General features: G+C 42.8%; 49 protein-coding genes and 1 tRNA gene (1 of these 50 running past the window's edge). 28 read left to right on the plus strand and 22 right to left on the minus strand.

Going from position 1 to position 57671, the window contains the following annotated elements; genetic code table 11:
• The first annotated feature begins 976 nt into the window (after window positions 1–976).
• From thrS to rnr, 4 genes are all read left to right on the plus strand, one after another.
• Window positions 977–2911, plus strand: coding sequence for a threonine--tRNA ligase (gene thrS, locus C8D84_RS11175; RefSeq protein WP_109592177.1), 1935 nt, complete (start codon window positions 977–979; stop codon window positions 2909–2911).
• A gap of 23 nt (window positions 2912–2934) precedes the next feature.
• Window positions 2935–3438 carry a translation initiation factor IF-3 gene (gene infC, locus C8D84_RS11180; protein ID WP_045447656.1) on the plus strand — a complete coding sequence of 168 codons (504 nt, stop codon included), beginning with the start codon at window positions 2935–2937 and terminating at the stop codon, window positions 3436–3438.
• Between the two features lie 321 nt (window positions 3439–3759).
• Window positions 3760–5004 carry a toxic anion resistance protein gene (locus tag C8D84_RS11185; protein WP_109592179.1) on the plus strand — a complete coding sequence of 415 codons (1245 nt, stop codon included), beginning with the start codon at window positions 3760–3762 and terminating at the stop codon, window positions 5002–5004.
• Window positions 5005–5145: 141 nt separating this feature from the next.
• The gene (gene rnr, locus C8D84_RS11190; protein WP_109592181.1) at window positions 5146–7440 is read left to right on the plus strand and encodes a ribonuclease R; all 2295 of its coding nucleotides are present in this window, start codon (window positions 5146–5148) and stop codon (window positions 7438–7440) included.
• An 87-nt stretch (window positions 7441–7527) separates the two neighbouring features.
• On the opposite strand, the gene C8D84_RS11195 is transcribed toward rnr, so the two are convergent.
• From C8D84_RS11195 to hisA, 3 genes are all read right to left on the minus strand, one after another.
• A complete protein-coding gene (locus C8D84_RS11195; protein ID WP_109592183.1) occupies window positions 7528–7830 on the minus strand; it encodes a hypothetical protein in 303 nt (100 codons plus the stop codon).
• 83 nt (window positions 7831–7913) lie between these two features.
• Window positions 7914–9557 (minus strand): mechanosensitive ion channel family protein, encoded by a 1644-nt coding sequence (locus C8D84_RS11200; protein WP_109592185.1) that lies wholly within the window; start codon window positions 9555–9557, stop codon window positions 7914–7916.
• Window positions 9558–9620: 63 nt separating this feature from the next.
• A complete protein-coding gene (gene hisA, locus C8D84_RS11205; protein WP_109592187.1) occupies window positions 9621–10358 on the minus strand; it encodes a 1-(5-phosphoribosyl)-5-[(5-phosphoribosylamino)methylideneamino]imidazole-4-carboxamide isomerase in 738 nt (245 codons plus the stop codon).
• A 1113-nt stretch (window positions 10359–11471) separates the two neighbouring features.
• On the opposite strand from hisA, the gene C8D84_RS11210 reads away from it, so the two are divergent.
• From C8D84_RS11210 to C8D84_RS11275, 14 genes are all read left to right on the plus strand, one after another.
• Window positions 11472–12824: a Na(+)-translocating NADH-quinone reductase subunit A gene (locus C8D84_RS11210; protein WP_109592189.1), complete on the plus strand. Its 1353-nt coding sequence runs from the start codon at window positions 11472–11474 to the stop codon at window positions 12822–12824.
• A 5-nt stretch (window positions 12825–12829) separates the two neighbouring features.
• On the plus strand, window positions 12830–14065 hold the full coding sequence (locus C8D84_RS11215) for an NADH:ubiquinone reductase (Na(+)-transporting) subunit B (RefSeq protein ID WP_055125672.1): 1236 nt from the start codon (window positions 12830–12832) through the stop codon (window positions 14063–14065).
• The gene (locus C8D84_RS11220; RefSeq protein WP_045453837.1) at window positions 14046–14951 is read left to right on the plus strand and encodes a Na(+)-translocating NADH-quinone reductase subunit C; all 906 of its coding nucleotides are present in this window, start codon (window positions 14046–14048) and stop codon (window positions 14949–14951) included. The genes C8D84_RS11215 and C8D84_RS11220 overlap by 20 nt, the downstream gene beginning before the upstream one ends.
• Window position 14952: 1 nt before the next feature.
• Entirely contained in the window at window positions 14953–15624 is a 672-nt protein-coding gene (locus C8D84_RS11225; RefSeq protein ID WP_055125671.1) for an NADH:ubiquinone reductase (Na(+)-transporting) subunit D, read from the plus strand.
• Window positions 15624–16232 (plus strand): NADH:ubiquinone reductase (Na(+)-transporting) subunit E, encoded by a 609-nt coding sequence (gene nqrE / locus C8D84_RS11230; protein ID WP_011281361.1) that lies wholly within the window; start codon window positions 15624–15626, stop codon window positions 16230–16232. Before C8D84_RS11225 ends, nqrE begins: the two co-directional genes overlap by 1 nt.
• Before the next feature lie 123 nt (window positions 16233–16355).
• Window positions 16356–17591, plus strand: a complete 1236-nt coding sequence (gene nqrF, locus C8D84_RS11235; protein ID WP_045447641.1) for an NADH:ubiquinone reductase (Na(+)-transporting) subunit F — start codon at window positions 16356–16358, stop codon at window positions 17589–17591.
• A 190-nt stretch (window positions 17592–17781) separates the two neighbouring features.
• Window positions 17782–18582, plus strand: coding sequence for an SDR family NAD(P)-dependent oxidoreductase (locus C8D84_RS11240; RefSeq protein WP_109592191.1), 801 nt, complete (start codon window positions 17782–17784; stop codon window positions 18580–18582).
• Window positions 18583–18724: 142 nt separating this feature from the next.
• On the plus strand, window positions 18725–19855 hold the full coding sequence (locus C8D84_RS11245) for an FAD:protein FMN transferase (protein ID WP_227676050.1): 1131 nt from the start codon (window positions 18725–18727) through the stop codon (window positions 19853–19855).
• A gap of 153 nt (window positions 19856–20008) precedes the next feature.
• Window positions 20009–20254 carry a (Na+)-NQR maturation NqrM gene (nqrM, locus tag C8D84_RS11250; RefSeq protein ID WP_109592195.1) on the plus strand — a complete coding sequence of 82 codons (246 nt, stop codon included), beginning with the start codon at window positions 20009–20011 and terminating at the stop codon, window positions 20252–20254.
• Between the two features lie 433 nt (window positions 20255–20687).
• Window positions 20688–21956 (plus strand): MFS transporter, encoded by a 1269-nt coding sequence (locus C8D84_RS11255; RefSeq protein WP_227676049.1) that lies wholly within the window; start codon window positions 20688–20690, stop codon window positions 21954–21956.
• An 87-nt stretch (window positions 21957–22043) separates the two neighbouring features.
• Window positions 22044–22856 carry an arylesterase gene (locus tag C8D84_RS11260; protein WP_109592199.1) on the plus strand — a complete coding sequence of 271 codons (813 nt, stop codon included), beginning with the start codon at window positions 22044–22046 and terminating at the stop codon, window positions 22854–22856.
• A 12-nt stretch (window positions 22857–22868) separates the two neighbouring features.
• The gene (locus tag C8D84_RS11265; RefSeq protein ID WP_109592201.1) at window positions 22869–23585 is read left to right on the plus strand and encodes an ABC transporter ATP-binding protein; all 717 of its coding nucleotides are present in this window, start codon (window positions 22869–22871) and stop codon (window positions 23583–23585) included.
• 52 nt (window positions 23586–23637) lie between these two features.
• Window positions 23638–24306 carry a hypothetical protein gene (locus C8D84_RS11270; protein ID WP_109592203.1) on the plus strand — a complete coding sequence of 223 codons (669 nt, stop codon included), beginning with the start codon at window positions 23638–23640 and terminating at the stop codon, window positions 24304–24306.
• A 36-nt stretch (window positions 24307–24342) separates the two neighbouring features.
• Complete coding sequence (locus C8D84_RS11275) at window positions 24343–26958, plus strand: ABC transporter permease (protein ID WP_109592205.1); 2616 nt, start codon at window positions 24343–24345, stop codon at window positions 26956–26958.
• A gap of 95 nt (window positions 26959–27053) precedes the next feature.
• Here C8D84_RS11275 and C8D84_RS11280 read toward each other — a convergent pair whose 3' ends face one another.
• From C8D84_RS11280 to C8D84_RS11290, 3 genes are read right to left on the minus strand one after another with little or no spacing between them, the layout of a single operon-like run.
• Window positions 27054–27605 (minus strand): TIR domain-containing protein, encoded by a 552-nt coding sequence (locus C8D84_RS11280; RefSeq protein ID WP_109592207.1) that lies wholly within the window; start codon window positions 27603–27605, stop codon window positions 27054–27056.
• A complete protein-coding gene (locus C8D84_RS11285) occupies window positions 27595–28458 on the minus strand; it encodes a macro domain-containing protein (RefSeq protein ID WP_109592209.1) in 864 nt (287 codons plus the stop codon). The genes C8D84_RS11280 and C8D84_RS11285 overlap by 11 nt, the downstream gene beginning before the upstream one ends.
• Window positions 28459–28500: 42 nt before the next feature.
• On the minus strand, window positions 28501–28917 hold the full coding sequence (locus C8D84_RS11290; protein WP_109592211.1) for a DUF6530 family protein: 417 nt from the start codon (window positions 28915–28917) through the stop codon (window positions 28501–28503).
• A 391-nt stretch (window positions 28918–29308) separates the two neighbouring features.
• Between C8D84_RS11290 and C8D84_RS11295 the strand changes: the two genes are divergently transcribed.
• Complete coding sequence (locus C8D84_RS11295) at window positions 29309–30631, plus strand: valine--pyruvate transaminase (protein ID WP_109592213.1); 1323 nt, start codon at window positions 29309–29311, stop codon at window positions 30629–30631.
• Window positions 30632–30756: 125 nt separating this feature from the next.
• Here C8D84_RS11295 and C8D84_RS11300 read toward each other — a convergent pair whose 3' ends face one another.
• The 3 genes from C8D84_RS11300 to hisB form a co-directional block, all read right to left on the minus strand.
• On the minus strand, window positions 30757–31149 hold the full coding sequence (locus tag C8D84_RS11300; protein ID WP_109592215.1) for a hypothetical protein: 393 nt from the start codon (window positions 31147–31149) through the stop codon (window positions 30757–30759).
• Between the two features lie 183 nt (window positions 31150–31332).
• On the minus strand, window positions 31333–31977 hold the full coding sequence (gene hisH / locus C8D84_RS11305) for an imidazole glycerol phosphate synthase subunit HisH (protein WP_109592217.1): 645 nt from the start codon (window positions 31975–31977) through the stop codon (window positions 31333–31335).
• On the minus strand, window positions 31977–32642 hold the full coding sequence (hisB, locus tag C8D84_RS11310) for an imidazoleglycerol-phosphate dehydratase HisB (RefSeq protein ID WP_045453866.1): 666 nt from the start codon (window positions 32640–32642) through the stop codon (window positions 31977–31979). Before hisB ends, hisH begins: the two co-directional genes overlap by 1 nt.
• A gap of 401 nt (window positions 32643–33043) precedes the next feature.
• On the opposite strand from hisB, the gene C8D84_RS11315 reads away from it, so the two are divergent.
• Complete coding sequence (locus C8D84_RS11315) at window positions 33044–33466, plus strand: hypothetical protein (protein ID WP_109592219.1); 423 nt, start codon at window positions 33044–33046, stop codon at window positions 33464–33466.
• Between the two features lie 122 nt (window positions 33467–33588).
• A tRNA-Phe gene (locus tag C8D84_RS11320) sits at window positions 33589–33664 on the plus strand.
• 87 nt (window positions 33665–33751) lie between these two features.
• On the opposite strand, the gene C8D84_RS11325 is transcribed toward C8D84_RS11320, so the two are convergent.
• Window positions 33752–34120 carry a hypothetical protein gene (locus tag C8D84_RS11325; protein WP_109592221.1) on the minus strand — a complete coding sequence of 123 codons (369 nt, stop codon included), beginning with the start codon at window positions 34118–34120 and terminating at the stop codon, window positions 33752–33754.
• A gap of 182 nt (window positions 34121–34302) precedes the next feature.
• Here C8D84_RS11325 and C8D84_RS11330 point away from each other — a divergent pair, with 182 nt between their 5' ends.
• Both C8D84_RS11330 and C8D84_RS11335 read left to right on the plus strand, forming a co-directional pair.
• A complete protein-coding gene (locus C8D84_RS11330; RefSeq protein ID WP_109592223.1) occupies window positions 34303–34803 on the plus strand; it encodes a DUF4385 domain-containing protein in 501 nt (166 codons plus the stop codon).
• Between the two features lie 164 nt (window positions 34804–34967).
• On the plus strand, window positions 34968–35669 hold the full coding sequence (locus tag C8D84_RS11335; RefSeq protein ID WP_109592225.1) for a phosphoglycolate phosphatase: 702 nt from the start codon (window positions 34968–34970) through the stop codon (window positions 35667–35669).
• A 45-nt stretch (window positions 35670–35714) separates the two neighbouring features.
• Here C8D84_RS11335 and C8D84_RS11340 read toward each other — a convergent pair whose 3' ends face one another.
• Window positions 35715–37292, minus strand: a complete 1578-nt coding sequence (locus C8D84_RS11340; protein ID WP_109592227.1) for a YifB family Mg chelatase-like AAA ATPase — start codon at window positions 37290–37292, stop codon at window positions 35715–35717.
• 370 nt (window positions 37293–37662) lie between these two features.
• On the opposite strand from C8D84_RS11340, the gene C8D84_RS11345 reads away from it, so the two are divergent.
• Window positions 37663–40146, plus strand: a complete 2484-nt coding sequence (locus C8D84_RS11345; protein WP_109592229.1) for a penicillin acylase family protein — start codon at window positions 37663–37665, stop codon at window positions 40144–40146.
• Between the two features lie 438 nt (window positions 40147–40584).
• Window positions 40585–42126, plus strand: coding sequence for an oxygen-independent coproporphyrinogen III oxidase (gene hemN, locus C8D84_RS11350; RefSeq protein WP_109592231.1), 1542 nt, complete (start codon window positions 40585–40587; stop codon window positions 42124–42126).
• A gap of 278 nt (window positions 42127–42404) precedes the next feature.
• Here hemN and C8D84_RS11355 read toward each other — a convergent pair whose 3' ends face one another.
• The 6 genes from C8D84_RS11355 to C8D84_RS11380 all read right to left on the minus strand — a co-directional run bounded on the left by C8D84_RS11355 (window position 42405) and on the right by C8D84_RS11380 (window position 47476).
• Window positions 42405–43796: an esterase-like activity of phytase family protein gene (locus tag C8D84_RS11355; RefSeq protein ID WP_109592234.1), complete on the minus strand. Its 1392-nt coding sequence runs from the start codon at window positions 43794–43796 to the stop codon at window positions 42405–42407.
• A gap of 164 nt (window positions 43797–43960) precedes the next feature.
• A complete protein-coding gene (locus tag C8D84_RS11360) occupies window positions 43961–44821 on the minus strand; it encodes an SPFH domain-containing protein (protein ID WP_045447605.1) in 861 nt (286 codons plus the stop codon).
• Window positions 44822–44836: 15 nt separating this feature from the next.
• Window positions 44837–45334: an NfeD family protein gene (locus C8D84_RS11365; RefSeq protein ID WP_087816353.1), complete on the minus strand. Its 498-nt coding sequence runs from the start codon at window positions 45332–45334 to the stop codon at window positions 44837–44839.
• 184 nt (window positions 45335–45518) lie between these two features.
• A complete protein-coding gene (locus tag C8D84_RS11370; RefSeq protein ID WP_087816351.1) occupies window positions 45519–46067 on the minus strand; it encodes a porin family protein in 549 nt (182 codons plus the stop codon).
• Between the two features lie 209 nt (window positions 46068–46276).
• The gene (locus tag C8D84_RS11375) at window positions 46277–46819 is read right to left on the minus strand and encodes a porin family protein (protein WP_045447596.1); all 543 of its coding nucleotides are present in this window, start codon (window positions 46817–46819) and stop codon (window positions 46277–46279) included.
• Window positions 46820–46930: 111 nt separating this feature from the next.
• Window positions 46931–47476, minus strand: a complete 546-nt coding sequence (locus tag C8D84_RS11380) for a porin family protein (protein WP_060492091.1) — start codon at window positions 47474–47476, stop codon at window positions 46931–46933.
• A 307-nt stretch (window positions 47477–47783) separates the two neighbouring features.
• Here C8D84_RS11380 and C8D84_RS11385 point away from each other — a divergent pair, with 307 nt between their 5' ends.
• Entirely contained in the window at window positions 47784–49016 is a 1233-nt protein-coding gene (locus C8D84_RS11385) for an 8-amino-7-oxononanoate synthase (protein ID WP_109592236.1), read from the plus strand.
• A 74-nt stretch (window positions 49017–49090) separates the two neighbouring features.
• The gene (locus C8D84_RS11390; protein WP_109592238.1) at window positions 49091–49900 is read left to right on the plus strand and encodes a methyltransferase domain-containing protein; all 810 of its coding nucleotides are present in this window, start codon (window positions 49091–49093) and stop codon (window positions 49898–49900) included.
• Between the two features lie 108 nt (window positions 49901–50008).
• Here the strand turns inward: C8D84_RS11390 and dnaK are convergent, their stop codons facing one another.
• The gene (gene dnaK, locus C8D84_RS11395) at window positions 50009–51952 is read right to left on the minus strand and encodes a molecular chaperone DnaK (protein ID WP_045447587.1); all 1944 of its coding nucleotides are present in this window, start codon (window positions 51950–51952) and stop codon (window positions 50009–50011) included.
• 192 nt (window positions 51953–52144) lie between these two features.
• Window positions 52145–52744, minus strand: a complete 600-nt coding sequence (gene grpE / locus C8D84_RS11400) for a nucleotide exchange factor GrpE (RefSeq protein ID WP_055125643.1) — start codon at window positions 52742–52744, stop codon at window positions 52145–52147.
• A 454-nt stretch (window positions 52745–53198) separates the two neighbouring features.
• Here grpE and C8D84_RS11405 point away from each other — a divergent pair, with 454 nt between their 5' ends.
• Window positions 53199–54602 (plus strand): alpha/beta hydrolase, encoded by a 1404-nt coding sequence (locus C8D84_RS11405; protein ID WP_109592240.1) that lies wholly within the window; start codon window positions 53199–53201, stop codon window positions 54600–54602.
• Window positions 54603–54726: 124 nt separating this feature from the next.
• On the opposite strand, the gene C8D84_RS11410 is transcribed toward C8D84_RS11405, so the two are convergent.
• The 3 genes from C8D84_RS11410 to C8D84_RS11420 all read right to left on the minus strand — a co-directional run.
• Window positions 54727–55869 carry a metallophosphoesterase gene (locus C8D84_RS11410; protein ID WP_109592242.1) on the minus strand — a complete coding sequence of 381 codons (1143 nt, stop codon included), beginning with the start codon at window positions 55867–55869 and terminating at the stop codon, window positions 54727–54729.
• A 156-nt stretch (window positions 55870–56025) separates the two neighbouring features.
• Window positions 56026–57060, minus strand: a complete 1035-nt coding sequence (locus C8D84_RS11415; RefSeq protein ID WP_227676047.1) for a metallophosphoesterase — start codon at window positions 57058–57060, stop codon at window positions 56026–56028.
• 187 nt (window positions 57061–57247) lie between these two features.
• A protein-coding gene (locus tag C8D84_RS11420) for a thiol-disulfide oxidoreductase DCC family protein (RefSeq protein WP_109592246.1) crosses the window boundary here: on the minus strand, window positions 57248–57671 show its 3' portion. The gene runs 38 nt beyond the window's last position; 424 of the gene's 462 nt are visible here — the last part of the coding sequence; its start codon lies beyond the right edge, outside the window; the stop codon is at window positions 57248–57250.

Below are 57671 nucleotides of genomic sequence, written 5' to 3' on the forward strand. Positions count from 1 at the left end.
ATCGCTAAAAATTATGTTCGTAATGAATTAACTTTGAGTTTTTCTGCTGTCTTAAATGATAATTTTTATAGTTAGAATGAACTCCGAAAAGGAGTTAAAACCAACTTTATTTTTTAGCATTCTGAATCAGCAAAAATCCACACAAGTTGTTCTTTAGTTATGCTTTTAAATAGTGCTCAATCACTGTCGTCCAGTAACTGATATATAGGGTATCTCTCTTGCTGTTTAGTCTCAATCCCTTTCAGGTTAAGCTATCTAGCGAGCCGACTATCTTATCATAATGATTTGAATTGTCAAGCTTTTTTATGTTTTGTCTTAGCTTGGTAATCTAAGTAATAAGTTGGTTAACTTACTGCTTAGCTTCCTTTGCTGTGGGGCGTATTATATAGATTCTGACAGGGGTGTCAACCGCTTTATCAGAGGTTTTTGGGTTTATTTGATGAGACTTTTAATAATACATAGTTTTCAATGGGTTAAGATTGACATTCATTTAATTCTTTTAAATTAGACGGTAAATAATGACTCAGCTTTAAACAGTATCTATCGATATTCATTAATTGTCATCTATAGAGTTGCCATTAAGAACTTACTTTAAGCTAAAACTTTGAAGCTCTATACTGACTTTTTGACATATTTATCTGCTTATTGATAATTGCCTTCGCTGTGTCCTTTAACTATGATTTACACTTCTTGATATTCGCATAGATAGCATCTATATATAGAGGCCGACCTAATCCCTTACTATCTAGTGTTGATACACAGTTTTTGCTATAATAGCTGACTTTATAATATTGCTTAATGGCATTTCTTATTAGCCTTAATTGTTCAACGGTTGATTGTTTGAAATTTTGCCTTTAAGTGATATCTATCTCTTATAACATATCATAGCAGTTGGATATAATTGACGCAGTCTTGCGGTTATATGATTGATGGTTGCAATCATCACTGCCAACGGACGCAAAAAGGTGAATAGATTATGGTAGCGATTACTTTACCCGATGGTAGCGTAAAAAACTTCGAAGGTAGCACCACCGTCATGGAAGTGGCACAAAGCATTGGTGCAGGATTGGCTAAAGCAACGGTCGCCGGGCGTGTAGATGGTCATCTAGTTGATGCGCACGACCCTATTGCTCATGATGCTAATGTTGAAATCGTGACACCAAAAGATGATGACGGTGTCGATATCATTCGCCATTCTTGTGCTCACCTATTAGGTCATGCCGTTAAGCAGTTATATCCTGATGTAAAAATGGTGATTGGTCCCGTTATCGATGATGGTTTTTATTATGACATTTATAGCGAAACGCCGTTTACACCAGAGCATATGGCAGCCATTGAAAAACGCATGATGGAGCTGATTAAGCAAGATTATGACGTTATCAAAAAAATAACGCCACGCGATGAAGTCATTAAAATCTTTGAAGAACGTGGTGAAGACTATAAGCTTAAGCTGATTAACGATATGCCAGGCGAAGAAGCCTTTGGTCTCTATCATCATCAAGAGTATGTGGATATGTGCCGTGGTCCGCACGTGCCAAACACCAGATTTTTAAAAGTATTCAAACTGACCAAAATGTCTGGTGCATATTGGCGCGGTGATGCCAAGAACGAGCAACTGCAACGTATCTATGGTACAGCATGGGCGGATAAGAAAGACCTAAGAGCCTATATTCAGCGTATCGAAGAAGCAGAAAAACGTGATCACCGTAAAATCGGTAAGGCACTGAACTTGTTTCACATGCAAGAGCAAGCACCAGGTATGGTGTTTTGGCATGCAAACGGTTGGACTATTTACCAAGTGCTTGAGCAATATATGCGTAAAGTACAAAACGATAATGGCTACGAAGAGATTAAAACACCGCAAATCGTAGATCGTAGTTTATGGGAGCGTTCTGGTCATTGGGGTAACTATGCGACTAACATGTTCACGACTGCCAGCGAAAATCGTGATTATGCGGTAAAACCAATGAACTGCCCGTGCCACGTGCAAGTCTTTAACCAAGGTCTAAAATCTTACCGTGACTTACCATTACGTATGGCAGAGTTTGGCTCATGCCATCGAAACGAGCCATCAGGTTCGCTACATGGTTTGATGCGTGTACGCGGTTTTACCCAAGATGATGCACATATCTTCTGTACACAGTCGCAAATCCAGCAAGAAGTCGCTGACTTTATTAAACTAACCCTTGCCGTCTATGAAGACTTTGGTTTTGACAATATCATTATGAAACTCTCGACTCGCCCTGAAAAACGGGTTGGTAGTGATGAGTCTTGGGATTTTGCAGAGAAAGCTTTGGCCGATGCATTAGATAGCTCAGGATTAGATTGGGCTTATCTGCCCGGTGAAGGTGCATTCTATGGTCCGAAGATTGAATTTAGTTTGAAAGATTCTTTAGGTCGCGTCTGGCAGTGCGGTACGATTCAGGTTGACCCAAACATGCCTGAGCGCCTTGATGCCGAATTCGTCAATGAGCAAAACGAGCGCGAAGTACCTATTATGTTGCACCGTGCCATCTTAGGTTCATTCGAGCGCTTCATTGGTATTTTGATTGAAAACTATGCTGGTTGGATGCCCGTTTGGCTAGCGCCGCAACAAGTGGTGGTGATGAATATCACTGATAAACAGGCAGATGCTTGTGAAAATGTGGTCAGCGAACTCAAAAATTCAGGTTTGCGAGCTATTAGTGACTTGCGTAACGAAAAGATTGGATTTAAGATACGAGAGAAAACATTAGAACGCGTTCCCTATATGCTAGTATTAGGGGATAAAGAAGTCGAATCGGGCAGTGTCAATGTCCGTACTCGTGAAGGTGAAAACCTTGGCGTGATGAGTGTTCCAGAATTTATTACATTAGTACAGACCGCTGTCAGCGACAAAGGCCGACAGACCCCAAAAACAGATGAGGAGTAATACCTATTAAACAGTCAAACCGTTTGAACATCAACGAAGATATCACAGCCAAAGAAGTCCGTCTCGTTAAAGAAGACGGCGAACAGATGGGCGTGGTCGATATCGAAACCGCGATGAAAGCGGCACGTGAGGACAGTCTAGATTTGGTCGAATTGGTTCCTGAAGCCAAACCGCCAGTATGCAAAATCATGGATTATAAGCATTTCCTCTATGATCAAAAGCAAAAAGCGAAAGAAGCTAAAAAGAACCAAAAGCAAACTCAGCTAAAAGAGATGAAGCTGCGTCCTAGTACTGAAGAAGCTGATTATCAGGTTAAACTGAAAAAAATCGTCAGCTTTTTGGAAGACCAAGACAAAGTTAAAATCAGTATTCGCTTTCGTGGCCGTGAAATGGCGCACCAAGAGATTGGTCGCAAGCAGCTAGATCGTATTATCGAAGATACTGCTGAGATTGCTAACGTTGAGCAATATCCTAAGATGGAAGGTCGTCAGATGGGTATGCTGCTTGGGCCAACTAAGAAAAAGTAATCTGTTTATTAGATGGCTGTTAGTCAATATAGATATGTATAACCTTAACCATCAATATACTGCGGGATATTGATGGTTTTTTATTGTGTGCATAGATACATATCTCTTTTAAATATGTTTAGTCAGATATAATTGGCTGACTCTATTTTACAAAACCTACCTTCTCAACCATTTGATTACGCGGTAATCTAAAGGTCTGTTTTATATTTGCTAATCAGCATTTATTAAAAATTTCTAGTAAGTGTATAAAAATAACGTATATCACGACCATCAGAGTCGTTGACAAAAACACTACTTTTATCCAATATTGAAGGAAATTTCATGCAAGAATTGACCCCACCAGAAAACGCAACGACGCCAAGTATTTCTCTAACCGCGCCTGAACCTGTGAGAGAAATACAAAAAAGCGAAGCAGATCAGATGGTCAAATTGGATGACAGCCAAATCCCAGAACTTGATGCCAAGGTCGATGCCTTTGTTGATCATGTGATTAATAATTCTGTGCACAGTGCTGAGTTTCAGCAAAATGTGCAATCGATTCATAATCTCGGCACCAAAGAGATTCGTGAATCAGCCCAAGTGTCTAATCGTATGCTTGATTTACCCGCCAAAAGCCTCAATGACAGCTTGTTTGATAATTCCCCTATCGCCAAGTCATTGACTGAGTTGCGCGGCATCGTCGAAGATTTAGATCCCAGTAAAAAAGAGCTGACCAGCTCGCGTAAGTTATTCGGTCTCATCCCATTTGGCAATAAAGTACAGGATTACTTCCGTCAATATGAATCGGCACAATCACATATCAACGCCGTAGTAACCAGTCTATATAATGGTAAGGATGAGCTGCTCAAAGACAATGCGATGATTGAGCAAGAAAAAGTCAATATGTGGGAGCTGATGCAATCCATACGCCAATACGTTTATGTCGGCAAAAAGATTGATGAGCAGTTAGAACAGAAGGTTTATGCGATAGAAGCGACCGATCCCGAAAAAGCACGCATTATTAAAGAAGAGATGTTGTTTTATGTGCGTCAAAAAAACACCGACTTTTTAACTCAGTTAGCCGTGAACGTGCAAGGCTATTTAGCGCTCGATACCATTCGCCGCAATAACTTAGAATTGATAAAAGGCGTTGATCGAGCCACCACAACCACCGTATCTGCACTACGTACAGCGGTCGTGGTTGCACAAGCGATGACCAATCAAAAACTGGTGCTTGATCAAATTACTGCTTTAAATAAAACCACCAGTAGCTTAATTGAATCGACCTCAGCGATGCTAAAACGTCAGTCAGGTGAAATCCATGAGCATGCGACCAGTAGCAGCATTGAGCTTGATAAATTGCAAAACGCTTTCAATAACGTCTATGATACGATGGATATGATTAGCAATTATAAAATTGAAGCGCTAGAGAACATGAAACAGACGGTCAATACTTTGACTACTGAAGTTGATAAGGCTCAGAAATACTTGGATAAGTCTAATCAAACAACAGTATTAGAAGTGTCGAAAGAGATAGACAGTAAAAAGATAACCAATAGATCAAGTACAGTCGATATCGACATTTGATTTGTTTTAATAGTTGTTGCCTATTAAAGGTGGCCACTTCCTGCTACCAAATACACTTAAGACAATTGACGCAAGATATTGCAACGTCGTTCGTGTTAAGATAGCCATTATTAATAATTTTAAAAATAGATACGGTAATTTATGAGTTGGAACGATCCAAACGCCTCAAGTGAGGCAAAAAGATATGACAATCCTATCCCTAGTCGCGAACTGATACTCAGTACGATTAATGAGCATGGTGAAGTCACGCATCAACAATTGGCAAAAGCCTTTAATATTGATGACCCAGACCAGTTTGACGCTTTAGGCAATCGCCTAAAAGCGATGGCACGTGATGGACAAGTAAACCGCGACGGTCGTCCTTATCGCTATCGCACGGTGACCAAGCAAGATGTCGTCAGAGGTACAGTGTCTGCACATCCTAAAGGCTTTGGCTTTGTATTATTAAGCGATATGCCAGATTTGTTTTTACATGAAAAGCAAATGCGCTGGGTTTTCAACGGTGACACTGTAGATGCAGTCGGTACATCGACAGACAATCGCGGGCGCACAGAAGGACGTATCGTCGATGTCGTTGAACGTCGTCAAAATAACTTCATTGGTACATTAGCGCGTGATGAAGACGGCTACTGTGTCGAGCTTGGTAGTCCAAATAATCACCAGCCGATTACCGTTACTGAAGAAAATGTACAAGCGATGAATGCCAAGCAAGGCTCTCCTGTTAAGGTTGATGTTATTGATTGGCCAAATCAGCATGAATTTGCGACGGGTAAAATCACTGAAGTACTGTCTGATGACAATGATCGCGAACTGATTATTGAGACCACCTTACTTAATTATGATATCCCATCAGATTTTAGCGAAGCAGCACTGAAGCAAGCCAACGATTATCAAGAGCCGACTGAAAAAGATTTAAAAGGTCGTACAGATTTGCGTGATTTGCCGCTGGTGACTATCGATGGTGAAGATGCACGTGATTTTGATGATGCCGTATTTGCTGAAAAACGCTCTGGTGGCAACTATCGTGTCTTAGTTGCGATTGCTGATGTCAGTTATTACGTCACACCAAACTCGCCACTTGATAAAGATGCCTACGAGCGCGGTACGTCCGTATACTTTCCACATCGCGTGATTCCAATGTTGCCAGAAGTACTCTCTAATGGTCTGTGCTCACTAAATCCTGACCGTGATCGTCTTTGTATGGTCGCTGATATCAAAATATCGCGGGCAGGCAAAGTGACCGGTTATGAGTTCTATCCTGCTGTCATGCACTCACAAGCACGCTTAACGTATAATCAAGTGAATGCTTATCTTGAGAATCCAGAAGATAAGAGCGTACCTACCTCACTCACGGGTAATAAAGACGTCAAAAAATCTGTCGATACCTTACATCAATTGTATGAGCTACTGCTTAAAAAGCGTGAAGAGCGTCATGCAATGGAGTTTGAAACAGTTGAGACCTACATTAAGTTCAATGAGAAAGGTGGTATCGAGGCGATCCTACCGCGTACTCGCGGTGATGCTCAAAAACTCATTGAAGAATGTATGCTACTGGCCAATACTTGTGCAGCGAACTTTGCACTCAAGCATGAGCTTCCTGTCTTATATCGTAACCATGACAAACCTGATGGCGAAAAATCAATGCGTATTCACGAATACGCAAAGAACTTTGGTTTAAGCTTCCCAGAAGAAAATCCAACGCAAGCCGATTATCAGCGTATTATTGAAGCCACCAAAGACAGACCCGATGCGATTAGTATCCACAGCATGCTGTTGCGCTCAATGATGCAAGCGAACTATGCACCTGACAATATCGGTCACTTTGGGCTAGCTTATGACGAATATAGCCACTTCACCTCGCCGATTCGTCGTTACCCTGATTTGATGCTGCATCGTGCCATCAAAGCAAAAGTGACCAATACTCAGCAGCCAGTGATGGACTTTTCTCTTGAAGCGGCTGGCACGCAAACCTCAGATACTGAGCGCCGTGCCGAAAAAGCCTCGCGCTATGTAGAGTCTTGGCTCAAGTGCCACTATATGAAAGATCATGTTGGTGAAGAGTTCGAAGGTGTGGTTACTACAGTCACAAGCTTCGGTTTGTTTGTCACCTTGACTGACCTATATATCGATGGTTTGGTTCACATCTCTAATGTCGGTGATGACTTCTTTGTTTACGATGAACAGCAACAACAGCTAATCGGTAAAGACAAAGGGACATTATTCGGACTGGGTGATCGCGTTAAAGTGAAAGTTGCTGGCGTCAATATGGATCTGCTACAAATTGACTTTGATTTAAAAGCCAAATTGCAATCTAGTGAAATGAATCAAACGAAGAGCGCGCCTTCTAAGAAAGGCACTGAGAAGAAAAGTACTGATAGAAGAAGTCCCGCTAAAAAGACTGGCAACCGTAGTAAAGGCGCAAGTAAGAAAAGCTAGTGTTAGTAAACACTTCAAATAATAAAAAGGCCAACGTCATCGTTGGCCTTTTTTGTGCGTGGTATTTTATAACGACTACTTAAGTCATTATTGTGCATTACTCATCTGGTCTAGACGTTTATTGTCTGCTTCCTGAGCCTGATCTATTTTCGCGGTAGCATTATCGAGAATGGCTTTAGGCTGTTTGCCAAGTGGCTGGCTTGCGACATCTGCTGAGCCACTTTCTACATCATCCGTATTTGGTAACGCTGTATCGGGAGATTGCTCAGATCCTGCGTCACTTATGACTATCTCTCTATTTTTATCACGTTGATTGCCATTAATGAGGTTGAAACCTAGTAACGCAACTATGCCCACTAGGGCGAATATAATCAAGTGTTTCATTTGCATAAAAAATGTCTCGTATTTGAATGATAATCAGATATACGTTTCGTTGCATTTTTTATGCCTAGTTTTTGGCAGGTTTTTGCAAATTATTCTTGCGGGCTATTATTATTCAGTAAATCAGTCTCGTCAGAGCTTTCTGCAATTTCCTGTTCAACTTTTTCCATGAGTTTGTCGTCAGGACGCGCGTTAAGCACCTCATCAGCATTGCGACCTTGTAAAATCAATTTGGCACGAGCCTTTGCTTGTTTTTTGTCCTTATCATCAACGCTATTATCTTCATTCTGGTTTTTATCAGGCACTTTGGGCGTGATTGGCGTAATTGTCATGTCTGACTTAGCACTATCAGTGTTAGCGTTAGCCTGCATATTCTCAAATGCTTTTTCTAAGTTACTATTAAAACGCAAACGATAAATCGGTTCAGGCAAGCTGAAGCCTTCATTTTCTAACGCATGCTTGGTCTCACGAATGGCAATACTGCGTGCTTTTGAGAAGTCTGTATCTGATTGGTCCACCCAAATTTGAAATTCTAAAATGATATTAGAGTCGCCAACATTGGTAATGACAGCCACTGCTTTTGGTTCATCTAAAACGAATGCTAATCTATGTATCGCATCCAGTCCGACCTTGATAGCCGCTAATGGATCATCATTGGCATCAACGCCTAACTCAAAGGTAAATCGACGTTCTGGATTTTTGGTGTAGTTTAAAATCGTTGCTTTAAATACTTCAGCATTGGGAATGCGCAACTGGTTGCCATCTAAAGTCATCAGAATAGTCGCACGTGAGGTTAGCCGTACTACGATCCCCTCTTGATTATTAATCAAAATATGATCACGTGCGCGAAATGGTTGGCGAATACTGAGCATGAGCGAGGCAATGTAATTCTCAATAGTGTCTTTGACCGCAAAACCAACGGCGATACCGATAACGCCTGCACCGCCAAGCAAAGTACCTAAGATGGTTTCGGCGCCTATCAAACTCAGCGCAAGAATCAAACCGAAAATAATAAAAATGACTTTAACGGTTTGTGACAGCAATTCGGCGACAAATGGATTGGGCGTGAGCCGCTGCCACATTTTTTTGCGATTAGACAGCCAACTACCAAACCATGTCACCAATGCAAATAGGACAATGCCGACCAATAGGAGTGGCAAGGCTTTGACTAGATTTTTGGCTTGGGCTTTAAGACCTTGATAAACGGTAGTGACATTGTCTTGAACATCAAGGGTACGATCAATCCGATCTTCGACAGTGACCACATCTGTCAGGCGGTTGGTCAAATTAATGGCTTGTTGCGCTTTTTTCTCGTTCGGCGTCTCTCCGGTTAAGGTGACAACACCTTGCGTAACGCTGACATTGATAGCCTGCAGACCTTCTATTTCAGAAAAAATACCCTGAATACGTTGACGGATGTCATTGTCTTTTTGCGGAGTAGGAGTGGTTTCGATTTGCGCATTATTGGTGCTCTCACCACTGATTATGGGCGGTGGTGCTGGTTCAGGTATGACCACTGGAGATGCTGAAGCTTCCTCTTCTGAGGTCGCATCAAGTAAAGGTTTATCAGCTGCCGGGTTTTCTGCTGTATCTATCCCCAATGCAGAGGTGATACCAGTCACCTCTTCACCAGCCGCATACACTGGAAAGGTAAAAAGGATGCTTAGTAACAACAGCATTTGACCCCACGCTTTTATAAAATCGCGCATCGTTGAACGGTCAAAGTCAGTGTTCATAAGCATCCTTTGCTTTTTATAGATTTTCGTACTCATCTTTCTTTACTGAATTTTCAATAATCATTAACTGTCTAAATAAACTTGTGCCTCGCCCAAGTTTAACGTGCCTTCATAGATTGCGCGACCAGTAATGATACCTTCAATACAATCGCCATAAGGTTTCAGCAGTTCGATATCTTTCATATTGGTCACGCCGCCTGAGGCAATCACAGGCAAGCCGCCTTCACGTGCTAAATTGACAGTTTGTTCAACGTTGACGCCTTGCATCATGCCATCGCGGTTGATATCGGTGTAGACAATCGACGATACGCCGACATCAGCAAAGCGCTTCGCAAGCTCAGTCGCCTTAGTATCGGTCACATTTGCCCAACCATGAGTGGCAACCATGCCATCTTTTGCATCGATACCTACAATGATATGACCCGGAAATTCGCGGCAAGCTTCTGCGACAAACTCCGGATCTTCGACCGCTTTTGTACCAATGATGATATAAGTCAAACCAGCCGTAATATATTGCTCAATGGTGTTCATGTTGCGCACACCGCCGCCCAACTGAATAGGCAGATTCGGATACGCTTTGGTAATGTCATTCACCACTTGTCTATGAACGGGTACGCCGTCAAATGCCCCATTCAAATCAACCAAATGCAGTCGACGTGCACCTTCCTCTACCCAGCGTGCCGCCATGGCCACTGGATCATTAGAAAAAATCGTATCATCCTCCATACGGCCTTGTTTTAAGCGGACACATTTACCATCTTTTAAATCAATAGCTGGGATAATGACAGGCACAGCACACATATAGCATTCCTTATAAAGCACAACAATAAATATATTTAGAAAAGTAAATTTAAAAATCAGAGTGTATTGAACGTTCAACACCCTCTAAACACGCATAAAAACATCAGTCAAAAGTGACTTAATATATAGACAAACCAAAAGCTATCCATGATAGACCCGAAATCCACTTCGATAGATAGCAATGACCATAAAAAAATGGTCAATCATAACCATAAGTTTTAATACATTGAATCACTGGCAACATTAGATAAATTCAATTACTGACTGGCAATTTTAGGTCAATTTAGCGTATAATCCTAGGTAAATTTTTATTTGTTTCTATGTGATAGTAACCATGCGCTGCGCTTTTTATTGGGTCATTTATGGCTTAGTGTTGCATAGCGGTCAGGATGAGTCGAGCAGCAGCTAAGTGCATCTTTTTGATGTTGGCTGACATATTGCTAAGAAGGGTTATATTAGAAATTTCAACTGGTGGCCTCTAAACAGTCTACTCTACAGCACTAAACTCTAATGACGCCTCTTTCTTTTTTATAGTCTCTATCGTCTCTCTATCACTAGCTAACTATTTTAGAACAGTCATTACTAGCTGTATAGCCGCTTATTGATGTGAGTGAAATCTACTTAATAATGGCTTCGCTAATTTGTCTGTCAACCAGTTTATCATCTATTTCGATAGATCATCTTTTGGCTGCATTCTTATCTAATTGCGTATCTATTAACAAGATACCAAACCGATAAGGATGGCCAATTGCGCTGGTGTTACAAGCTTTAATTTTCAATGAAACGTATGATAGAGCTATTGTCTACACAATCATTTTCGCTAAAGGCTTGAACGATTGCGTTTGATTTGATGGTTTTAACATACACCTTGGTAGCCAGTCGCCACTTTGGTCATTCGAATAAGACATTAACGTGTTGTTAAGGAGTCTAAGGTCAGCGTTAATACTCTTACTAGTAGTTATGATCATGCGTTATTTTTAGAGATCCTTTGTCACTATCCTACTATAGGAAGAGAGACGTGGGGGCTTTATTGAATGACGCAGATGTTCATGCTACCGATATACCAAACAGGACGTCTGGTATCGTTTTAGACTATGGACTAAGTTTTCGCTTATGATTACCATCAAAAAAGGTTTGGATTTGCCCATCACCGGTGAATCATCCCGCGAGATATCTGAGCACCAACCGACACATGTCGCCGTTATTGGCTATGATTATGTGGGCATGAAGCCCACGATGAATGTCAAAGAAGGTGATATCGTAGCAAAGGGTCAGCCCGTTTTTGAAGACAAAAAACGAGTTGGCGTTATCTATACTGCCCCTGCTGCTGGTAAAGTCGTCGCGATTAAACGCGGTGAACGTCGTGTGTTTGAGAGCCTTGTGATTGCGGTCGACCCAAACGGTGAAGAAGTAGACTTCGAGCGCTATGACTCCCAGCAACTTGCTGACCTAGACGCTGAAGTTGTTGAAACCCAACTGCTTGCCTCTGGCGAATGGACCGCGTTTCGCACGCGCCCTTATAGCCGTGCGCCAGAAATCGGTGCCCGTCCTCATGCTATTTTTGTCACCGCTATGGATACCAATCCATTAGCATTTGACCCAATGCTGCTGATTAGCGATCAGTTGCAAGCGTTCAATGACGGACTTGCTGTCTTATCGACACTCAGCCCCAAGACCTTTGTTTGCCATCATGGTGATGCCCAGTTGACGCCAGTTGCCAAAACCGCAGCTAATAATGTCACTGAGTATCATAGCTTCGCTGGTAAACATCCCGCTGGTCTTGCCGGCACGCACATTCACTTTTTACATCCAATCATGCGCGGTACAAGCGTCTGGACGATTGGTTACCAAGACGTGATTGCGATTGGCAAGCTATTTACTACAGGTCGCTTATATACGCGCCGTATCATTAGTTTGGCGGGTCCTGCGGTCACCAAGCCACGTTTGGTCGCTACTGAGCGCGGTGCTGATATCGCTGCTCTGACCAAAGGACAGCTGGCGGCTGGCGAGAACCGTATTATTTCTGGTTCGGTGTTGTCAGGTCGCAAAGTATTTGGCAATACGGCTTATCTTGGTCGCTTTCATAATCAAATCAGTGTGCTGCCTGAAGGGCGTGAACGTCCAGCGTTCCATTTCCTAAGTGTCGGCACCAACCGCTTCTCTAAGCTGCCTATTTATATTTCTAAGTTTTTTGGTAATAAGAAATATAACTTTACGACCACGAGTAATGGTTCACCGCGAGCGATGGTACCTATCGGGGTTTATGAAGAGGTCATGCCGCAAGATTATCTGCCTACACAGTTACTACGTGCATTAATTGTCGAAGACATGATTAGCGCCGTAGATTTGGGCGTGCTCGAATTGGACGAAGAAGATTTAGCATTATGCACCTTCGTATCTCCTGGCAAATATGAATTCGGTGATATTTTGCGTGATAACTTGACACGCATTGAGCTGGAGGGCTAACCACGATGAAATTTTTACACAATATGTTCGATCGTATGGAGCCGTCTTTCACCAAGGGTGGCAAACACGAAAAATACTATGCTATCTTTGAGATGTTTGATACGTTTTTGCGTCAACCAAGCTCAACCACATACTCAGCATCACACGTACGCGACGGTATCGACCTAAAGCGTATTATGATTACCGTATGGTTATGTACTTTCCCAGCCATGTTTTGGGGTATGTACAATATCGGTCATCAAGCACTAACGGCGATTGCAACCCTTGGTTTACAGCCTGAAGGCTGGCGTACCGTTATCACCAGTATGGCAGGCTATAACCCAGACAGTATCTGGGCAAGCTTCGTCTACGGTGCTATGCAATTTTTACCGATTTATATCGTCACCTTTGCAGTCGGTATTCTCTGTGAGATTATCTTTGCCGTAGTACGCGGCCATGAAGTCAACGAAGGTTTCTTTGTGACCTCAGTGCTGTTTGCGCTTTGTTTACCACCAGATATTCCTTTATGGCAAGTTGCCCTCGGTATTATCTTTGGTGTGGTAGTCGCAAAAGAAGTGTTCGGTGGTACGGGTAAAAACTTCCTGAACCCTGCCCTATCAGGTCGCGCATTCTTATACTTTGCGTATCCAGCCTATATGTCTGGTGACTCAGTATGGACCGCCGTTGATGGTTTCTCTGGTGCAACACCACTTGGCCTTGCGGCACTTGGCGTGGTCCCACAAGACTTCGTCGACGTCTACGGTAATGCAATCACTTGGGGTGATGCGTTCTTAGGTAATATGCAAGGCAGTATCGGTGAAGTATCAACACTGGCTATCCTAATGGGTGCCGTCGTTCTACTTTGGACGCGTATTGCTTCATGGCGTATTATGGCAGGTTGTGTGGTAGGTCTGATTGCTACTTCTCTTGTCTTTAATATGATTGGTTCTGAAGACAATATGATGATGAACCTGCCGTTTTATTGGCACTTAGTTATCGGTGGCTTCGCCTTTGGTGCCGTATTTATGGCAACCGATCCTGTATCAGCTGCGCATACCAATAAAGGCCGCTGGGCTTATGGTATCTTGATTGGTTTTATGACGGTATTGATTCGCGTCGTGAACCCAGCTTTCCCAGAAGGCATCATGCTGGCTATTTTATTCGCCAACTTATTTGCTCCATTGTTTGATTACTTTGTGACCCAAGCAAACATCAAACGCCAAACAGCTCGGAGGGTTCGTTATGTCCAAGCCCAAAAGTAATAATGCGAAAACCATCAGTGTGGCATTGACGCTATGCTTGGTGTGTTCCGTCTTAGTTTCAGCAGTAGCGGTTGGTCTAAAACCTGCTCAAATTGAAAACGCACGCTTAGACCGTAACAAAAATATCTTGGTCGCCGCTGGCATGTACGATGCCGAGTCTGATACAGCAGATGATGTTGCTGAACGTTTTAAAGATTTCGATGTCGAAATTATTGACTTAAGTAAAGGCAGCTACGTTGATGACGAAGCGCTAAAAGCCGCTGGCATCCCTGATCGTAATGCTTATGATGCAAGCCAAGCGACTAAGAATAAAGCACTGAGTGAAGATTTAGGCAATAATGACCCTGCTGGTATTGGTCGCAAGCCTAAATATGCCAAAGTCTATGTTAAAAAAGATGACGCAGGCAAACCTGAAATGGTTGTTTTGCCGATTCAAGGCTATGGACTATGGGGCACTATCTATGGTTTCTTAACCCTTGAAAGCGATATGAATACCATCAAAGGTATCAGCTTTTATGAGCATAAAGAAACCCCAGGTCTGGGTGCTCGTATCGAAGAGCCAGAGTGGCGTGCGAAGTGGAGCGGTATCCACTCATATGACGAAAACGGTAATGTTGCCACTGGTGTGACCAAAGCGGGTACACCAAAAGAGAACTGGGTCGATGGTATCAGTGGTGCAACCTTGACCGGTCGCGGTGTCAGTAACATGATTCAGTTTTGGTTGGGTGAGCAAGGTTATAAGCCTTATTTAGATACGCTACGTAAAGAGAGTGGTCAAGCGATTGATAATGCGGCAGATACACAAGCTACGCAATCAACGCTGAGCGCTCAACCTGAAACCGAACTGGCAGCCAAACGACCAGTAGCAAACGGCAAGGAGGCATAACATGGCTGACACTAAAAGTATTTTAACCTCGCCTATTTTTGATAATAACCCCATTGCCCTACAGATCCTTGGTATCTGTTCGGCACTGGCTGTCACCACAAGCATGGCTAATGCCATGGTAATGTGTGTGGCGTTGACCTTAGTCACGGCGTTTTCAAGCTTCTTTATCTCGATCATTCGTAAGCAAATCCCTTCAAGCATTCGTATTATCGTCCAGATGACCATTATTGCTTCCTTGGTTATCTTGGTCGATCAGGTGCTAAAAGCCGTTGCTTATGATGTGAGTAAAGGCCTGTCGGTCTTCGTTGGTTTGATTATCACCAACTGTATCGTGATGGGTCGTGCCGAAGCATTTGCCATGAGCAATCCACCAGTGCCAAGCTTTTTAGATGGTATTGGTAATGGTCTTGGCTATTCTGCGGTTTTGCTGTTTGTCGCGACTATCCGTGAGCTACTTGGCTCAGGTACGTGGTTTGGTATCACCATCCTACAGCCTGTCACTGATGGCGGTTGGTATATTCCAAACGGTCTATTACTGTTGCCACCGTCAGCATTCTTTATTATTGGTTTGTTCATTGCCATTATCCGTATCTGGAAACCTGAGCAGGTTGAAGACGCTGAATTTGTAATGAAGCCGCAGTCTAAAGGCATGGCACATGGAGGCGGTCACTAATGGGACATTATGTTAGTTTATTTATAACCTCAGTCTTTATTGAGAATATGGCGCTGGCCTATTTCTTAGGTATGTGTACTTTCTTGGCAGTATCAAAGAAGGTTTCAACCGCTATTGGTCTGGGTGTTGCCGTGGTCGTCGTGATGGCGATTACCGTACCGCTAAACAACTTACTCTTTCAGTTCATTCTAAAAGATGGTGCGCTGGCATGGGCAGGTTTCCCTGATATCGACTTAAGCTTTTTGGGCTTGCTCAGTTATATCGGCTTGATTGCTGCGACCGTACAGATTCTAGAGATGTTCCTCGATAAGTTCGTCCCTAGTCTGTATAACGCCCTTGGGGTGTTTTTGCCACTTATCACTGTAAACTGTGCCATCTTAGGTGGTGTACTGTTTATGGTTGAGCGTGACTATAATTTCGGCGAATCTGTCGTGTATGGTGTGGGCGCAGGCTTCGGTTGGGCATTGGCGATTACCGCATTGGCCGGTATCCGTGAAAAGTTAAAATACTCAGACATTCCAGCACCGCTGCGTGGTCTTGGTATTACTTTTATCACAGTTGGTCTGATGTCACTTGGCTTTATGTCTTTCGGCGGTATGTCAATTTAGACCGCTAAGCTTAACAGCCTATTTAGCGATTTGACCTATTTAATTCATTTATTCGGTAGGGGTTCAGGAAACACGCAATGACGTCTTTTCGCACCCCTACTCCATAGATTAAGGATACCTACCATGGATTACGCTACGGCGATTGGTGGCGTTGCTATGTTTACCTTGATCATCATGGGCCTCGTTGCCATTATTTTGGCGGCGCGCTCAAGACTGGTCAGTTCAGGCGATGTTACCATCCATATCAATGATAATCCCGATAATGACGTCGTGACCCCAGCAGGCGGTAAATTACTACAAACCCTTGCAAGCGAAGGTATTTTCTTATCTTCAGCCTGTGGTGGCGGTGGTACTTGTGCGCAGTGTCGTTGCCGCGTTATTGAAGGGGGCGGCTCTATCTTGCCCACCGAAGAAGGCTATTTTACTCAAGGCGAAATTCGCAATCACATGCGTTTGGCTTGTCAGGTAGCCGTTAAGCAAGACATGAAAATTGAGATTGACCCTGAGTTTTTTGATGTACAAAAGTGGGAATGTGAAGTTCTCTCTAATGACAACGTTGCGACTTTTATTAAAGAGCTGGTCCTTAAAATTCCAGATGGCGAAGAAGTGAACTTCCGTGCTGGTGGTTATGTACAGTTAGAGGCGCCACCGCATGAAGTTCATTATAAAGACTTTATCATTGACGAAGAATACCGTGAAGATTGGGAAAAATTTGGTATTTTCAACTATGTCTCAAAAGTTGATGAGCCAGTTATTCGTGCTTACTCGATGGCCAACTACCCTGAAGAAAAAGGCCTTATTAAGTTTAATATTCGTATCGCTAGTCCACCGCCACGCGGTCCTGATGGTATTCCACCAGGCAAAATGTCATCATGGGTATTTAGCCTAGTACCTGGCGATAAAGTAACGGTTTCGGGTCCTTATGGTGAATTCTTTGCCAAAGAGACTGACGCTGAAATGATTTTCGTTGGTGGTGGTGCTGGTATGGCACCGATGCGCTCGCACATCTTCGATCAGCTTAAACGCTTACATACTAAGCGTAAAATCAGCTTTTGGTATGGTGCACGCTCTATTCGTGAGATGTTCTATGTTGAAGATTATGATCAACTAGCAGAAGAGTTTGATAACTTTGAGTGGCATGTGGCTTTGTCTGATCCATTACCAGAAGACAATTGGGAAGGTCCAACCGGCTTTATCCATAATGTACTACTTGAAAACTATCTGAAAAACCATCCAAACCCAGAAGACTGTGAATACTACATGTGTGGGCCACCGATGATGAATGCAGCGGTCATCGACATGCTACACAGCTTGGGTGTGGAAGATGAAAACATCATGCTTGATGACTTCGGCGGTTAAGTGAGTAACTAAGCAAGTGGCTACGTAAAAAAGTATTCTAAAGTAATAAATAAAAAAGAGTCTCAATTGAGGCTCTTTTTTTGGCGCTGACTAAATGCAACTCTTGCATAATAAGCCTACAAATCTAAATGGCAGACCGCCTGCCCTCTACTATATGATTAATTGTTTATTGCCTTAAGAAAGGATTCTTATGAAAACCAACATTAAAGATTTGACCATTTGGATTACTGGTGCTTCTAGTGGTATCGGTGCAGCATTAGCCATCGCCTTTGCCAAACGTGGTGCCACCATTATTTTAAGTGGGCGTGATGAGGCAAAATTAGTAGCAGTCAAAAACCGCTGTAAAAACAGCAAAGACCATTTCATCATCCCTTTTGATATCACCGATGCCAAACAAGCAAAAGACGCGTATAAGACAGCTAAAGCTCAAGCTGGAAAAATTGATTGGCTTATTAATAATGCTGGCATCAGTCAACGCTCGCTTATTATGGAAACCACTGAAGAAGTTGAGCGCCAAATTATGGAGATAGATTATTTTGCGCAGACACGTCTGACCAGACTAGTACTGCCAGATATGATCGCGCAAGGTGGCGGCAAAATTGTCATGGTATCGAGCGTGGCTGGTTTATTAGGCACACAATATCGCGGCGCTTATGGAGCAGCCAAAGCCGCACTTCATATGTGGGCAAACAGTCTGCGTGCAGAACTGTACGAGCAAGGCATAGAGGTGGCGACGATATTCCCAGGATTTATTCAAACCAGTATTTCTATTAACGCCTTGACTGGTGATGGTAGCGCGCAAGGAACGATGGACGAGGCAACCAATAAAGGATTAACCACAGCTACCTTTGCTAAACAGGTCATAAAAGCTCTGATTAAGGGTGAAGAATACATCATCGTGGCAGGTAATAAAGAAAAGCTGGCGACCACGGTCAACCGCCTATCGCCACCAAAACTATATAAGCTCATCCGTGAATCAAAAGTAAAATAAATCTAGTCGTTTAAGCCACTAGGTCTTAAGTCGATGATTGGCGTTATGGGTGACAAGGGGTGTAAAATGGGCAACGCTAATAGAACGTGCCACTCACCCTTTTGCCATAAAAGCTATTGTGATTAATATGAGAAAACCAATAATGCAAAAATTATCCCCACTCTCATTGTCTAGAAAATCGATGAAAACCACCTTATTGCCCGTTATGGCTATCAGTGCTGTATTCAGTCTTAGCGCTTGCCAGCAAACGCCAGATTATGACTATCTCAGCGGTGAGACCATGGGAACGAGCTACCATATCAGTTATCAGCTACCTGCGGATGCAGATGAAGCGGCCATCCAAGCGTCGATTGATAAGCGCTTGCAGCAAATCAATGACAGTATGTCTACCTATCAAGCAGACTCTACTATCTCTAAGTTCAACCAATTAGGTAAAGACATCCCCCTCACTATCGATGCAGATTTTGCTCACGTGCTTGATGTGTCACGAATCGTCTATCAGCAATCTGGTGGCGCCTTTGATCCTACCGTCATGCCATTGGTAGAGACTTGGGGCTTTGGTAGCACCATGACCGTTGAGCGCTTGCAAAGTCCACCGACAGCACTTGAGATTGCTCAAGCAAAAGCCTTGGTCGATTTTGAGAGCATCATACAAAAAGAGCAGAGCATTTATAAAACCAAAGACGGTGTCGGGCTTGATTTCTCAGCAGTTGCTAAAGGTTATGGCGTCGATGTGATTGCCGATGTGCTCAGAGATGACTATCAAATTCGCAACTACATGGTAGAGATAGGGGGTGAAATTGCAACCTCTGGGGTCAATAACCAACAGCAGCCGTGGCAAATTGCGATTGATGCGCCTATTGAGGACAGTACGGTCAGCGAGCGTCAGACAATATCAGCGATTCGTCAACCAATCAATACCGATAATCAGATGTATTTGGCAACTTCTGGCAACTATCGTAATTCCGTCATATTCGACGGTCAGCGATACAGTCATACGATTGATCCAACCACTGGCAAGCCTATCGCGGGCGGCGCACCATCGGTAACCGTTGCAGCAGACTCAGTCGCACTGGCAGATGCTTGGGCAACCGCCCTAACTGCGATGCCTTATGAAAAAGCCCTTGCAACAGCCAAAGCACAAGATATAGCCGCCTTGTTTGTTGTCTTAGCTGATGAGGCAAAGACGACGGGTTCTGATAAGAATACTGACCAGTGGCAAGTGGTACAAACACCAGCGATGCAAGCATTACGTGCTGACAAACAGCCTTAGAGCTTGTTGGCAATAGAACTTAGTCGCAATACTGTAAACGGCTCGATAACCATCAACGAGCCATACAAAAATTTGCTATACTGGTTTTGCTATACTATTAAGGTACTACCCTAGTAGATAGCCACACTATTTTTAAAAATCGAGGTCTCCTCTATGCTTAGTCAATTGCTTCCCATGCTTGCCATTACCTTTACCGTATTCGTCCTGTTCTTTGTCTTTATGGGTATCGGTTATATGGTTAAAAAGAAGCCGCTTAGAGGATCTTGTGGCGGCGTTGCTAAACTAATGGGTGATGAAAATTGCTCGTTTTGTGGAAATGATCCCAATAAGTGTGATTCAATCGTGGCAGAACAGCAAGAAAATGCCCTTAAAGCCGCTCAGCTAGGCAGACCTGTATAGCTAAATTCTTATAAATACCGCGTTTGTTACCATACGCTGGTAGTATTTACCTAACATCTGTTCTTATAATAGCGTCTAGTCCTTTGCAAGGGACTGGCGCTATTTTTAGTTGTACCAGCCGCGACGTATCTAGTTAGCCTCACTTTAAGATATTTTGGATATAAATACGACACGTGCAAGGCCTGTTAATAATAGTAGACTAAATAAATCTAATACCGTATTCAGTTGATAGGCGATTGAAGATAAGCGCGCTTTCAAAATGGTTACTCATATATCTTGTATTCTGCAAGTAATCTCTAGTTCTAATTTACGATTCTAATTAATGATTTTAGTCACCGTCTAGGTGCGTTTTCTTTGGTGTTATTTACAAGCGACGATGCTTCGGCGCTGTTTAATGACGTGTCCTTTTTCTTATTCTAATAGTCGTGCTGCTATGTCTACCTCTACTGATTTGCCACCTGATGTGCCATTACAGTCTCATTCAGATACGCCGTCACCGTTTGAGCTGCCCTCCTCACGCTTCACTTTTTGGCTCATTTTATGTGCCATGATTTTGCTCGCCACCAATATGCGTGCGCCTATTGTTGCTCTCGGCTCTATTGCCCCTGTTGTACAAGATGCCCTCAATATCTCTGAGACGCAGATTGGTTGGCTAGGAGCAGTGCCCATGCTGACTTTTGCGGTGGGCGCACTGATCGCGCCAGCCATTGGTAAGCGTTTTGGGCTTGAGAATACACTCATTGCGATGATTGCGTTATTAACGATTGGTATGATGATTCGTACCGTTATTCCCACTTGGTCTGGGTTTTTGATTGGTACGTTACTGCTGACCTTGGCTATCGGTTTTGCGAACACCTTAGCTGCCCCTGTTATTAAACAGCGTACGCCCCAGCATATTCCACTCATAACAGGGCTATTTAGTCTAACGATGACGGTAACGGCAGGCATCGTCGCTGGAGTCGTACTGCCATTATCTGAGCAATTGGGCTGGCAATGGGCACTGGGTGGGTGGTCGCTACTGGGCATTTTTGCGATCATTATTTGGATATTTTTGCGGTTGCGGCTTGGTTCGTCTAGTCATCAAGCCATTGTGCCACCTACCTCTGGAGCGTCTGATATATCCATGTGGCGTACGCCTTTTGCTTGGCAAATTGCGGTATTTATGGGGCTGCAATCACTATTATTTTATACCGTTGCCAGTTTCTTACCCTCTATTTGGGTCAGCAAAGGGCTATCTGCAGTGCAAGCAGGACAAATGGCTTCAGTGTTTCAGTTTATGGCGCCAGTCTCTATTTTGAGCCTGACGTGGCTGATCAATCGCGGCCGCCCTATTCAGGCGCTGGCGGTGTTTGCAGCGGTGCTGAATGTTATTGGTATTTTAGGAATCAACTATTTATCTACCGACCTCGCGTGGTTGTGGTCAGGTCTGATGGGCATTGGCTGCTCCGCTATTTTTACCTTGAGTATGATGCTGTTCTCCTTACGTACTTATACGACCAATCAATCTAGTGAGCTGTCGGGTATGGCGCAATTCGTCGGTTATTTGATTGCATTTTTTGGTCCCTTAGGGACAGGTTGGCTACATGAAGCGACTGGCAGCTGGGATTTACCGCTATTCATTATGCTCATTTTGATGGTTATCAACGTCATCATTGCTTGGGTAGTGAGTCGTCCAGTGATGGTCGATGGCAAAAAGCTTTAATATCAAAAACTACAGTAACCTTAGGATAATATTGGTGTCTGTCTTATTTTGCTACACTGGTTTGATTGCTTATAGGACAGAATAATCATGATGAATTTATCCATTCGTTTCGCTCGACACTTACCAACATTGGCTATTTTAACAGCCGTAATGGCGCTCGGTGGTTGCCAAAAACCATCTGAACCTAGCACCGATAATGGCATTCAAAACAGTACTCAAACTGCCGAACCTCAAACGACAAATTCTGAGCAACCGGCAACATCCACTGCACAGCAAGCGCCATTAACGATCTTGGCATTGGGCGACTCTCTAACAGAAGGTCTTGGGGTGGATAAAGATGATAACTATCCTGCTCAGTTAGAAGATCGTCTGCAAGCAATGGGTTACGACAATGCCAAAGTTATCAATTCAGGATTGAGCGGTGAAACCAGCACGGGATTGGTCAATCGCTTAGACTGGGTATTGCAAACTAAGCCTGATGTGACGATTTTGACCATTGGTGCTAACGATGCCATACGCGGTATCGATGTAGCAACAGTTGAAGCCAATATTCGTACCGCGGTCAAACGTCTACAGGATAATGGCAGTATCGTCATTTTGGGCGGCATGCAGATCTATGACAACCTTGGCTCTGAGTATGTAAAATCATTTGCAGCGATATATCCTCGCGTCGCCAAAGACATGAACGTGACGCTGATTCCTTTCTTCTTGGATGGTGTGGGCGGTGATCCTGCGCTCAATCAAGCCGATGCCATTCATCCAACCAAAGAAGGCTACGAGATTATCGTCAATGACAATATCTTGCCTATTCTAGAGCCCAAGTTAAAAGAGCTAAGAACAGCTGATGCAGACAACACAACTGAAAATGCTAAAGATGAGACGACAAATGAGACTACTTAACGAGACACTGTAATGACATCATCACCTTCGATTGCCGCTTCAACGCCACAAGCAGATTATAAAAAAGAAGTCCTACTCACCGCATCACAATTAAACAAAACCGTGCAAGTCGGCGAGCAAACCCTATCAATCATTAAAGATGTAGATATCTATGTCAATGCTGGCGAGTTTGTGGTCATCATGGGCAAATCAGGCTCAGGTAAATCTACTCTGCTTGGGCTATTAGCAGCGCTAGATTATCCCGATAGCGGTACGGTGTCGCTAGCAGGTCAAATGCTCAGTAGTCTTGACGAAGATACGCTAGCGGTCATTCGTCAGCATTATATGGGCTTTGTCTTTCAGTCGTTTCACCTACTGCCAACCTTGACAGTAGCCGAGAACATTGCCTTTCCACTTGATATTGCCAGACGTCCAAACCCAGCACGAGTAGACGAGCTTATTGATGCCGTTGATTTGGGTCATCGCCGTCATAGCTTGCCCAATCAATTATCAGGTGGTGAGCAGCAGCGTACGGCTGTGGCACGAGCGCTGGTGTCGCATCCAAAGATTGTGTTTGCGGATGAGCCAACGGGCAACTTGGATGAGCAAAACGCCGACCAAGTCATGCAGCTATTGTTAGATTTAAGACAAAAAGTCGGTTCGGCATTGGTCGTTGTGACCCATGATCCTGCACTTGCCGAAATGGCAGATCGCGTGATTACCATGCATGATGGTCGAATTGATGAATAAATAGGAGTTCATCCCTTATTCTTTAATGCTCTACTTCAATAAGGTTAGTTCAATGGGAACTCTTGAGATAGAAAACTTGGCAAAAGACTTACTTGCTGGAAAGTTCACTTTTGAAACCGAAGATTATAGCCAAGCAATTAATCAGTTAATCTCGATCTATAAATTAGATAACGCGCTTTATCATTTGAAACAGATGGCTGACTTAGACGATTATTCCATTACTTTTGCTCTCTCTTTTATATTAGAGCATTACTCAAAACCTTTCATCAATGCCAACAGAGACGAGATAAGTCAGCTTACTCTACAAGCAATAAGTAAGGGATATTTGAGAGCAAATAATTATTTCCTATACCCTTTGACGTACTTTATGGAAAATGATGATGAGTATCTTTGTTTTTTAGACTTACTACAGAATGAGCAAAATACACTACAAAATGATGCATTAAGACATCTATATTACTTTGATACTTATAAATATGAAAAGTTGAACCACCTCAGTACACAGCTAGATTTTTCTTTATTCTATAATTTACCTAGCAAAATAAATAAACACTGGTTTAAACAACAAACAAAAGGTAAGTCTCTTCTTTACCAGAAAGTAGTAGCTAGCGCAGTATATAAGACAGTTAAAGATAAAAAACTCGTTCATTCATTAACTGATATGACAGATGCAGAGTTGTTTGACTTTATCTATATCTGGTTACCTGATGATACACTCTAAAATTTCTTAATACGTCTACCGATTAAGCAAAAAATTATGACTAAAGCTACGATCACAAAAAGCGATACTGCTATCAATAATAAGGCTACTAATCCCAAAGGGAACCGTTTCTTTAGCGGTCAAACACTTGGCTCTCAAGCACTCAGCCGTAGTTGGTGGCAGCGCTGGGTATATCCCGTGTTGTTTCTGCTGACATTAACCCTGTCGCTTGCAACTTACCTCACCCTCGACTCTGTGCAGCAGTCTGTCGATCGCTATATCAATGACAATCAGCGCGCGCTCGTTGGTGGCGATTTGATTTTAAACAGTAAGCAAGACTGGCCAAGTGAAGTATTGACGCAGGTAGAAACAATCCCCGATACGCAGACGGTGTATGACTATCAGTTTAGCGCCATGCTGGTCAATGATGAGCAAACCTTGCTTGCTAGCATTAAAGCGGTCTCACCGTCTTATCCCTTATACGGTACAGCGGAGCTTGCCTCAGGACAGCCGCTGTGGGAGCAGCTAACCTCTGACAGTGTCATCGTCGCGCCAGAAGTGCTCAGTAGTCTACAGGCTAATGTCGGCGACCGCATTACCATTGGCGATGCGCAGTTCACAATAAGTGATGTACTGACAAAAGAACCTGATCGCCCGCTGACCACCTTTGGGTTTGGTGGGCGTGTCTTAATGCATCAAGATGCGCTCGCAGCAACCAATTTATTGGGACAGCGTAGCCGTATAAACTATCGTATTGAGCTGGCTGGTGAGCCTGAATTAATGGCCGTGCAGCGAGATAAGCTCACGCAAATACTAAGCAATTATCCTGATATTGAGCTGTCTGATGCCGAGTCAGCAGATACATCTGTCTCGCGTATCTCTGATAATGTCTTGATGTTTTTAAAGCTGCTCGTCATCGCCGTCCTGTTATTATCTGCGGTGGCGATGTATGGCGTCATTACGGCTTTTGTGACCAAGCAGCAGTCTAGTAATGCCATTCGCTTGGCATTAGGTGAGCCGCTTAAATCCTTAAAACGCAGCTATTATCAGCTGTTGATTGTCACCACTATCATCGCTTGTATGGCAGCAATTGCTCTAAGTTTTGGCTTACTGCAAGTCGGTCAGCCGTATCTGATTGCTATCTTACCAGCTGATGTTGGTTTAGCTATTAATCCAGTCAGTGCTATTAAAACCATTATTATCGCGTTAGTGCTGACCTTGCTTATCGCTCAACGTGGTTTAAGCACGCTAAGTACCACCAAGCCTGCTACTTTACTCAATCAAGGAGCAAGTACAAACTCGCAAAACCTGCCGTGGTATCGACGTTTGCCATTATTATGGTATGGACTGACGCTCATCGGACTTTATGCGTTTTTTGCTTATGAAGTAGACTCTTTGATACTAGGTGCGCAGCTACTGATAGGCTTAACTGCCTTCGTAGCAATATTTTGGCTCTTGGCACGCGGTTGGTTATGGCTGCTGACTAAGTTTGCCAAGCATTCTAAGATTAGCTGGATGCAGCGTATTGCTATCCATAACCTTGCCCGTAAAGGCAATCAGTCGGCATTATTCTTTGTCACTTTATCGCTATCAGTGGCGGTCTTAACCCTGATTACCACGCTCAATCATAGTATCAATACCCAGTTTATTAATGCGTATCCTGAAGATGCGCCCAATTTATTTTTGCTCGATATTCAAAGCGACCAGCATGATGAGATTAATAACATCATTGCTGCACCTGTCAGCTATTATCCTGTCATTCGCGCCCGCGTCGTCACTGCTAATAATGTACCCGTACAAGATATCGAACCTGCTGACGGCTTTGATGACCCTGCACGCGTCTTTAATTTAAGCTACGCTGATACGGTGATGGACACTGAGTTTATTACGGAGTCGTTAGCAGATGACAAGCTTTATGCACCTATTGAGACTGCAGATAGTGACTCAGCACAAACCGTTGCGCCGTTATCGATTTTGGATACTGCAGCAAGTTTGCTAAACGTCGGTATGGGTGATCAGGTGCGCTTTAATATCCAAGGGATTGAGATTGTCGGGCAAATCACCAGTATCCGCTCGCGCTATGAGAAAGGACCCAGCCCCTATTTTTACTTTTTATTTGAGCCAGCGGTTTTATCTGCTGCTCCGCAAATCCAATTTGCTACCGCTCATGTCGCAGCAGAGGATATTCCAAAACTCCAAGGTCAGCTAGTACGCGAGTTTCCTGCGGTAACGACCATCGACGGCACGGCAATTGCGCAGCAAGTTCAAGAGCTAGTCGTGCAAATGAGCCGCTTGGTTTACGTCTTCACCTTACTGGCATTACTGACGGGTATCATGGTCTTAATTAGCTCGCTACTCTCCACCTCACAAGACCGCATGGCTGATAGCGCATCATTTAGGCTGCTCGGCATGCAAAAGCGCGACCTATATATGCTCAATATCTTAGAGCTGGGGATACTTGGCATTAGTGCCGCCTTATTTGCGGTGATTATCGCCAACATCGGTGCGTGGGCTGCTATTACCCAATGGTTTAATCTGCGCTTTAGTGTGCCGTGGGCAAGTTTAGGTATTGGCGGTGTGGCGTTAGTTGGTTTGCTGTTTGCTATTGCCATTATTTATGTGAGATTAGTGATTGGACGCGGGATTATGGCGCGGGTAAGAGCGATGATTTAGGATTCGAATTTGAAGGTTTAGTATGAGTTTATGGCGGGTTAGTTGTAGCTAATCCTGCTATCCGTTATTATCTGCCAGTCTAATGATATAAGAAATTAAGTCCATTTCACATTTAAAAAATCGTAAGCGTCTTTACGATAATAATTAAGCGGACCCAACTTTTCCTTCGCGTGTAAGCTGAATTGAGATAGTGCATCCGAAATAAGTGCTCTTTTAAACGGTACATGTATACATTGCGCTTTCCCACATTCAATGCCGTCAGCTAGTGATTTCGGCCAGTAGCTCGAATAAGCTTGTGGATTAAATATTGGTTGCTTTACTTCTGGATAACAAACAATAATAGGTAGTCTCAACTCAATTGCTCTTCTAATTTCATAGTTTAGCATTTCTCTATTATGTCTCGTCTTTGTAGTCAGAATTAAGACCATATTTTTTGAATGCCTTAGACGTTCTGACAACCTAGTTTGTAACGTTATCTTGGTGCTAAGATCTAAGACTTGATATGTTTTTCTATGGCTATCACTAAAGTTGAAATCTCTAGATGTATTCCAACGCTTTAGTAGATTAAAATACTTTATATCTCCCTTAGTAGGGTCAGTAGTACCAAGTCCATCAAAAGCTACATAAGTTCCATTTCTATAAGCCATTGCCCAGTCCTTTAATGTCATTTAAATTAATTGCTTTTATTTTCTCAGGATGAATTATTATTGTAAGCCTAGCAGGATGTTTAAACCGCATCTCACTAATCTTAAAAGTCCAAAGCATGATTTTAAGTAGCTCTTCATCTGAAATAGTTTTATGCTCTTTAAACCTAGTAATACCACCACCAAATATAGGTACACTTACTGACCTTTGAGCGTATATAGAATTAACGTTATCCCAAAAATTGACTAAAAACTCTAAGTACTCTGACATAGTAAGCCTAGCTTCATTTCTATCATTAAATTTTGTAAATGCAGTTAAAATATATCTATCATCAAGTAGATAAATTGCTCCTAGCTTATATCGTTGTAACTTTCCTTCTGCTTTACGCTTTTTCCCTTTAACTTTGTGTTCATTCTCTACGCCGCTCTCAATGAGTACATCAAGTTCGTCTACTTCTTTACCAGTATGAATTAGATGTGTGTCAATGAAAATTCCATTCAAAGATCTTTTAGATATTATTTTGTCGTCTACAACTGTATCAAAATACTCATTAAAACCTATAGCAATCAAACCTTCTTGTTCAAATAAATCACCTTCTTTAATTTCTACACTTGTTGAATCAATTTTGACTCTTAAATACTTCAATTTATTAGCTCGAAACCATAAAGCTAAAAATAATAAAAATATAATTATGAATAACACTCCTCCTGTAATGAGCCTGCAATCTTGTGAAATAAATTGACAATCATTGGGAATAGTAACAAATAGAAATACAATACTCATTACTAGACCTATAGCTGACAAGTATTTATAAAAATCATTTAATAAGTTTTTATCATAAAAATTTACTTTCATATTGTCAGCTGACCTTGGTTTCAAATTTAACTCATAGTAATACTAATAACCTAGATTACTTAACAAATTTGATAAGCGTTTCAGAGGCTCGTCTAGATTATTCTTTACATATTCAGGATTCATTTTTTGTTTTAAGATATTTAATAATACTGCATCGTTACTCGTCGTAATACTGAATTTATCATCACTCAAAAGGACATCTTTTTGTGCATATGACAAGGCTGAACAAACTAAACTAGCTAAATCCAGAACTCGATGTAATGGTAACTCTTCCGACATACGAGACCACTTTTTACCCGAATGACGCCAAACTTTTACTGATAAATCTTCATCACTCCACTGTGATACTCCAAGCGATAAACCTTGAACATCTGTATAATTTCTATATGCACCATCAATTTTTGAATAGTTTTCCAGCTTTACAATTGGTTTGTGATTTAGATGAGTAGGTATATCCATATTTAGACCTTAGAGTAGTATGTTGAAGTTTATGTTAGTATATTTTACTAACTAAGTTAGTAGTAGATTTACTAACATAGTTAGTAAAATATAGTACTTTAAAAACTATTGTCAACAAATAAAATTTTATATATGACTTTTAATTTAGGACTATCTTGTGCTTAGCCAGTAGGCTTAACATATGAGCAGGTGTCAGGATTGGCTACAAAACCTCAAACCAAAACGCCTTCTATTTTCTAGAAGGCGTTTTTTGCTCCACAAATCTTGTCAGCATATAAACCAATATCAACCATGCTCTTTGCTTATTTTATACTTCTCATTTGCTATACTAGCCCAACTTTATCGGTTAAACACCAACTTATAACACCCTCTCAAACAGCATGGTAGCCTTATGAAATTCTCAAAGTTCGGTCAAAAATTTACCCAGCCAACTGGCATCTCGCAATTAATGGATGACTTGGGCGATGCGCTAAAAAGCGATCAGCCTGTCAATATGCTGGGCGGTGGTAATCCTGCCAAGATTGATGCCGTTAATGAGCTGTTTTTAGAGACTTATAAGGCGCTTGGCGTTGATAACGATGCTGGCGAGGCTAATAGTAGCGCAATTATTAGCATGGCAAATTACTCCAATCCGCAGGGTGACGCCGCCTTTATCGATGCTTTGGTTGGCTTCTTTAATCGTCATTATGATTGGAATTTGAGCGCAGAAAATATCGCTTTGACCAATGGTTCGCAGAATGCTTTTTTCTATTTGTTTAATTTATTTGGTGGTGCGTTCGTTGATGAAAATAAAGGATCTGTCGACAAATCAATTCTACTGCCATTAACCCCTGAATATATTGGCTATAGTGATGTGCATGTCGAAGGTCAGCATTTTGCAGCCGTGTTGCCGCATATCGATGAAGTGACTCATGATGGCGAAGCAGGTTTCTTTAAATATCGTGTGGATTTTGAGGCGTTAGAGAACTTGCCAGCGCTAAAAGAAGGTCGCATTGGCGCGATTTGCTGTTCGCGTCCGACCAATCCAACGGGCAATGTGTTGACCGATGAGGAAATGGCGCATTTATCTGAGATTGCCAAGCGTTATGAGATACCGCTGATTATCGATAACGCCTACGGTATGCCCTTCCCTAATATCATTTATTCAGACGCGCAATTAAGTTGGGATAACAATACGATTCTTTGCTTTAGCCTGTCTAAAATTGGCTTGCCCGGTATGCGTACCGGCATTATCGTGGCCGATGCTAAAGTGATTGAAGCAGTCAGCGCAATGAATGCGGTGGTCAATCTAGCACCGACCCGCTTTGGGGCGGCAATTGCCACGCCATTGGTGAACGATGACCGTATCAAGCAGTTAGCTGATAATGAGATTAAACCTTTTTATCAAAAGCAAGCGACATTAGCAGTAAAGCTTTTGAAAAAAGCTTTGGGTGATTATCCGTTAATGATTCATAAGCCTGAGGGCGCGATATTTTTATGGTTATGGTTTAAAGACTTGCCAATTAGCACGCTTGAGCTGTACGAGATTTTAAAAGAAAAAGGTACGCTCATTGTGCCAAGTCAGTATTTCTTCCCTGGTGTCGATGTCAGCGATTATCAGCATGCGCATGAATGTATTCGTATGAGTATCGCCGCTGATGAGCAGACGCTGACTGATGGTATTGCAGCGATTGGTGAAGTGGTTCGTGAGTTGTATGATGAAGCCAAAAAATAAGATTAGCGGTGTCAAACTCGTTTAGCCTACCATACCTAGTACTTACACGAGTTTTTCTTGCTGCTCTAATTTTTGTGAATAGAACCATCATAAACTCGAATAGCAAAACAAAAAAAACGGGCTGATTAATAGTCCGTTTTTTTATGGCGCTTGGTCAATGATTTAGGCTTATTGATGGATGCCTGAAAGAGTGTCGTCCACTTATTCAATGCATAGAGCACGTAAGGCAGCAGGCACGTATTGATCAAATCGCGGAGGCTTGCGACCAGCTGTTCGTGGCTTAAGCCAGCCATGCCTGATGCTTCAATCGTATTTCGATTATCTAAATACTCGCCCAATAAGGCAATGCCCGTCACGACGACTAAAGCCATGAATGATCTGATGCTTTGCTTTTTAACGATAGGACGCAGCACAAGCAAACACAAAAGATAGATGCCGACGCCGACATAGATATGTAAGGCGTCTTTGGCAAGGCCAGATACTTCAATAACATTGATTTTAAAAGCGGTAAAATCCACTAGAGTATTCCAAATATAAGCAAGTAGAAAACGACTGAGAGTATCACTAAACCATGATGGCTAAACTATAATAGTTAAAGAGTGGCAGCTACAAAGTGATGGCTGAGCATAAAAAAGGCAGATTATATTATGGATAATCTACCTTCTACTAAATTAAATATTCACTTCACGTTTATCGCCTACTTACACATTCCACTCGACGAAATTTTTCAACAACTGCAAGCCAGCAGTATGACTTTTTTCTGGGTGAAACTGGGTGGCAAATAAATTGTCTTGGATGACACTGGCACAAAACGGTTGACCATAGTCACATATCGCTGCCACTTGTGAGCTGTTAGTAGGCTCGCAATAATAGCTATGCACAAAGTAAAAATGCGCATTGTCATCAATACCCTGCCACAATGGGTGGTCAAAATCCATACCGCTAATGGTATTCCAACCCATATGCGGTACTTTGATGGTAGCGCCCTGCTGATCCTTCCACATCGGGTCAAATGCTTCTACAGTGCCGTTTAAGATACCCAAGCAGTCTGTACCACCATTTTCAGCGGACTGCTCAAACAATGCCTGCATGCCCACACAAATAGCCATAACGGGCTTATTAAACACCGCATGGCGTATGACGTCATCAATCCCTGCTTCATGCATGCCAGCGATACAGTCACGCATCGCACCGACACCGGGGAAGACAATCTTGTCTGCCGCAGCGACAACCTTAGGATCATTGGTGATAGAGACTTCTGCCCCTACCACTGACAAGGCTTTACTGGCGGAATGCAAATTACCCATGCCATAATCTAGTAGCGCTATTTTGGTTACTTTAGCCATTAAAACGCCTCTTTAGTCGATGGTAGCGTATTAAGTGCACGCTCATCATATTCACAAGCCATACGTAGGGCGCGAGCAAAAGCCTTAAAGGTTGATTCGATTTGATGATGGCTGTTTTTGCCTTTGAGATTGTCTAAATGCACCGTCATCCAAGAATGATTGACGAAACCATAGAAAAACTCACTGAACAAATCAACATCGAAATTACCGACATGCGAACGGGTAAAGGGAATGTCCATGTGTAAACCCGGACGTCCTGATAGATCGACGACAGCGCGGGTTAATGCCTCATCAAGCGGTGCATAAAAATGCCCATAACGACGAATGCCTTTTTTGTCGCCCAATGCCTTGTTAAATGCTTGTCCAAGGGTAATACCAGTGTCTTCAACGCTATGATGGTCATCGATAAAGGTGTCACCGTTGCATTTAATCTCTAAGTCAAACAAACCGTGACGCTTGATTTGATCAATCATATGATCCAAAAACGGCACGCCAGTATCTACAACCCCTTGACCCGTACCATCAAGATTGACAGTACAAGTCACTTGGGTCTCAGCAGTAATGCGCTCAACGGTCGCAATACGTTCAGGGCGACCATGTAGATTTAGGTTTTTTGGTGCATTTTGCTCAGGTGTATCAGCAGTCGTCATTGCATTGGCTGTCATGGCTACTCTCTATCAGTTTTTATCAGTGAAAAGCGATCAATAAATAAGGCGAAACATGTCTAAATATTTTACTAGTGTCTGGGTCAGCGCTAGCAAAAAATGTATTAGAAAATGATATATACAAAAGATATCAAGGTATTAGGGTTTGTACGTACTAAATATCATCTAGCCTCATCATAGCAAACCCTAACATTTACTGCCACGACCAAGCGGCAAACCACGCACAAAATTACCTCATTCTGCTAAAATAGTGTGTTCAGTATTATTAATCATGACTTGCACTGACTTTTAGATATCATATTCTACAGCCCACTTTCTATGACTTTTTGCCGTGTTATAACTTTGTGCTGTGTCATACTGCTACTTTATACGATAGAAACTCTCTGTTTATAGGAACTGCTATGCCTTTAGAAGCGATCGCCATTAATAGCTTGGATGCACCACTTATCAAAAAACCTGCGCGCGACAATGAGCTAGCAGAGCGCTTGCAGGCATTATACGATAGCGATGACGCGCAGCCTGATGGTATCGAGGTATTAAATATCATTGAGCAGGGTTTTAAGCGCGGGCAATGTCTGTATGTCGGTATGTTCAATGACAAGCCTATCGCTGCAGTTGCCTGTTTTGATGATGGGCAAACCGACGCCAAGCGTCTGCAATATTTAACGGTACATCCACAAAATCGCGGTCGCGCTATCGATGCTAAGTTTATTAAACTGGTCTATGATGCCGAAGTAAAAAAAGGCGTACGTCAATTTGTCCCTGTCGATGCGGATATCCATCGTATTATGAGCGAGTATGATTTACTGCGTGTTAAAAACTAAATCGAGAGTAAAAACTGTTAATTTTGCCAATATTTGATTATTTATCGTCTTTTATCTTCTATTATGCAAAAACTACTTGACAGCAACGCCTATATTTAGTTTAATAGCGCCTCAACGAAGACGGCTCGATAGCTCAGTCGGTAGAGCAACGGATTGAAAATCCGTGTGTCGGCAGTTCGAACCTGCCTCGAGCCACCATTCGTTTAAGCATTCTAAAAAGCCCCGAACAGCAATGTTTGGGGCTTTTTTTATGCTTATATCCTGTTCTGAAATAAGTCTAATAGCTCATGACAAACGTCTTCTTAATAACACCTCGCAACGTTCACGCGAGTCTAAATCATAAACCGTCGCGCGGTAATCGATACCATGACGCCCTTCAAAAAATATCACTCTATCGCCCACTGCTAAAAAGCAAGACGTGCGCGCATCATAAATGAAACCATCAATCACGAACGCCAAATCACGATCTATCTCACGTACCGTATAAGTTTCTCCTTGCGGAATCAACTGCTCAAACCATGCGCTATGGGCAGCATTGGTGCTTAATACGCTGATGAGCAGCAGCGCCGATATCACAAATATACTTTTTAACGACATCGTAACAGTCGAGCCAGCTAGATTGATTCTATTAAGGATGTTTTTATTAACTGTCATAACTTTAACCTACTCAGACCTGCTCAATGATTGATTCTATTCGCTACGCTTCTCATGCTAAACGCTTACTGTCACGGTTGCATAACATTTTTGTGCTGTTTTTTAGACAGCGGCGCTCAGTATACTCGATAGTATTGATAATGATAAATTTGACAGATGACGAATACCAATAGGGAAAAGCGATGAGAGCGTTCGATTACGATTTGGATTATAAAAACCTAGATTTGCGCGCGCAGCCCGAGCTATATCGGGTCGGTCGCGGCGAGCAAGGCGTATTATTGGTAGAGCCGTATAAGTCTGAAATCCTGCCACACTGGCGCTTTGCGACCCCTGATATTGCGCTTGAGAGCAGCGAGACAATTTATCAGATGTTTTTAGATTATCTGGCGGCCGATGACTTTGTCGGTGCAGATATGGCGCGCAAATTTATTCAAATGGGCTATACCCGCGCCCGTCGTTATGCCAATCACAAAGGCGGCAAAAAATACAAGGGCGCTGTTCCTGATGATAAAAAAGGTCAGAGCGGCGCACATGGTCGTGAAGAATTGCCACGACAAATCGAAGACCCAGTCAAAGCAGAGTCAGCGCGCATATTTAAACAGAAATGGGACGAGTGTCGTGAGAACGAAGATTATTTAAGAATGAAAGCCGAGCATCGCGAACGTTATAAAGAGGTTGAATAAGCATAAAATATATCAATAAAAATTATCCTCAGCCTGAAAAGATAGAAATACTTATAATGACAGACTGTTAAATAATTGAATTCATGATTTGCTGTGCTAAGGTAATGAGGGCTTGGAGCTAATACTCCAAAAAAGTATCAAATTGCTAGCGTGGGTAAATAATAATGACTGTAGATATTAAGCAACTTTTGATTTTTGATTTCGATGGAACGCTCATTGATAGTGTGCCAGATTTGGCGGATGCAACTAACGCAATGTTAACGACACTTGGTAAAGAAACCTATCCGATTAGCACCATACGTAATTGGATCGGTAATGGCTCAAGAATGCTGGTCGAGCGCGCACTAGCAGGTAAGGTAGAAGTGTTAGAAGGCGAGTTGACGGTCGAGGAAGCCAATTACGCAGAGCACCTGTTTTTTGAGGCTTACAAAAATCTCAGTGGTAGCAAAACCGTTGCTTACCCAGATGTCGATAGCGGACTAAAAAAGCTAAAAGCAGCAGGATTTACGCTGGCGCTAGTGACCAATAAGCCGATTCGTTTTGTGCCGAAAATATTGCAATCCTTTGGCTGGCAGGACTTATTCAGTGAAGTATTAGGCGGTGATAGTCTCTCAACTAAAAAGCCTGATCCAGCACCGCTACTGCATGTCTGTAAAGCGTTGAACGTCACTCCAGAACAAGCTGTGATGATTGGCGATTCTAGAAACGATATCTTAGCCGGACAAAATGCTAATATGGATACTTTCGGGCTGTCTTATGGTTATAATTATGGACAAGATATCCGTGAGCTAAACCCCACCGAAGCCTTTGATGATTTTGCGGCATTGGTAGAATATTTTTTCAAAAATTATACGATAGACAGCTAAAACTTGAACCTTAGAATGATTCATTTAAGCCATTCTTTGAAATCATTATTTGCTCCGATAACTGAGCGCCTCAGACACATGAGCGCTTGTAATATCGATACTTTCAGCCAAATCAGCAATGGTACGCGCCACTCGCAATACTCGATGATAACCGCGTGCCGATAAATTCAGACGCTGCTGAGCGAGCTGTAATAGTTGCTGTTCACCCTCTCCGAGTTGGATATATTTATCAATCTCGCTAGGGCTAAGCTCATTATTGACCTTTTGTTGCCGCTGCATCTGACGTTTATGTGCGGCAATGACTCGAACGCGCACTTGTTCGGAGGTTTCGCCAGCTTGAGCATTTTGCAAATCGGCAATTGGCAGCGCAGGTACAGTGATATGCAAATCAATGCGATCAAGCAGTGGACCTGATAGTTTATCTTGATAACGTTTAATCTGTTCAGGTCGGCAGCGACAACGCCCTGAGGTATCGCCATCATAGCCGCATGGACATGGATTCATGGCAGCGACCAATTGGAAATTTGCTGGAAAAGTCATCTGCGAGTTGGCACGGCTAATGGTGATTTGCTTGGCTTCTAATGGCTGACGCAATACCTCAAGCACACTCCGATCAAACTCTGGCAATTCGTCAAGGAATAATACGCCTTTATTGGCAAGGGTAATTTCACCCGGTTTTGGTCGTGAGCCACCACCCACCAAAGCCACGGCTGATATAGTGTGATGAACTTGCCTAAATGGTCTTGTCCCATAATCGTAATCGCTGTCTGCCACTGAATAAGTACTGGCAACCTCTAATGCATCTTCATCACTTAAATCCGGCAATATGGTCGGTAGCCGCGAGGCCATCAATGTCTTACCCGAACCGGGAGGCCCTGTGAACAACAACGAATGACCACCAGCAGCGGCAATCTCTAAGGCTCGCCTCGCATGATGTTGGCCTTTGACATCAGCCAAATCCACTTGATAGCCAACATGCTGCTGTGCTGGACTCGGTTGTACAACGTCCAAAGATTCATAGGCTGCGCTTGGGTTCGCTAACGACTGTAAGTGCTCACAAACTGTCTTTAAGCTTTGCGCGGCTAGTATCGTCACGCCATCCACACGGCTAGCCTCAGCACCATTATCAATCGGTACGATAAGCTGCGGTGTTTGTGGTTTTTGCCGTGGCTCGATCAGCTCCTGTTCAGTGATATTTGCCACCTGCAATACTTTGGACGCCAGCGCCTCAGCTTTGATCGCTCGTGCCACCGCTAAGCTGCCTGTCACTTGCCGTAAATTCCCATTGAGCGCTAACTCCCCGATAAACTCAAACCCTGATAATACTTCTGGATCCAATTGATCACTGGCTGCCAAGATTCCGATGGCAATCGGTAAATCAAGACGTGCACCATCTTTAGGCAAATCAGCGGGGGCTAAATTGATAGTAAGACGACGATTAGGAAATTGAAAGCCAGAGTTCAGAATCGCAGAGCGTACACGGTCTTTGCTTTCACGTACCGCCGCCTCCGGCAAACCGACAATGGTCAATGCTGGCAACCCTTGTGACAGATGCACCTCAATAATGACCTTGGGCGCATGCAGTCCGACGACTGAACGGGTATAGACTTGTGCAAACGACATCAGCATTTTCCTAATATAGGGAATAATTGATAATAGAGTATTATGTATCAGTGCGCAAATGTCGTGTTTTATTGTCTCATTTTATTTACTAGCATAGTTATCAACAGTTGTTATATGATAAACGGATGCTCTTTCGCTCAGTCTTATTCGGCTATGCTGCTCCAAAGATTATCCAAAGATTCTCACGCCTGTTAACCATGTTATTAACGTATTGGGTAATTTTAATCGCACTATAAAGCATTAAAGATTAGCAAGAGTATTGGCAATAAAAGGATTTTATTGATCATATAAAGTTTGCTGGCGGCTTTTTGCTGCAGATTTATATAACACCTACTTTATATAATACCTACTACCATGGACGGATAAGCTTATGAGCATAAAGATGCATAATCGGCGTGTGCCCACACTCACGCTACTGACAGTAGCAGTCTCTTTAGGACTATTCGGCTGCTCAGACAGCGACAATAGTTTCAATGACGATGATGTCATATCCCCTTCCACTAATTATGAAGCCGATATTCAGCGCACTGAGTTCGGTATACCGCACATCACCGCAAAGGATTACAAAGGCCTTGGTTATGGCGTCGGTTATGCATTCGCAGAAGATAACTTCTGCTCACTAGCGCGTGAAGTTGTAGTCGCTAGCGGTCAGAGTATGCTGTATCTAGGCGCTGACGGTAATTTGGCTAGCGATGCTTTTTATACGTGGTACAACACTGACAAGCGAAAAGCTGAATTTTTAGCAGCTCAAGACCCTGAAGTCATTGATGCTGTGACAGGTTATGCTGCAGGCTATAGCCGTTATCTACGTGACAAAGGCGTGGCTAATATCGATCCCGCTTGTGCCAATGCTGAATGGGTACGCGAGATTACTCTCGATGATTTATTGACGGTCTACGGTAAAGCCAATCTACGTGGTGGCTTATCTAATTTTGTCGGTCCCATTGTAGCAGCGGCACCGCCCTCTATTGCTGGCGTTCAGGGTAGCTCAAGAATGCGTAGTGTTCCAGTCGCAAACCCTGTCGTAGAGTCAGCACCTGCATTCAATATGGATACGATTAATGCGATGAGTGGCGGTAGTAATGCCTATGCCTTTGGTAAGAAGGTGACCGGTACTAATAGCGGGGTCATGTATGGCAATCCGCATGAGCCATGGGATGGCGTCCAACGCTTCTATCAATTTCACTTAACGATGCCAGGTGAGCTGGATGTGATGGGCGCGGCTCAGCAAGGCCAGCCTTTCCCTAACATTGGTTTTAATAAAGACGTGGCTTGGAGCCATACCGTATCCACTGCCAAACGTTTTACGCTTTATCAGCTTAGCCTAGTTGATGGAGATCCTCTCAAATACAATTATACTAATAGCGCTGGTGTGACTGAGCAGCGCGATATCGAAACCGTTCCTGTCACTATTCAGCTACCAAATAATCAGACGCAGGTTCACAATATTTATGTCTCACAATATGGACCGATGTTAGCGGTCAATTTACTCAATGGTCAATTACCAGCATGGGGCGCTAATAACCTAGCTTATACTATCCGTGACGCCGCCTCTGAAAACCCAAGAGCACTCAATCAGTGGCGTAGTATGAATAAGGCTACGAGCGTTGAGGACTTAGTCGATAGAATGCAAAGCGTCCTTGGTCTTGGATTTGTTAATACTATTGCTACCGACCGTAATGGTAAGGCACTCTATGCTGACATCTCAACCGTACCAAATGTGACCAAAACTAAGCTTGAAGCTTGTAGTAGTGCTGCATCTGGCCCCTTCCTTGGTGCGTTAATTGCCTCTGACTTGCCAGCACTGAATGGTAGTACCGCTGCCTGTGAATGGGGAGTTGATACAGACTCACCGCAAGCAGGTATTTTTGGGCGCTCAAACTTACCTTTCTTGATCCGCGATGATTATGTTGCTAACTCAAATGATAGCTATTGGTTAAGCAATTTAGAGCAACCACTGACTGGATTTTCACCGCTCCTACGTCGTCGTTTAGCCCCCTTCTTAGGTGCTAGTCCAGCAGCTGGTGTTCCATTGCTTATGCGCTCACGTATGGGACTGGTTCAAATACAAGATCGATTCAGTAATAAAGATAACTTAGGCGGTACTAAGTTCAATTTAAACAATATGCAAGAGGTCGTCTATGGTAACCGCAGTTATGTCGCTGAGTTGGTACTCGACGACGTACTAGCAGATTGTCGAGCGAATGCTAGCATGCCTTTGACGGGTGGCTCTACTATTGATGCAACCAATGCTTGTAATATCTTGAGTAATTGGGATCGTCGTAATAATTTAGATAGCAAAGGTGCTCATGTCTTTAGAGAGTTTTGGCGTAATGTGGACTTTAATGAAACGACGGATACGATATTCAGTGTTAAATTTGATGCAAAAGACCCAGTCAATACGCCTCGTGGTTTAATTATTAGTGCGGATACACGTACTGCTTTAGGAGATTCCATTAAGTTCTTCCAAGATAAAAACATCGCTCTTGATGCGTCTTTATCTGATTTGCAGTATATCGTTGATGCTAGTAAAAACGACGAGCGTATTGCTATGCATGGTGGCTTTGGTCGTGAAGGTGTATTCAATGTTGCAGAAACGAGAGGCACAAGCGCTAATGATGGCGCAAACTACCTCATTAATTTTGGTCCGACATATATGCAAAGCGTTACCTTTGATAACGGTGGCCCTGTAGCAGAAGCCTTATTAGGTTACTCACAAGCTTCTGATACTACTCGACCATTCCATCGTGACCAGAGTCGTCGCTACTCAGCTAAAGAATGGATTCGTTTACCCTTCAATGCTAGTGACGTTAGCAAGCAAGCCGTTGGCAATAAAATTCAGCTAAAAGAATAAGTTTGACGTAACTTAAATTAATGATAATTTAAATTAGTGATAACTTAAATTAGTGATAAAAAGACCTCAGATATATGCTGAGGTCTTTTTTACTTTATGGAAGCAGTCTGTTTGAATATCGTCGATGCATCATGATGCCAGCACTTAGCCAGCTAACCGCAAGAGGGGTATGAGTATAATTGCCAAAACCAAATGGACTTATCATAGACAGTTTGCATGTAAGAAAACTCGCCGACCACCCCACTGCAAACAAGGATTTGTTATACTAGTGCTTATTGATGGCTATAACTTTAGCAGCATATAGCGCTGTGAAAATTATTATTGATAACAAAGTTATTATGGTTATTAACGATCTATCAAACACCTACTGGCTTTTAAATATTTGGTCGTTAGAGATGTAAGAACAGTAATACTCAAGGTCAAAACGAGGAGTACCGCATGACAGAACATTCAGAATCAAATACTCAGCAACCTTACAATCGTGCAGGAGAGCAACCGACCACGACACGCCCTGTTATGCAATCAGAAAGTCCTTATGCCAGTACGCGTGGCAGTATGATGAGTAAGCAGCTACCTGCCTTTGATGAAGCTATTATTAATAAATACAATCGTTCAGGACCACGTTATACCTCCTATCCGACCGCTTTAGAGTTCTCACCCATCTCTGATGGTCTTGAGGCAAAGATCCTTCAGAACCGTGAAGCTCGTGCACCACTGTCTTTATATTTTCATATTCCTTTTTGTCGTCACCTCTGCTATTACTGCGCTTGCAATAAAATTATCACCAAGAAAAATAGCGACTCAGGCGATTATTTGCAGTATTTAATCGCTGAGATTAAGCACAAACGCCGCCTGCTATCTGTCCCAGAAGGTAGTAGTAAACCCCTCGTTAAACAGCTGCATTTGGGTGGGGGTACGCCAACATTTTTGCGTGATGAAGAAATGGTTCAACTGTGGCAGTTTTTACAAACTCAGTTTGAATTCTTACCTGAAGACAAAGGCGATTACTCTATTGAAATTGACCCACGTGAGCTGAGTGGCGAGACGTTAAAAGTATTGCGTAACCTTGGCTTTAACCGTGTCAGTTTAGGTGTACAAGACCTCGATGAAACGGTACAAATCGCCGTCAACCGTGTACATTCAGCAGAGCTCATTGAAAATGTGTTAAATGAGGCGCGGGATCTAGGTTTTCACTCTATCAATATCGACCTGATTTATGGCTTGCCGCATCAAACACCCGCAACCTTAGATAAAACGGTGCGCCGTATCATCGAGATGTCGCCGGATCGCTTGTCAGTATTCAATTACGCACACTTGCCAGAACGTTTTAAGGCCCAGCGCCAGATTAAAGAAGCCGATTTACCAGACCCAGCAGCCAAGCTTACAATGCTTGGCAATAGCATCAATACGCTGACCGAAGCTGGCTATCAATATATCGGTATTGATCACTTCGCCAAGCCTGATGATGAATTAGCCGTGGCGCAGCGTGAGGGCAAACTGCATCGTAACTTTCAAGGTTATACCATCATGGGCGATTGTGATTTATTGGGCTTCGGCGTCTCCTCTATCAGTCAAATTGCCAATGCCAATACCCGCTATATTTTGCAAAATGATACAGATTTATCAGTTTATCAAGCGAGCATCGATGCTGCACAAAGTAACTCGGCTGCCATGCCTGCAGTAAAAGTCATCAAAACATCTATCAAAGATCGCTTGCGTGAATATGTGATTATGAATCTACTCTGTCACGACTATATCGACTTTAAAGACGTCAATCAAAAATTTGGTATCGATGCCATCACTTACTTTATCAATGAGATTCAACAGCTTGGCGCCATGCAAGAAGACAAGCTCATCGATATGGACGCGGCTGGCATTCGCGTGCTACCAAAAGGTCGATTGTTAGGTCGTAACGTCGCCATGGTATTTGATGAGTATCTTGAGAAAAAACATAAGAATCGTTTCTCAAAAGTTATCTGATTGAGTGATTCCATACATTAAAAGCAGTCATAAAAAAGACCTTAATCGAGGTCTTTTTTACGGTGTTTAATAAAGCTGATGATTGACGAAAAATACCTCTAGGGCGTGTCCTCATTTCAAAAATGGTGATAAAAATGAGATAAATTGCAGTCAAACGAGGAAAATAGCACAGATAATATCGGGATATTAACCAGCTATTTAACGATGTTTGGCAAAATTTAGCCATTTTTTGTCCGTTTAGATATGATCAATTGAATTGAGGACATGCCCTAGCCTACTCAGTAGCCATCACCACATTCAGAAGGCATCACCATATATAGCCTATTTGCATCTTCTATTGTTTTTTCACTGTCCAAATATTTTTGCTCGATTGTGCTTTTAGCGTTGGCAATCATTGAATCCGTCATCGCAAAGTCATCGTCATTCAGTAGACCCAATGAGCCATCTTGACGCAACCATAAACCTTCTAACTTATCATGTGGATACTCTACAGTTGCGAGAACGTCGACTGCCAAGGTTTTCTTGACTGGTTTGATTGCCAATTCCTTCAGCAATTGCCAATTTTTTTCATCGGCTGCAATAAGCTGCTCCAGCGTTTGTTCATTAATCGTTAAACCCAATACATGATCTTGCTTGATATTATCTGTATTTAAAATATTCTCAATATCAGTCGCCTGCGAGAGATCAATTTTATAAATGAGCTTTTGCGCAGACTTGTCTTGCAGCGGAAACTTGCGATCATGTTCAATCAAATAAAACTCGTGATTGTTAATCGCAACGATACCCGAAGTCACATGGTGAGCATGATCGAGACGATACAAATACTGTGCTATTTGACCAGAGTATAGATTGATAGTGACGATGCGCGTCAAACTAGAAACACGACCTGAGTGATCAGGGTTGTCCATAGAAGACTCCATAATACCCACCAGTGTGCTCTGATCTGGAGTAATCGTTAATGCTTCCATACCGCGATTTGCACGACGTTTGATAAATTCTGCTGGTAGTAAAATCGGCTGACCATTAGCCATCACATTATTGCGCTCATCGCTCGCAAAGGCATTGATACGCTCAATCTCCACCCCCTGCGCATTGTAATGAACCAAATGAGGACCATACTCATCACTGATCCAAAAACTACCATCTGTGAGCGCAGCAAGACCTTCAGGATCTAAACCATTGATATCGTTTTTGATAGGATTGGTCACTGCATCAAAAGGTAGGTTGGGATTAATGGTCATCGGCTGGCCGTCGACATCGTAAGGGACTTCATTAGTTCCGCCGAGTGCTTGTGGATTCGGTAGCCCAGAGATAGGATTGCCATTTGCGTCTTTTAGCAGTATCTCTTTGATCTTAATAATTTGCCCAGTTGCTTGTAGCTCAAACAGTCCGATGCGCGGTGTATAGTCAGGTACTAAAAACTGTTTACCTTTGCCTGCACTACCTTCGAAATCCGCATTGGGACCGCGATCGGTGAGCACATAAAATTGATTGGCATTGGTTGGATGAGCCGCTGCATCTGAACCGAAACCACCCCCTCTAACCTCAAGCTTCCTCTCAGGATACGCAGCATTGATATGCGTATCATCTAGCACGGTATAAGGTAGTGCCGTGCCTTGGATAAAGTCTTTTATTTGAATGATTTCTGTATTAATATTTTTTATCGTCATTTTTTATCCCTGATATATATTTTATTCTTGTTAAACGAACCATATGAGTAATTTATTAGATGTAGCGTTCAGCACAATTGACAGTCGAAAAAATAGCCAGCGCCTAATAAGCTCACTGACCATTTTAAGAGTTAATGCTATAGCACATGGCTATACATGACCGATTAAACCTTAAGCTTATCACCCACCATACCCTTGATGGTACTTAAGATATCAGCAGGTAATACCACCATTTTTGCATTGTCAGACTCTGCCAGCTCACGAATCGCCTTAATATATTGCTCACCAAGTAAGTAGACAATAGGCATCTCTTCCTCGCCCATTGCATTAGTAATCAGGCGAATAGACTCTTCAGAACCTCTCGCCAATACCACTTGTGCTTCGGCATCACGACGTGACGCCTCTAAACGTCCATCTGCCTCTAAGATAGCCGCTTGCTTTTGACCATCAGCACGAGTTACTGTCGCACGGCGCAGACGCTCTGCCGCTGCCTGCTCTTCCATTGATGCTTGCATCGTTTGCGATGGATTAATATCTTGAATTTCTACTGTCTTTAGGGTGATACCCCAGTCCGCAATATCTTCTGATATCGCATGCTTTAGCTTCATTTTGATTTCATCACGGCTAGATAATGCACTATCAAGATCCATCTCACCGATAATTGAACGTAGTGACGTCTGCACCAAATTACGAATACCATATTCATAATCTTCAATGCCATAAACGGCCTTATCTGGGCGCACGATATTGATATACGCCACGGCGTTGGCAATGATAACAACGTTGTCTCGCGTAATGACCTCTTGTGAGGGAATATCAAGAACAATGTCTTTGGTCGTCACTTTATAAGCGACATCATCAACGAAAGGAATAATAAGGTTGAGACCTGGCTCTAGTGTTTGGCTATATTTGCCCAATCGCTGCACCACCCACTTATAGCCTTGTGGCACGATTCGAACGCCTTTGAAAACCGTAAAGACAACCAGTGCAACCAAAACCACCATGACAATGCTAAAGCTTTCCATAATTCATCCTTATTATTATAATTGCATGTCTTTATTAATCGCTGCCTGCGATTTCATACTGCTCACAATCAGCTCATTACCGACAATATCGGTCACCACCACTCGATCGCCGACCGCCACCGGCTCACCCGTAGTGCGGCACATCCACTCCGCTGCCCCAACAATAGGAACACTGAATCTGACGGTGCCCGCTCTATCTGGCTGTGGCTGGACGATAATCATGCCAGTTTCACCAACGATAACACTACCACCCAAGCCTGCTTTGGTGCGATCTACTGATAAGGGTTTAATAAACTTGAACCATGCCAGCAAGAATATGGCAGAAAGCACCAACCAAATAATAATTTGCACAGAGACAGAAATAGGCAATAGCCACGAAAGCGCGGCAACGATGATGGCAGCGGCACCAAACCAAAGGCTGGCGAATGTCGGCACAAACATCTCAATGATCAGCAATATGAAACCTAAGACTAACCAGTGCCAAGGTTCAATCATCCACAGCATCTCCATCATCACTACATTCCCTATCTTTATCATTCTAACTTTTAATGTAGCACATTTTTGGTGTTAGTAATTTCTTAAAAATCATCAATATATGATGTGTATACTTCGAAAAATGTAAGAAACACATATTAAAACTTAGAGCATAAAAAAACGACCGCCAAAGCGATCGTTTCTTTTTTCTTTAATCAACTTATTAAAACTTAATGTGAGCACCTAAAGTTAATAGAGTAATATCTTCAGCGACATAATCATATTCAGCTTCAACGCTCATGCTAGGGTTAAAGTTATAACCCAAACCAATACCACCAGCAACACCACTATCGCTATCGCTTTCACTAATAGTGTTTCCAAGTACGTCACTTAAAGACGCATCAATCTCAGCTTTAGCAAACCCTAACTTACCTTTGGCATATAAACCAGTATTAGGGAATTGATAACGGTAAGTACCGTAAGCACCATAAGTTTTAAGGTCATATTCACCCTTAAGAAGTCTGGTACCTGTATCAATATCAGTGTCACTAGAGCCTACATATTCAACTTCAGCACCAAAGTTAGGATCAAAGTTATAACCAGCATAAATACCATAAGCAGTAGGATCATCTAGATCATCAGCATCTACCATGAACTTACCAGCTTTTACACCAACATACGGCTGACCTGCATAGTTAACTGCCGCTTGCGCGCTGACACTCAATAAAGAGCCAACTGATAGGGCGATCAAAGCTTTTTGTAAAGTATTCATATATCTTCCTGTTAAATAAAACTAAAAATACCATCTGAATGAAAATAACAGAGCATATAAGTTAGCTGAACTATTGTCGAATTCGAGATATTAACAGAACCTTATTTCGAATGCACTCTTTTTTAATGACGCTTACAGTGCTTTTTATCGTACAAAAAAACGCACCTCGAAGGGTGCGTTTTTTAGTTATCATACTGCTAATCAGAAACTTAGAATTTTAGCTGAGCACCAACAGTCATAAGATCTGCGTCGCTACCTAACATGTCATATTCAGCTTCAACACTGAAGTTTGGGTTAACCGAATAACCAAGGCCTACACCACCTGCAAGACTGGTATCATCGTTAGAAATGGTTTTTCTATTAGAGTCTTCAACGATATAGTTACCTTCGATTTCAGTCTTAGCAACACCTAGCTTACCTTTGGCATATAGCGCAGTATTTGGGAACTGATAACGATAAGTACCATACGCGCCATAGCTCTTGGCATCGATATCACCGTTATAATAATCGGCATCGCCTGAACCTACATATTCTGCTTCGATACCAAAGTTAGGATCAAAGTTGTAACCACCATAGACACCATAAGCAGTTGGCTTGTCAGCACCGTTTACATCTAGGTCAAACTGACCGACTTTTACACCAACGTATGGCTGACCAGTGTAACCGTTGCCATAAGATACGGCAGCTTGTGCACCCATGCTTAATAAAGAACCAGCTGCTAATGCAAGTAACGTTTTTTGTAAAGTTTTCATAGTATTCCCCTAGGGTTATATTTTTAATTATTTGTCTGTAAAGTATCTGGATGAGAAAAAATTATTATTGCCATCTTCTCTCACTCATTTAGCTGATAAATCGTTTTGGCTTTAGAACTTCAACTGAGCGCCAACAGTAAGTAGTTTGGCATCGACATCACTGTCCATCATTGAGTATTCAGCTTCGACACCAAAGTTAGGGTTCACTGAGTAACCAAGACCTACACCACCAGCAAGACCTGTGTCGCTGCTAGATTTCGAAACTTTAACTGGACCAACGGTGTAATCACCTTCTACTTCAGTTTTAGCAACCCCTAGCTTACCTTTAGCGTATAAGCCAGTATTTGGGAACTGGTAGCGTGCCGTACCATATGCGCCATAAGTTTTGGCATCAAGATCACCATTTTTGTAATCAGCATCATCTGAACCTACATACTCTGCTTCGACACCAAAGTTTTGATCGAAGTTATAACCACCGTAGACACCATAAGCAGTTGGATCATCTGCATTGTCGATATCTAGATCAAACTGACCGACTTTTACGCCGACATACGGCTGACCAGTGTAACCGTTGCTATAAGAAGTAGCGGCCTGTGCGCCAACAGTTAACAAAGAACCAGCTGCTAGTGCAAGTAGCGTTTTTTGTAGCGTTTTCATTATTAGCTCCTTAAAATCAATTTGGACAAACAAGTTATCTATTTATATTGGCTTTTATAGCCCTATCGCCTTGTTTGCTAACGATGGGTATATAGTAACAAACTATTTCAAGTCGTCTGTCAGTGTTTGATGGTATGAGAGTTAAGATTTGCAAGTATTTATCAGTGCTTGGGTTACAAAGGCAAAGATATGAAATCTTTTGTTACAACCACTGAGTTTATGCAATAATCCCTACTCATTTCATCGCCTTCCTAGCAGAAATAAGCATAAAACAATAAGAGAAACCGAATATTTTAAGGTAAAAATAATGACTGGACGTATAACTAGCCGCCTACAAGAAGCGCTTACAGTACTCAAAGCCACCCAACAATATCGTCAATTACCCAATCTCCAACATCATGGGCAATACGTTATTAGCGAGGGTAAAACCTTACTCAATATCGCCAGTAACGATTATTTGGGCTTAGGCGGCGATACCGAATTACAAAACGAATTTCTCAGTCAACTAACACCGCTATCAGTCGCACAAATGCCTAAAATGAGTGCGACGTCCTCACGCTTGCTCACTGGAAATGATGCACAGCTACAAGCGCTAGAGTCTGAGTTGCAGGAATGGTATCAAACCGCTATCGGCAAACGTGATATCTCTGTCTCAAAATCGGTGTTGGTATTGAATAGCGGCTATCATGCCAATCTTGGTATATTGCCCGCCCTCACAGCGTTGCCAGTCAAAACACTTATTCTGGCTGACAAACTGGTACATGCCAGCATTATCGATGGGTTGCGGTTGAGCCAAAGCAAACTTGTCAGCTATCGTCGTTATCGTCACAATGATTATGAACATTTGGCGACGTTTATTGAGCAAGCAGCGCCAGACATTGAGCGCATCATTATTGTCACTGAGAGCATCTTTAGTATGGATGGTGATCGTGCGGATTTATGTCAACTGGTACACTTAAAAGCTAGCGATGCTCGTATCGAACTGTATGTCGATGAGGCTCATGCCATCGGTGTGTTAGGTCATACAGGATTGGGACTAGCGGAAGAAACGCAGACATTGGCTGATATTAACTATTTGGTCGGTACTTTCGGTAAAGCGTTTGCCTCGGTGGGTGCTTATATCATGTGCGATGATGTCGTCAAGCAATGGCTAATTAACCGCATGCGTCCGCTAATTTTTAGTACTGCACTACCCCCTATCAATCACGCATGGACGCGATTTATTTTAGCAAAAATGCCAATGCTAAATAATCAACGGGCGCATTTAGCGCGGTTGTCTACCAAGCTTAGTCAAGCCATCGACCCAAGATACCGTGTGTCCCAGAACACCCGGCATCCAAACTATGACTCACCGATTGTGCCTTACATCTTGGGCGACAATGCCAGCACGCTTGCCAAAGCACAACAATTGCAAGCAGCAGGTTTTTATGCCCTGCCTATCAGGCCACCCACTGTGCCTGCAAACACCGCTCGTATCCGTTTGGTCATGAACGCCAAGCTGACAGATGAAGACTGCGAACAACTGATACAACAATTATAAACATGTTGTTATACATCAGCGACGTCAGTCCTGCTATCGATTGATAATTGGCTCACTTGGATATAATAAACCGTATGAAAACACTCGCCACGCCTGATAACTTTAGCACCAGAAAACAAACCATCGCTCGTCATTTTGCCAATGCCAGCGACTATGACCAGCATGCCAATATTCAGCAGCAAGTCTGTCAATATTTAATAGACAAACTCACCCACACTGAACACGACAGTGTGCTTGAAATCGGTGCAGGAACTGGTCAAATGACCCGTCTACTCGCAGCACACATTCAAAGTCAATATTGGCTGATCAATGAATTATGCGCTGAACAAGCGGCTACTTTACAATCCATATTGCCCAATGCTGACATAGCAATTGGCGATGCTGAAACGATGGACTTTGAGGATGAGCATAGCTTGATAATCAGTGCCAATGCTGTGCAATGGTTTGATGATCCCTTAAACTTTGTTGCGCAATCAGCACGCCGCTTGCGAGCTGGAGGTCAACTGCTGTTTAACACTTTTACGCCAAATAACTTTTTGCAAATAAAGACTCTAACGGATCAGGGTCTTCACTATCCCGATATCATTGAGTGGCGATTGGCACTGATTAGTGCTGGTTTTGAGAAAATTGAACTGTCCACTCAGCGTTTCGAGTTACCGTTTGCCAGTCCTTACGCCACCCTAAAACATATGAAGTTGACGGGCGTATCGACCAATCAGACGCAAGTAAAAGCCAACAGCACCCAGCCCTTTATGTGGACCAAGGCACGCTTGCAACAGTTTGAGTCTGATTATTGGCAACATTTTTCGGCGCAAGATGACGCCGGTCAGCCTATCGTTCATTTGACTTATGAAGTACTGATAGTGCGTGCCTTTAAATTGTGAAGATAAGATATAGAGTGGTAGGATATTTCTTATAAATAACAGTCATAAAAAAACGCACCCCGAAGGATGCGTTTTTTGTTTTAATTGCGTTTAGTTACTAAATCACAGTTATTTTTTGTCTTCGTCTACTTCAGTAAACTCAGCATCAACGACGTCATCATCAGCTTGGTTGCTATCTGCTGCATTGTCCGCGCCTTGTTGGAACTGGCTTGGATCCATGCCCTCGCTACCTGCGCCTGCATCAGCATAAATCTTCTGACTAACTGGCAAGAAGGCATTGTCTAATGCTTCAAGCTTGGCTTTGATGTCATCATGATCATCTTCTTTCATTACCGCTTCAAGCTCAGAGATAGCAGCTTCTACTGTTGATTTCTCTTCAGCAGTTACCTTATCTTCAGCGTCTTTCAACGCTTTTTGTACCGCATGAATACGACCATCTGCTTCGTTACGAACTTGCGCTAAGTTAGCGAATTTTTCGTCTTCTGCAGCATTGGCTTCTGCATCACGAACCATTTGCTCGATTTCTTCATCCGTCAAGCCAGAATCTGCTTTGATCTGGATGCTTTGCGCTTTACCCGTACCTTTGTCAGTTGCTGAGATATTCATGATACCGTCAGCATTGATGTCAAAAGTAACTTCAATTTGCGGTAGACCACGTGGTGCTGGTGGAATATCCGTCAAATCAAAACGACCAAGCTGTTTATTTTGGTTAGCGATTTTACGCTCGCCTTGATAAACCTGAATGGTCACAGCTGGTTGGTTGTCTTCAGCCGTTGAGAATACCTGTGATTTCTTAGTAGGAATCATGGTGTTTTTCTCAATAACTGGTGTCATGACACCACCCATCGTTTCGATACCAAGCGTTAGTGGCGTCACATCAAGTAACAATACGTCTGTTTTTTCACCAGACAATACCGCGCCTTGAATCGCTGCCCCTGCCGCTACTGCTTCATCAGGGTTCACATCTTTACGTGGCTCCTGACCGAAGAACTCTTGTACTTTTTGCTGTACCAGTGGCATACGAGTCTGACCACCAACTAAGATAACATCATCGATGTCACCAATTTTTATGCCAGCATCTTCAAGGGCAATCTTACAAGGACCCATGGTACGTTGTACCAACTCTTCAGTTAAGCTCTCAAGTTTTGAGCGACTGATAGTGACCACCAAATGCTTAGGACCATTGCTGTCTGCAGTAATATAAGGCAAGTTCACTTCAGTACTTTGCGCACTTGATAACTCAATTTTCGCTTTTTCTGCCGCTTCTTTTAGACGCTGCATCGCCAATGAGTCACCTTTCAAATTGACATCTTGGTCTTTTTTGAACTCATCAACCAAATAATCAATCAATGCTGAGTCAAAGTCTTCACCACCAAGGAATGTATCACCATTGGTTGCTAAAACTTCAAACTGCTGCTCGCCATCAACGTCAGCGATTTCGATGATTGATACGTCAAAAGTACCACCACCCAAGTCATAAACAGCAACCGTGCTATCGCCTTGCTTCTTGTCCATACCGTACGCAAGAGCCGCAGCTGTTGGTTCGTTGATGATACGTTTTACATCAAGACCCGCAATTTTACCCGCGTCTTTTGTTGCTTGACGCTGTGAGTCATTAAAATAAGCTGGTACGGTTACAACCGCTTCAGTAACAGTTTCACCAAGATAGTCTTCTGCTGTTTTTTTCATTTTTTTCAAGATTTCAGCAGAAACCTGTGGTGGTGCTAATTTTTTACCGTTAATTTCTACCCATGCATCACCGTTATCTGCTTTGGCGATTTTGTAAGGTACCATGCCGATGTCTTTTTGCACGACTTTGTCATCAAAACGACGACCAATCAAACGCTTAATCGCAAACAACGTGTTGTTTGGATTGGTGACCGCTTGACGTTTGGCTGACTGACCCACCAAAATTTCATCGTTTTTATAAGCAACGATAGATGGCGTTGTACGAGTACCTTCAGCATTTTCGATGACTTTGACTTTGTCACCTTCCATCACTGCGACACACGAGTTAGTCGTACCTAAATCAATACCAATTACTTTACCCATAATTATTTGCTCCTAATTTGTTTTAAGTATTTATCTATTCAGACCGTGGTTGATCTCTTGTTGCTATATATATCGGTTTACTTATGGATTTTTTCAAGTCAATCATCATGCAAAATTTGTCTTTCGTGTGACTTTTTGTGAAAACCCTTAATAATAGTAGGGTTTAGCACATTAAAAATCCAATTTTTAGTACTACTGCCCAACACGTACCATGGCTGGGCGTAATAAACGACCGTTCAAGCTATAACCTTTTTGTAATACAGTACCGACAGTATCAGCCTCGGCTTCTTCATCAATACCCACCGCTTCATGCAAATCAGCATTAAATTTCTCGCCTTGTGGGTCAACCATTTCGACGCCGTTCTTATTTAATACGTCCAATAACGCTTTGTGCGTCAGTCTCACCCCTTCTGTAACAGGGTCATCGGCATGGGCGCTTTCAATGGCGCGTTCTAAATTATCGACCACTTCTAATAGCTCTTTGGCAAATTTCTGCAAGGCAAAACGCTTACTCTTATCAGCCTCTTGCTCCATGCGTTTCTGTGCATTGTAAGCTTCGGCATTGGCACGGGCGGTGACTTCTTTAGCTTGCTTCACTTCACCTTCTAGCTCAGCGATGCGCGCTTTAAAGGTGTCTAGATCGATTTCATTGTCGATGGTCATCTCTTCACCTGAGTTATGCTTTGGATCAAACTCTTTCATAGTTTCTTCTAAAATACTGTCACTGTGTTCAATATTGTCATGCGCCACATTTTGCTCAGGCGATTCGTGGTTGGTATTTTGCTCGCTCATGATAGCTCCTTAGAATTTTAATAATGACAATTTATATAAGAGGCAACAAGTTCACTATTTGCTAGGGATACTATGCTCTCATTAAATAATTAACCCGTCTTACACATTGTTGTTATAAGTACCTTCTACTAGCTGTTTGATAAAGGTGATGGAGGTAAATTTCAAGCCTAAGCCAAGGGAATTTTTCTAATTTACAACAAATATTGCCTAAATCTAGATTAAAGTGCTCAAAACAGAATTTCATAGGTGGTAAATGGCTATCCATGTTCGTTAACACAAGCTACAAGAAAGCAGTACTTATTCCAAAAAACTTACCATTGGTACATAAGCCATTACCAAACAATACTCAACTTTATTTTTGATTACTCTATTATTGCTACAAATAGTATGGCTCATGTCAAAGTGAACGCTCATATATGACAACGCATACTGACAATCATCAACGAGAAGTGTTATGTCTAAATCAACCGTGTTATCAATCAACGCGTTATTAAATAAAGCGCTGATGACGATAAAACTCGCATCAACAGATCGTATAGATAAGGGTATAAGAAAAGAAAATGGCACTCAAGAGAATCGTTTGACCGTCAAACAAAAAGTGCTTAGCTATAACCCGTTGACGACTTGCCAGCCGCATACCTTGCACTATGCCATGAAAGGAGTCGGCTATCTGCCAACGCCACTATTAGAGAGCTTGGTTGGTTATTTGAAAGGACCTACCTCAAAACAATACCTGCACGCCGATGCTCACCTACGTTTGATTCTCGCTGTGAATAGTAAGCTGAAAACGCCTCTTGAGCTGACACCTATGCATGAGCTGCGCGCAAGGTTCGCTGCTGACGCCGTGGCGATGCAAGCGCCGCAGGTATGGCAGCAAGTAAGTGACAATATCATCGGCAACATGAAGCGATTTACGAAAAAAAATCAGAAGCTTGTGTATTGGGAAGACAAAGTGATTGCCAACGCTGATGATGGCGATATGACCATTCGCTGTTATCAATCAGACGCCAGCTCTCATGGCTTAGGGTTAAAAAAAGCGGATACTCATAATTCTGATGAAACAGTGCTGTTATATTTTCATGGGGGTGGATTTTGTATTGGTGATGTCAATACCCATCATGAGTTTTGCCACGCGGTTTGTGAGCAAACGGGCTGGCCGATAGTCAGTGTTGATTATCGCTTAGCACCTGAGCATCCAGCACCAGCCGCATTAAAAGACTGTATCACTGCCTACGCTTGGCTGGCGGAGCATTGCCATACCTTAGGCGCTTTACCCTCGCGAATCGTACTAGCAGGCGATAGTGCTGGCGGCGGATTGTCCACTTTGATTGCCCAACAACTCACTGCCCCCTCGCAAATCGCATGGTCAGATCTGGGCATTGCAGGTCAAAAAATGTTTGATTTATTAGAGCGCTTACCAAAGCCACTTGCACAAATGCCTTTATATCCTGTGACGGATATCGAAACGGATTATCCAAGTTGGGAGTTATATGGCGAGGGATTATTATTGGATCATGCCGATGTGGCTGTATTTGATGCTGCTTGTTTGGATAACAGCCCCTTGCCACGCCAGCATATCCTTAACTGTCCGATGCTTGGTGATAATAGTAAAGTATGCCCGACTTATATTGTCGCCGCAGAATTAGACGTATTACGTGATGAAGCATTTGCTTATGCAAAGCAATTAAAGGTGCATGGTATAGCAGTCGAGACTCATACCATTCTTGGTGCGCCGCATGGTTTTATTCATTTTATGAGTATTCATCAAGGTATCGGACAAGCAACAGACGATATTATTAAAGGGTTTGCGAGTTTTGTGCGTGACGTTATCAATACCCAGTCACAATTAGCGGCATAGTTATCAATATAGTTGTATAAGAGAGTGCCAGTTTACTTAGAAAATATAATGGTACTGCCACTATTTAAACGTTATTTTTTTAAGCATTGTTTTTTTAAGCATTGTTTTCTTAAATATTACTTTCTTAAACGTTATCTTCAACCTGACCATTCAAAGTGATCAGCCAAATCTCTGAGCGCGAACCCAAGCGAAATGGAATGCCCCAAAAGCCGTAACCAGATGACACCACAAAGTGTCCTTTGCCCATGGCTTCATAGCCATAACCCAAGCGGTTGATGGCACTGACAATGAAGTTGGCGGGGAATATTTGACCGTTATAGGTATGCCCTGAGAGCTGTAAATCAATCGGCATTTGGCTGTGCTCAGCAATATCACTTGGTCTATGATCTAGCAGTATCACTGGCTGTGTAGTATCAACTTGAGCCAGTAGATCGGTTGTGGCTACTCGTTGTCTTTTATGGTTATCAAAACGCCCAACCAGCCAGATTGGTTGACCTTCATGCTCGATACCGATTACTTCATCATTTAACAACTGCACGCCAGCAGCACGCAACGCTTGGACAATCGGCTGCTCGTGCCCGTATAAATCATGATTGCCCAGCGTTGCATAAACACCATACGGCAGGCTTTTGCATAACTCCGCCAAGTTTTTCGCCATATTATATTTGGTAAATGCCTGTATATTGTCATCCATGATATCGCCCGGCATCAGCAGTATGTCTGCTTTATGCTGCACAATAAGATGATGCAGCCTATCTATTGCACCGCTACCAAACAGTCTCCCGATATGTAAGTCGCTAGCGACCGCAATACGTAATGGCTTAGCCAAAGGTTTATCAATATCAACAGATAACTCACGTACCACAGGCGCATAAGCACTATATAAGGCGTAAACAAATAACCCGATAAACACTGCCAATGCCAATATGCGCAGCCCAAAATCGACGGTAGCCGGTGTAGCGAGCGCATCACCAGTTAGCGATGTGACCAACCAATATCCACCATAAAATAGGCTGGTAACTAAAGCCGTCAATAGCATAAAGTGCATGACTAACATCCAACCACTGATCCAGCGATAGCTGTTTTTAAATGCTCTATTGACACTGAGTAGCAGCAAACCGTTGGTAATAACGAATACAATAACCCATACCGAAGTTTGCAAACCTGCTGTCTGCCAAGGCTGTAACCACCATTGCACGCTTAGAGCTGCACCGACACTAAACAGCTGCAATAGCACAAAAATGGTGATAAAAAATGCGTAGCGCATGAAAAATCCTTGAGTATGATGGCAGCCATGCAGTGTATTTTCAGCTGACAAGACGAGCAAAGTAGCTATTAGCCAGCCTAACAGCAAATAAAAGCCTCTAACATTTAGATATGGTAGAGGCTTTATCATTAGGGTAACACTGTTTATTTAAATGGCTCATATACCAGACTGTAACGTAATTATCCAAATCTCAGAACGCGTACCCAGTCTAAATGGTACGGGACCAATGCCATAACCAGAGGTCACCAAAAACTGCGTATCGTCTATTTTTTTGCTGCCATAGTTTAGTGGTGTCAACCAATCCATCAATATCGTTAACGGAAATATCTGCCCACCATGGGTATGCCCAGACAGATGCAAATCGACTGGCAGGGCGCTGACCTCATCCATCGCGCTAGGACGATGCTCCAAAAATATCACCGGTTTGTCTGTCTTTACTTGCGTCAATAACTCCTCGGCTGACAGTCTGGTACGATCAATATCATCTGAGCGCCCCACCAGCCACACCGAGTCATTTAATAGCAAACTCTCATTATCAAGCGCTTTGATGCGAGCCTCTTCCACCGCCTGTGTGATCTGTTGGTCATAACCGAAATAATCGTGATTGCCTAAAGTCGCGTAGACGCCAAGCGGTGCCTTTAGCTTTGATAACTGCTCATGCATATTGGTATTATCGTAAGCAATCGTATTATCATTCATAATGTCACCAGCGATAACCACGACATCGGGATGTTGCGCATCGATAAGGCGCACCATTTTCTTTATCTGCCGATTGCCAAACCATCTGCCCAGATGCGTATCAGAGACAAGCGCGATATCCATTGGTTTAGCCAGCGGTTTGTCAATCGTAACAGTTAGACGATGTACGACGGGCGAATAAGCATTAAATACCGCTAAGCTAACAATGGCGACATAAACTGTAATGGCAAAGGTACGCAAGAGTATTGGACGAGATTTTTGTTTAAAGAGCCGATAGACAATGAGCGCAACTACAGAAGTTATCAAACCAGCATAAAACATAAAACCTTGCAAAATACTAACGACCAGATAAACGTGAAAGCGCTCACCCCAAAACTCAGTCAAGCCATAAATGAGAGCACTATTATTAATAATAAAGACAGCAGCTATCAGCACAGCTTTGGCGGCAGTCGTTTTTGGCTTTATTAACCAGTAAATAAGAACGGTGGTCATAACAGCTAGCAACTGAGTAAAAACGATGAAGAACCACATAGTAAGGTCTAATCAGATAGAGATAACGCTATCTTACGTGAAAAATTTGATGCTCTGGATATAGCCTCCTTTTTTCCACGAAAACTTCATATACTTTACGCCCAAGGTGCTGTTGCCACAAAACTAAATGGTTGCCACTAAACGTACTTTAACGTTTATCTGGTGCTATTTTGCAAACGCCATTGTCACAAGCTTGCATCAGCGCTTTGCCATAGAGCAACTTGGTCACCCAATTTGGAATTCTATAGCGATTGCGCGCGACATACGGATAAGCAAAGTCGCCAAGTTGTTTGACCACTGGCAAAAATAACAACGTTGACCATTTCACGCCGCCCGTTCTGTAGAGCAGTCGTACGGCATCCATGTGCGTATACCAATTGCCGTAGCTGTCTTGCATACACATATAAGTCATCGCATCCTTACGGCTAAATCCTGCGGCGGCCAACTCATCAACCCCCTCGTCTACAGGAACTAAGTGTATCTTTTCCGGTTGACGTTTTTTCATATTATGCGCCTCGGTGCTGCATATCACGCACGCATCATCGTAGTACATGGCAATGGACAAATTCGCT

Origin of the sequence: Psychrobacter immobilis, from assembly GCF_003148585.1 — a bacterium.
In the GTDB taxonomy this organism is placed as follows: domain Bacteria; phylum Pseudomonadota; class Gammaproteobacteria; order Pseudomonadales; family Moraxellaceae; genus Psychrobacter; species Psychrobacter immobilis.

Bases quoted from the DNA above. Each gene is read 5' to 3' on its own strand.
- thrS (WP_109592177.1), top strand. From the start codon at position 977: ATGGTAGCGATTACTTTACCCGATGGTAGCGTAAAAAACTTCGAAGGT.
- C8D84_RS11185 (WP_109592179.1), top strand. From the start codon at position 3,760: ATGCAAGAATTGACCCCACCAGAAAACGCAACGACGCCAAGTATTTCT.
- rnr (WP_109592181.1), top strand. From the start codon at position 5,146: ATGAGTTGGAACGATCCAAACGCCTCAAGTGAGGCAAAAAGATATGAC.
- C8D84_RS11195 (WP_109592183.1), bottom strand. From the start codon at position 7,830: ATGCAAATGAAACACTTGATTATATTCGCCCTAGTGGGCATAGTTGCG.
- C8D84_RS11200 (WP_109592185.1), bottom strand. From the start codon at position 9,557: ATGAACACTGACTTTGACCGTTCAACGATGCGCGATTTTATAAAAGCG.
- hisA (WP_109592187.1), bottom strand. From the start codon at position 10,358: ATGTGTGCTGTGCCTGTCATTATCCCAGCTATTGATTTAAAAGATGGT.
- C8D84_RS11210 (WP_109592189.1), top strand. From the start codon at position 11,472: ATGATTACCATCAAAAAAGGTTTGGATTTGCCCATCACCGGTGAATCA.
- C8D84_RS11215 (WP_055125672.1), top strand. From the start codon at position 12,830: ATGAAATTTTTACACAATATGTTCGATCGTATGGAGCCGTCTTTCACC.
- C8D84_RS11220 (WP_045453837.1), top strand. From the start codon at position 14,046: ATGTCCAAGCCCAAAAGTAATAATGCGAAAACCATCAGTGTGGCATTG.
- C8D84_RS11225 (WP_055125671.1), top strand. From the start codon at position 14,953: ATGGCTGACACTAAAAGTATTTTAACCTCGCCTATTTTTGATAATAAC.
- nqrE (WP_011281361.1), top strand. From the start codon at position 15,624: ATGGGACATTATGTTAGTTTATTTATAACCTCAGTCTTTATTGAGAAT.
- nqrF (WP_045447641.1), top strand. From the start codon at position 16,356: ATGGATTACGCTACGGCGATTGGTGGCGTTGCTATGTTTACCTTGATC.
- C8D84_RS11240 (WP_109592191.1), top strand. From the start codon at position 17,782: ATGAAAACCAACATTAAAGATTTGACCATTTGGATTACTGGTGCTTCT.
- C8D84_RS11245 (WP_227676050.1), top strand. From the start codon at position 18,725: ATGCAAAAATTATCCCCACTCTCATTGTCTAGAAAATCGATGAAAACC.
- nqrM (WP_109592195.1), top strand. From the start codon at position 20,009: ATGCTTAGTCAATTGCTTCCCATGCTTGCCATTACCTTTACCGTATTC.
- C8D84_RS11255 (WP_227676049.1), top strand. From the start codon at position 20,688: ATGTCTACCTCTACTGATTTGCCACCTGATGTGCCATTACAGTCTCAT.
- C8D84_RS11260 (WP_109592199.1), top strand. From the start codon at position 22,044: ATGATGAATTTATCCATTCGTTTCGCTCGACACTTACCAACATTGGCT.
- C8D84_RS11265 (WP_109592201.1), top strand. From the start codon at position 22,869: ATGACATCATCACCTTCGATTGCCGCTTCAACGCCACAAGCAGATTAT.
- C8D84_RS11270 (WP_109592203.1), top strand. From the start codon at position 23,638: ATGGGAACTCTTGAGATAGAAAACTTGGCAAAAGACTTACTTGCTGGA.
- C8D84_RS11275 (WP_109592205.1), top strand. From the start codon at position 24,343: ATGACTAAAGCTACGATCACAAAAAGCGATACTGCTATCAATAATAAG.
- C8D84_RS11280 (WP_109592207.1), bottom strand. From the start codon at position 27,605: ATGGCTTATAGAAATGGAACTTATGTAGCTTTTGATGGACTTGGTACT.
- C8D84_RS11285 (WP_109592209.1), bottom strand. From the start codon at position 28,458: ATGAAAGTAAATTTTTATGATAAAAACTTATTAAATGATTTTTATAAA.
- C8D84_RS11290 (WP_109592211.1), bottom strand. From the start codon at position 28,917: ATGGATATACCTACTCATCTAAATCACAAACCAATTGTAAAGCTGGAA.
- C8D84_RS11295 (WP_109592213.1), top strand. From the start codon at position 29,309: ATGAAATTCTCAAAGTTCGGTCAAAAATTTACCCAGCCAACTGGCATC.
- hisH (WP_109592217.1), bottom strand. From the start codon at position 31,977: ATGGCTAAAGTAACCAAAATAGCGCTACTAGATTATGGCATGGGTAAT.
- hisB (WP_045453866.1), bottom strand. From the start codon at position 32,642: ATGACAGCCAATGCAATGACGACTGCTGATACACCTGAGCAAAATGCA.
- C8D84_RS11315 (WP_109592219.1), top strand. From the start codon at position 33,044: ATGCCTTTAGAAGCGATCGCCATTAATAGCTTGGATGCACCACTTATC.
- C8D84_RS11325 (WP_109592221.1), bottom strand. From the start codon at position 34,120: ATGACAGTTAATAAAAACATCCTTAATAGAATCAATCTAGCTGGCTCG.
- C8D84_RS11330 (WP_109592223.1), top strand. From the start codon at position 34,303: ATGAGAGCGTTCGATTACGATTTGGATTATAAAAACCTAGATTTGCGC.
- C8D84_RS11335 (WP_109592225.1), top strand. From the start codon at position 34,968: ATGACTGTAGATATTAAGCAACTTTTGATTTTTGATTTCGATGGAACG.
- C8D84_RS11340 (WP_109592227.1), bottom strand. From the start codon at position 37,292: ATGTCGTTTGCACAAGTCTATACCCGTTCAGTCGTCGGACTGCATGCG.
- C8D84_RS11345 (WP_109592229.1), top strand. From the start codon at position 37,663: ATGAGCATAAAGATGCATAATCGGCGTGTGCCCACACTCACGCTACTG.
- hemN (WP_109592231.1), top strand. From the start codon at position 40,585: ATGACAGAACATTCAGAATCAAATACTCAGCAACCTTACAATCGTGCA.
- C8D84_RS11355 (WP_109592234.1), bottom strand. From the start codon at position 43,796: ATGACGATAAAAAATATTAATACAGAAATCATTCAAATAAAAGACTTT.
- C8D84_RS11360 (WP_045447605.1), bottom strand. From the start codon at position 44,821: ATGGAAAGCTTTAGCATTGTCATGGTGGTTTTGGTTGCACTGGTTGTC.
- C8D84_RS11365 (WP_087816353.1), bottom strand. From the start codon at position 45,334: ATGATGGAGATGCTGTGGATGATTGAACCTTGGCACTGGTTAGTCTTA.
- C8D84_RS11370 (WP_087816351.1), bottom strand. From the start codon at position 46,067: ATGAATACTTTACAAAAAGCTTTGATCGCCCTATCAGTTGGCTCTTTA.
- C8D84_RS11375 (WP_045447596.1), bottom strand. From the start codon at position 46,819: ATGAAAACTTTACAAAAAACGTTACTTGCATTAGCAGCTGGTTCTTTA.
- C8D84_RS11380 (WP_060492091.1), bottom strand. From the start codon at position 47,476: ATGAAAACGCTACAAAAAACGCTACTTGCACTAGCAGCTGGTTCTTTG.
- C8D84_RS11385 (WP_109592236.1), top strand. From the start codon at position 47,784: ATGACTGGACGTATAACTAGCCGCCTACAAGAAGCGCTTACAGTACTC.
- C8D84_RS11390 (WP_109592238.1), top strand. From the start codon at position 49,091: ATGAAAACACTCGCCACGCCTGATAACTTTAGCACCAGAAAACAAACC.
- dnaK (WP_045447587.1), bottom strand. From the start codon at position 51,952: ATGGGTAAAGTAATTGGTATTGATTTAGGTACGACTAACTCGTGTGTC.
- grpE (WP_055125643.1), bottom strand. From the start codon at position 52,744: ATGAGCGAGCAAAATACCAACCACGAATCGCCTGAGCAAAATGTGGCG.
- C8D84_RS11405 (WP_109592240.1), top strand. From the start codon at position 53,199: ATGTCTAAATCAACCGTGTTATCAATCAACGCGTTATTAAATAAAGCG.
- C8D84_RS11410 (WP_109592242.1), bottom strand. From the start codon at position 55,869: ATGCGCTACGCATTTTTTATCACCATTTTTGTGCTATTGCAGCTGTTT.
- C8D84_RS11415 (WP_227676047.1), bottom strand. From the start codon at position 57,060: ATGACCACCGTTCTTATTTACTGGTTAATAAAGCCAAAAACGACTGCC.